Here is a 57671-nt window from a genome sequence, read left to right as displayed (position 1 = left end):
ATTTCGAACACCGTTTGCAGGTTTAGCCTCCAGTGAATAAAATGCTCCTTTTTTATTGATTTTTCCCACAACGGTAATTGCGCCCTTTTTGGAGAATGTATACACGTTATCTTTAATTTTTACGGTGTACCCTTTCAGGTTAATTCCAAAAAGGGATTGTACTTTCGACTTGGCGGCTGCAAGCACCTGGGTTTTGCTGAGCTTTGGCTTGGCAAATGCTTTGACAAAGTCCTTGTCCCCATCCCAGTCCATGCCATACTCACTTTTTACGGACCATACTTTACCGGTTTTTATGCCAATCAGTACGTTGTTTAATTCATTATCATCCCGGAAGTTCCAGACAGTATCCTTGCCTTCCTGCTGACGAAGCACATATTCAAATGGCTTAATTGTGGTCATACCAAGTGTTTTAAGGGAACGGTGTGCTTTGTTGGTCAGGGCAGCTTTAAAGTCTTTGAGCGAATACATAAAGCTGGCCGTTATTTGATTTCCATGATCAAGGTCAATATAAATGCTTTGGTCATCCCCCACAGCACCCAATAATTTTGAAGCCCTTCTTCGTCAACCGGAGAATATACGCGCCAGATGGCTTCCGTTTTAAAAACCTTATCGGTATCGAATGATTTCAGGAACGATGCAACCTTGCTGCGCAGGTTATGATCCATAACCTTATCCAGATCAGCGGCACCATAGATGATGCTGGTGGACTGCACGATTCCTTTCTTCGTATCATAATTTTGGATAAAATCTGCATTCGCTATCCCGCTCAAGGTACCGTTTACAGTCCATGCGTTAAAAGAAGTGTCTGCACTTGTAAACTTTATCGTTTGTTTCCCTGCTAATGTGTTCAGGACCTCCGTTAAACGCTTGGTAACGGTTTGGTCTAGGTTAACAGAAGTTTGTACGTTTTGAGCTGTGGCAGCAGCGGGCTGCTGTGCCATTGCAACCGGAGCCGTTCCCAAAAGGATTGATATTGCCGCGGCGGCTGCAGTGATAGAATTCCATTTTTTCATTTAGTCGATTCCTGCTGTGTCTACGTAAAAAAGAAGCCCCTCAGACCTAATTATTAGGCTTAAGGAGCTTCTTATTCACTACGTTATCCATTTTTCAGCAGTCTGGCCGCTGAAAAGGCTGCACCATGACGCAATTTCCGTTTTTCCAGCCGTTTGTGCAGCGAACGATTATACAAGACTTGAATGACAAAATACGAGATAATGCCCAGTACCACACCGAAAACCGACATCCCAATCAGAATGTGCAGCCCTCCGTGCAGCAAGTCTCTGAATACAGACCAGTTGCCATGAAACAGCTCCATAAAAGAATGCTCGTGAAGTCGACCGCCTCTGACGTGTCCTGGAAAATGGGATGGATAAATCCAAGCCCCAATCTGCTTGGCGAACGGCATCAGCACAATCGGTAAAAAGGTCAGCTTGCCTACGACGTTACCTACAATGGCCGCAGGCATCGAACCGCCGGACAACCGAACAATGGGATAAAACACAAGGTAGATCAGAGAAGCTGTGGAAATCACAACCATCTCCAGCCCAAAGCCAATGGCAAAGCCCAAGGAGATTTTTTTGACGCCACCGGGCGCACGCAACAGCTTGATAAAATTCAGACGAATCGCCCGCCATATATTTTGGAACATATTATATTTCTTCTTGGATTTATCAGGTTTGAGCCTGTTCGGATTGAGCTTTATCAATAGGAGGACTCCTTTAACAGTACTATTCAAGTTCGGGAATGAGGTTGTACAGCCCCCCAACCTTACTTAGGTTTATACTGTCATTATAACCCTCAGCGGTCGAAAAGCAATGCTATTCCGCCTGTTTTGCTTTTTTAGGACAAGATTCGCTTGTTGACATCGGTTTCAAGAGGCACAATGTCCCAAATTTCCGACGCGTACTGCTGAATCGTGCAATCGCTGGAAAATTTGCCGGAGTGAGCCATATTCACAATCACTCGCCGCGTCCACTCGGACGGATTCCGGTACACCTGCTCCACATAAACCTGCGTATCCACATAGGCTGCGAAGTCTTTGAGCACAAAGTATTCATCATTGTGATCAATCAGGGATTGATAAATGGCCTCAAATTCTCGTTCATGCCGCGTAAAAGGGGCATCGTTCACCAGTTGATCCAGCACCTCGCGCAGTCTTTCGTCACTGTTGGCTGTTTTACGTGCTGAATACTGGCCGTCCTGAACATATGCTTCGATCTGATCCACCTTTAATCCAAAAATGAACATGTTGGCATCGCCCACCATTTCATGCATTTCAACATTGGCTCCATCCAATGTCCCCAGGGTGAGTGCGCCGTTCATCATAAATTTCATATTTCCTGTGCCTGAGGCTTCCTTGCCTGCCGTAGAGATCTGCTCACTGACATCCGCTGCAGGAATGATCAGCTCTGCCAACGAAACTGAATAATTTTCAAGGAAAACCACTTTCAGCTTGTCCCTGACATCCACATCCCGGTTGATCGTATCCGCCACATTGTTAATCAGCTTAATCGTCTGTTTGGCGAGAAAATAGCCCGGAGCTGCTTTAGCCCCGAAAATAAACGTGCGTGGCACCATATCCAGCGAAGGATTATTTTTGAGCTGGCTGTACAGATGCATAACATGCAAAATATTAAGCAACTGTCGCTTGTAGCCATGCAGCCGTTTGACTTGTACATCAAAAATGGAGGACGTATCCAGTCGGACACCGTGTTTGGCAAACACATGCTCGGACAGCCTGATTTTATTATCTCTCTTAATTATCTGAATTCGTTCTTTGAACGACTCGTCCCCACTGTAACGAAGCAGGTCGATTAGCTCGCGTGGACGGGTTCTCCAGCGTGTACCGATCGTTTCATCATACAAGCTTGCCAGCTCGGGATTCGCGTGCATCAGCCAGCGGCGATGGGCAATCCCGTTCGTTTTATTGTTAAAACGCCCCGGGTACAGCTCGTGAAACGACCTCATTTCCCGTTCCTTCAAAATTTGTGTGTGCAAGGCTGCTACCCCGTTGACGCTATAGCTGCCGACAATAGCCAAATGGGCCATGCGGATTTGTTCACCGTGAATGATCGCCATCAGTCCAATTTTGATGTCCTGACCTGGATAACGCTCCAGTAGCATAGCGCAATAACGCTTGTTCATTTCTTCAATAATTAAACAAATACGAGGAAGCAGCTCCCGCACCATATTGACAGGCCATTGTTCCAAGGCCTCGCTTAATATCGTATGGTTGGTATACGAAACCGTCCGGGTCGTAATATCCCATGCTTCGTCCCAGCCCAAGCCCTTCACGTCGATTAGAATACGCATCAGTTCGGGTATAACCAGCGTTGGATGTGTATCGTTAATGTGCAGCGCAATCTTGTCAGGCAATTGGCTGTACGGTAAACGAAGCTTTTCGAACGTACGCAAAATACTTTGCAATCCAGCCGAGCACAAGAAATACTGCTGCTTCAGGCGAAGCAGCTTGCCCTCATAATTGGAGTCATCCGGGTAGAGAAAGGCCGAGATGGACTCCACCGAGCGGTTATAGTCGAGAAAGCGATAATAGCCACCCTCGCCCCGAATCGGTCCCCGGATGGGGTCAAGCGCCGACTCGGCGCTCCAAATCCGCAGCGTGTTCACCTGCGCGTGTCCATAGCCCACCAGCGGAATATCATACGGAACAGCCCAGACCGTTTCGGCATCCTGAGTCTCGAATATAAGACGGCCATCCTGTTCACGAGTCTCCACTCGTCCCCAAAAATGAACCTCGACCTTCTTGTCAGGGCGGCGTTCCTCCCATACATTCCCCTTTTGCAGCCAATAATCCGGCAGCTCTACCTGATTTCCGTCTACAATCCGCTGCTCAAACAGACCGTACTTATACCGGATACCACAGCCATGTCCTGCATAGCCGAGAGATGCCAGCGAATCCATAAAGCAAGCAGCCAGACGACCAAGACCGCCATTCCCCAGCCCGGCATCCGCCTCCTGCTCTTCGATTTCTTCCAAGTCCCAGCCCAATTCTCCCAAGGCCTGCCGAACCATATCCAATACGCCCAAATTCAGCAAATTGTTGCCCAGCAGACGGCCTATCAAAAACTCCAAGGAAAAGTAATAGACCTGCTTCTCTTGTCCTTCTTTATAGGCTTGGTTCGTTTCCGCCCATTTCTTGCCGACCTGTTCGCGGATCATACCGCCCAAAACCTTGTATACGTCTTCCGCCTGAGCTTCCTGCATCGGTTTGCCCAGCCTTCCGACCAGTTGCTCTCGAAAAGCCTGCTTGAATGCTTCTTTATTGCTGAACAAAGGTGTAACCTCCTGTATTTCGGTTTTAAATGCACTCTATGTCTTCTAAATGACGCTGTTCTTGGCAATGACATAAGGAACCTTACTGTCTCCAATCAGAGTCCGTTCCGGTGAAAGCTGCACATCCTTATCCAAAATGACATTCTGGACAATTGCACCCTTACGAATCGTGCATTTTTGCATAATAATCGAGTTGCTTACCCGCGCGCCTTCCTCTATCCGTACCCCGCGAAAAAGAATGCTGTTCTCAACCCTGCCCCCAATCGTGCAGCCATTGGCGACAAGTGAATGATCCACCTCGGCGCTCTGCGTATAGCGGGTCGGGGCCTCATACTTGATTTTGGTATGCACCAGCTGATCCTGGAACAGTGCTTGATACTGCTGCTGATCCAGCAGCTTCATGCTATTTTTATAGTAACTCTCGACGGAATTAATGACCGCATGATATCCTTCATAGGGATATGCATAAATGCGTAGTCCACTTGGGTTTTTCTGGATCGCATCCCGGAAGAAGTGGCTATCCTGATGGGCGATGCAATGCTTCACTTGATCCAGATACAAGCTTTTGTCCATCACGAACATTTCCAGATAAATATTATGATGATCCTGCTCCTGATGAATGCCGGTCACTCGTCCGTCCTCGGCAATCTCCAACCGCACGCAAGACGCATGCTCAGCTTCGAGCTGCTCTGTAGCTTTGTAGACGAGGGTAACGTCTGCATTCTTTTCCCGATGATAACGATGTACATCCTCAATATTAACCTTGTTGACATGCTGCGTTCCTGCGTGTATAACAGTCTGCCCGGCTGAGCGATGAAAAAAGTCCAGGTTGTTGTGCACATGCTGCAAATCCCCGCGTGAACCATCTGTCGGATCATTCCAGTCCGGCGGCAAAATAAACAGCCCTCCTCGTCTGCGGTCCAAATCCCAAGGCCGTCCTTCGCCCAGATGATCCAGCAGCGAACGGTATTTGCGGCGGATGAACAATGCAATATCATACACCTCTGCATGCATCATGTTGGATAAGGTAAAATCAATGAGCCGGTATCGACTGGCAAAGGGAACTGCGGCCCCGCACCGGAAATAGGTCAACTCCTTCAACTGATCCAATTCGTGATCCAGGTTGATCACTCCAATGAGTCGGCTCATAGCGGACACCGTCCTTATCCGGGTTATATTCGTGCATGAAGCTTGCTTTCCTGATCGAACAAAATAACCTCATTCGAGCTATCCTCAGATCCAATGACCGTATTGTCATCAATAATGACGTTTTCGTTCACGATAGCCCGGTGAATGCGTACATTGCGTCCAATTTTTACATTCGGCATAATGACAGACTCGGTAATAACGCTGTCCCTGCCTACTTCGACCCCATAGAACAGCACAGAATGCCTTACTTCTCCATCCACCATGCAGCCTTCATTTACGATGCTGTTTTTCAGCACCGCTCGCTGGGTGATGTACTGAGCCGGTTGATTGGGACTGCGAGTATAGATACGCCAGAAAGTGTCATTCAAATCCAATGGCGGGTCCTGAGCCAGAAGATCCATGTTAGCCTCCCACAAGCTCTGAATCGTACCCACATCCTTCCAGTAGCCGACAAACGGATATGCATACAGCGACCGCCCATGCTGGAGCAGCATCGGAATGATATCCTTGCCAAAATCATGCGAGGATTCAGAATCGCTTGCACTTTCCAGCAGATAGCGACGCAGTACCTCCCATTTGAACAAATAAATGCCCATCGAGGCCAATGTACTTTTCGGCTGTTCCGGCTTCTCCTCAAAGTCGTATATTTTCAGGTCATCGTCCGCGTTTAGTATCCCGAATCGTTTGGCTTCCTGAATCGTGACGTCGATGACAGAAATCGTGCAATCTGCTCCCTTTTCCTTGTGAAAGTCAAGCATGAGACTGTAGTCCATTTTATAGATGTGATCCCCTGACAAAATCAGTACGTGCTCCGGGTCATATTGATCCAAAAAATGCAGGTTACGGTAAATCGCATCCGCAGTACCTCTATACCAATTATTCCCGTCTTCTTTTTCATGCGGGGGCAACACAAAAACTCCTCCATCCAGGCGATCCAAATCCCAGTCACTGCCTACGCCGATGTACGAATGAAGCACCAACGGTTCGTACTGGGTTAATACACCTACTGTGTCAATACCAGAATGGGCGCAATTACTAAGGGGGAAATCAATGATGCGGTAGGTTCCTCCAAAAAATACAGCCGGTTTGGCAAGTGTCCGGGTCAGTCCTTTGAGTCTTTTGCCCTGTCCGCCGGCAAGCAGCATGGCCACCACTTCCTTCTTTCTCATCACAAAGACCTCCCTGTCAGGTACGTCTGAAGCAATTGCGGCTGGATATTTTGATAATATCCATTAAACGTGAATAGACACTCATAATCGTTTCATTGCCGATGGAGCGGGTAAGATTTCATGGAAAGGGTAAAATCATAGTTATGCGGAATGAGCGCAAGGAAGCACTAAATCGTAAAATCTAGTTCATCAATTCACATTTTGGATTCATTTACATCGTTGGTGTTATAACAGCATGATCATTAAGGAGGTGTTATTCATGAAAAATAAAAAATGGGTGATAGCCGCATTGGGAATGGGTGTTACGTATCTGATGAGAAATAAAGGGGCACGCGATAAGATGCTGAACAAGGTACAGACATTCGTCAGCCGCGCAAAAACATCTACAAAATCTTAAAGCTTTAAAGCAAGAAAAGTGAGCCTCTCTGAGTAGATTTATTCAGGGAGGCTTTGGGCTGTCCAGAGCCGTATCGGAAGACGGTCAGGCATTCTCCTTGTGTTTTTCTACTTCCATGATATGTTCAACGGTAAAGGTTCGATGCCTCCATTCGGAGGAACGGTAGGCTTGCAGAAGACCTGAAGTATGAATTTGCTCTTTGTCCACCTGCTTAAAGGTATGAGTAATCCCCACCTTCCCTTTAAAAGGAAAATAGGAAAGACCCACCGTCTGATCTGATAACCATTCGGCCCGAACCCGCCCGCCTTCATGTCGTACAGTCGGGAAACTCAAACCATCAGCAAACCACTCATAATCTGCCGCAGGTGTCCCTGGCTGCCGGCTGCACAGAAACAGACTCAATTCATCGCAGAACAACATTCTGCGCACATCTGTACGCACCTGATGTTCGAAGGTAACGCCGCCTGCCAGCTCCTGTTTGAGCCTGTGTCGACGCTGTTCCTCCTCCTCCTGATAAGCACGCGTAATCTGCTTGTCCTGAGTATTTCCATACTCAATCCGTCCGACCAGCTCCTTGTACATCAAGCTGCACAGCAGCGCCGCATACGAATTCACTTGCTCCACTTCATCAATCCCCAAATGATAAAACACAAAACGAGGACTGAGTGGAAAATCAATAAATGTATAAGGTGCAGATACATGATCATTCCAGAAAGGAGCAGCGTCTAACTTCATCCAACCTCGGTCATGCTCCTTAGCTGCATATACAAAATCCTGCTTATGCCGTCGATTCTTAAAGGCATTCTCTTCCCATTGTGAAGCCAGCTCACCTGAAATGTGGGCATGGTCATGCTGCGTCGTCATTACATAAGCTTGGTCCGTTTCATAAATAACCATATGCTCTCCCCTTCCGTTTGGCGATTCATCTGATATGTGTACAAACTTTCTGATTGAAGGACATGGTTATACTTTCACTCATTATATCAGGATAAGGGTAAAAAGGCAGTGAAGTTTTCTCCACCCTTACTTCCCATTACCGCTTAATTCCTCACTCAAAACTGCTACTTTATGATCCCTTCCATTTTCAGAACCATGTTGTTAAAAAACACGACTTGGACACTAAATATTCATAAATATAATATCGTCTGAATGAATTTACGAAAAAGACTATCGAATGATACGATAAGACTATATGATATTCCAATCATTACCTATGTACCTAAATCAGGAGGATTACAAAATGGAAGAATTAGTTCGTTCGATTCAAAAAAAGATGCGATTCAAAAAGGTTGTTTGCTGGCTGGCGATCATTATGTTTGGTCTGTGCACCTTGGTTGGCGTTGCAGCTCAAGAATGGCTTCTGACGCTCCTCTCGCTGGGAATGACAGTTCTAGGGATCTATGCTTTAACACTGATGCGTGGTATGTCAAAGTTCACCAAGGAGTATCAGCCGGGAAAAGGCTATGGTTATTATCGCTGTACAGTTCAACAGAAGCTTCGTTATCTCACTTGGGCGCAGTGGCTGGCGGGTGCCTTTATCATCTTGATGATCTTTGTGTTCGACACCCGGCCAACCTCTTTTCTCATAGTCATCCTTGCTATTCTGACGATTCAGTTCAGTATTAAGAAACGGATTAAAAATCATCAGGAGCCGGATGCCGCCGAACTGGATGGGTTTGTACGGATGGGGATGATTTCTCCGCAGGAACAACCGATTGGAGTGTATAAAGATTTTGTACATCTAACCCATACATTTCGCGGTAATCAAATTGTTATCGTTACGGACAAGCGACTGATTTCTGTGTTTGTGGAGGAGCAGGGACGTGCGGTGAAAACAGAAATGCTGCTCTCGGGTATAAACAAGGTACGAGTAATCGGTACCGGCTTTCAGGGAAAAGGAATATTGCTGTCTGTGAGCAACCGTGACCATAACGAGCTTCACATCCATATGGTCGGGAAAAGTATTTTCTTTTCTCCAGAGCAGTTCATAGGCTCCTTATTGCGAGCACTGGATGCAGCACTAAAAATTGGGACATATCGTACAGAAGAAACATTCCCAGCTTACCAACAAACGCGGATTTCATTGCACCCCTCAGAACAGGGTCTCCTGCATAAGTCTACAACGGCTTAAATAAACGCCAAATAGCAAGTAAGCCCTGATCATAATGAGCTTGCTTGCTATTTGGTATACCTTACGTCAACTGCTAATGATTGGCTCCATGATAAAATACCGAGATGAGGTCATGACTTGTAACAAACACCAGCAAGCTAAACAGACTGAGCGACAGCGGCCGTGAAATCAATTTTTTCATCCTTTAACACTCCTTTTAGAATAGTTATATATTGGTCTTGCTGTGTTGCTGTAGCTTGGGTTCGGAAAACCTCAAATATAGCGGTGCATTTTCTAAACTCATGCTCATGTTCCATACCCAGGGTATCTGACAGCATGAGGGGTTGCAGAATATAATCCAATGCGGCTGTAACCTGTTGCTGCTTGATATAGTAGAGAGCCAGTTGATAGCAGAAGCGAAAATAATAAGATACGTTTACAGGCTCTTCAAAATATTTGAAATCATCAATTTGTTCGGCAAATGATTGAAGTATATCCTCTAAAGGGTAGTCATACCTGTACGCTCCCTCTACGATGGAAAGAAGCCCCGGTAACAGCTCTTCCGGATTGTCTCGAAGAAATTGGACGTAATCCTCTAGCGCTTCAGAATGACCGGACAAAATATCCAGGGCATACAGATTGGCTCTGGCGGCATGCCGATAATATTCGACCTCTGCTTCACCATACGGATCAAGCCCATTAAACCAGCCCAATTCCGCATATTTTTCGATACAATCGCGGGCGGCTTCATAATTGCCCTGTTTTTGGAAGGCCATGCCTTTCATAAGATGACTGTAGCCGTAATAATATACTAGCGGCCGTTTGTTATGTATGAGTTGTACAGGCTTCTTGCGCGCTTTATAAAGCTGCAGCTCCTGATACTTTTGGCTGGCCTGGTTATACAGATGATCACATAAAGCAATCATGTCAGCTCCGTCTGCAAATGAAAATGACAGCTTAATCATGTTAACAAGTGTGTCCAGATCTGTGATATGGGAGTGAACGAGATCATCCACCCTCCCCACCTCCTTGTCCGACTTTTAGTACTCATCAAACAAAAGCATGATCTACGTTCCATCTGAAATATAACTTAATTACGTATTTATTACGTAATTAAGTTATATCATAAAATCAAATGTGTGGCAACAAAATTATGATAATATATTCCAGTTATGAACATGGGGGCGGATATCCTTCGTTTACTGGTTCCACTCCATATGAAGCAAAGGAAATGCCCGACCTGATCCATCCAGTTCGGATCGTCCTGTTTGGACAAAGCCGAGATGCTTGTAAAATGCATGTGCTTTCTCATTTTGCTCATTTACGTCCACTTTGAGGTGTGTACCTTTTATTTTCCCGGCATGCTGGATGAGCCGACTGCCTATGCCCTGCCCATGCAACTCAGGATCGACAAATAGCATCTCTATTTGGGACCCGTCCAGCCCGATAAACCCTGTTGGACCTTGACTTTCATTCCATGCCATCCAAATTTCGACTTCTCTAAGGGCGCCATTGCGCACGATATGATGATAAAATTGGATATCCTCTTCCTCTAAAAAGGTGTGTGTCCGGCGTACAGCCCGGTGCCAAATATCTACGAGCTGATCATGATTTTCTTCACGATAAGCTATAATTGCATTTTGCACTGTATTCCCTCCTATTCTAACGCGATTCGGCGTGTTTCCCCTAAAGTCTAGCACACCTCTTTAGAGATATACAGCGTAAAAAGGAAGCGGAATAAATTCCGCCTCCCGATGTGTTCCAAGCTTCTATAACGTAACGCCGTTTTTAAAAATAGCAAGCTCCCTGAAATTTTTTTTCTCATTATTCACCCAGGTTCCGCTGGCTACATCGACAATATAATCCCACAAAGTTGCGGAGCGCATCTTCCATACTGACATCCTCCACCAACGAACCGGCGTTGTAGTCGATCCAATGGGGCTTAGCCTGATAGAGAGGTGAGTTGGTCGATACCTTCATCGTCGGAACAAAGGAGCCAAAAGGCGTGCCGCGTCCGGTTGTGAAAATAACGAGCTGGCAGCCCGCTGCTGCGAGTGCCGAAGAAGCAACCAGATCGTTCCCCGGTGCGCTGAGCAGGTTGAGTCCTTTGGTCTTGAGACGCTCCCCGTATTGAATAACATCGGTGACCGTAGAGGACCCGGATTTTTGCGTACAGCCCAGTGATTTATCCTCTAGTGTCGTGATGCCTCCTGCTTTATTCCCCGGTGACGGATTTTCGTATACTGGCTGCTTGTAATCCAGAAAATATTGCTTAAAATCGTTAATCAGATGTACAATCTTCCCGAATACTTGCTCATCGGCGGCACGCTCCATTAAAATGGTCTCTGCACCGAACATTTCAGGCACCTCAGTCAGCACCGTTGTTCCACCCTGCGCTGCCATATAATCCGACAATCGTCCGAGCAGTGGATTGGCAGTAATGCCTGACAGGCCGTCAGAGCCGCCGCATTTCAAGCCAATATTCAGCTCGGATAAAGGCACAGGCTCACGCCGATCCTCTTGGACAGCCGCAAAAATTCCATGCAGCAGCCGTACCCCTTCCTCCACCTCATCCGATACTTCCTGAGACAGCAAAAACTTTATCCGCTCCGTATCATATTCACTGATAGCTTCCTTGAATTCCTTCATCTCGTTGTTCTCACAGCCCAAACCAAGCACAAGTACACCGCCTGCGTTCGCGTGCTTCACGGCATCAACTAAAATTGTTCGTGTATAGGCATGATCATCCCCAAGCTGAGAACAACCGTAGTTATGCTTGAGCACAAGTGCATTTTCAAAAGGCGAAATATCGCCCACTTCCTGCTTGAAGCGGTTCAAAATAAGCTCGGCAATCCCGTTCACACAACCGACCGTTGGGACAATCCACAACTCATTGCGAATCCCCACACGACCGTCTTTACGGCGAAAGCCTTGAAACGTCCGGTTCTCCTGTTCATATAAAAGGGGCGCTGGCTTAGGATTGTAGGTATATTCCTCGACGCCTGTCAGATTTGTCTTCGTATTATGCGTGTGCACATGCTGCCCGGCCTGAATGGGCTGAGTGGCATGACCGATGGGATATCCGTATTTCAGGACATGCTCACCTTCAGATATGTTCTGTAGCGCAATTTTATGCCCGCGCGCAACATCGTCGGACAGCTCTACGCGCTGATCTTCTTGTTCTCCCCACGCCAGTGTCTCTCCCCGCTTATAATCACGCAGAACGACAGCCACGTTGTCTTGATCATGTATTTGAATGAATTCCAGCATTCCGGTTTCCTCCTTGCTTATGCTCTAGGCACGCCGTTCCCGGTTAGAGATTCCAGCGTCTCCTTTATTCCTCTGCTTGTCATTTCATACACGTGCTGTGCCGTCTGTTCAGTCAGCCTTTCGACCTGGTTCAGGTCTTGCCCCCACCATGCCTGCTTGCCAAGTACCTGTTCAGTTAATTGCTGCGCTTCGGCAAGGCTTCCGTCATATCTACTCCACAGCTCACCAAACGCACCCAATACTTCCGCTTCGTCTGCCAGGGCGATTGGCTCACCGTTTCTGTCTCCCCGGTAAAATACGAGCAGGGACGCCAGCGAAAATACCATTTTGGCAGGCAGTGCCTTATGCTGCTTCACATACTGTAGCAAGGACGGCAAGTTCCGTGTCTTGAACTTGGACACCGAATTCAGAGCGATGCTCATGACATAATGATTTACATATGGATTACGGAAACGTTCAATAACATCGTCGGCATATAGATTCAATTCCGCTTCCGGAGAGTCCAGTGTCGGAATAATTTCTTCTCGAATCAGCGCTTGGATAAAAGCGCCCATAACATCATGCTCGACCGCCTGCCCCACCGTATCCAGGCCATATAAATAAGCGACAGGTGTAAGCGCCGTATGCGCCCCATTCAAAATACGCACCTTACGTGTGACAATAATATGAACACGTTAACATACATGATTATACAACAAACATCAGTCCAGCCCTCCCTTCTGCTGTTTCACACTGATATAAGACGGTTAAGGCTAACTATCCCCTCTCCCGCGAGCTTGTCCTGATATACATTTCAGCAGAATAAATACAAAAAGGCACGGGCAGGATAACGTTACTTACTAGACAATAGCTGGCTAGACAAAAGCTGAGCAGGAGGAACTTCTATGAAGACAATCGCAGATACCATCGTACAAGTTTTGGTCAACGCAGGAATCAAACGAATTTATGGCATCGTTGGAGATTCTTTAAATAATATGGTTGATTCCATCCGCAGTAATGGTCAAATTGAATGGATTCATGTAAGGCACGAAGAGGTCGCTGCCTTTGCAGCCGGAGCGGATGCTAACCTTAGTGGAAGCATTGCTGTATGTACCGGAAGCAGTGGTCCCGGAAACCTGCATCTGATTAACGGATTATATGATTGCCACCGCAATCGGGTACCTGTACTCGCTATTGCAGCCCATATTCCAAGCGACGAGATCGGAAGCGAATACTTTCAGGCTACACATCCCGAGCATCTTTTCGGAGAATGCAGCCACTTCTGTGAGGTGATTACGACACCACGGCAAGTTCCAAGAATCGTGACCATGGCCCTTCAACAGGCAGTTTCACGTTCAGGTGTATCCGTCATTGTTCTTCCTGGTGATGTAGCAGCCTTGGAGGCGGAAAAGGTACCTGTACCCGAACATGTCTACCATCCCACTGCACCTGTTGTGCATCCATCACCTTCCGAAATTTCCCGGCTGGCCGAGTATTTGAATAAAGGCAAACGAATTACTTTACTCTGCGGGGCCGGCTGTTCACAATCTCACGAATTGCTCATGCAGCTGTGCGACAAGCTACAATCACCTATGGTATCCGCTTTGCGGGGCAAGGAATACCTCGAATATAACAATCCTTATTATGCAGGCTTGACCGGGCTGATCGGATATTCCTCCGGGTACCATGCGATGATGGATTGTGACGTCCTGCTCATGCTCGGAACTGATTTTCCTTACAGACAATTTTATCCCGAAAATGCGATTATACTGCAGGTAGATATAGAGCCCGCCCACCTTGGCAGACGCACTGCTTTAACCTATGGTTTATGCGGGGATGTCAAAGCAACACTAGAGATGCTGCTTCCTCATTTAACGACGGAGCATGAGTCCAGGCATCTGGAAAAAGCCGTTTCACACTATACCAAGGTCCGTCGGGAGCTGGATGAACTGGCGGCTGGTAAACCAGGCCATACACCGATCCATCCGCAATACCTCACCAGAGTCATTAGTGATGCCGCTCAGGAAAATGCCATTTTTACCTGTGATGTCGGTACACCCACGGTGTGGGCAGCACGTTATTTGCAGATGAACGGCCAACGGCGGCTGATCGGTTCCTTCAACCACGGTACGATGGCAAACGCATTGCCGCAAGCGATCGGTGCACAGGCCACTGAGCCTGGTCGGCAGGTTATTTCCCTGTCGGGCGATGGCGGACTCACGATGCTGATGGGCGATCTGCTTACCCTAAAGCAGCATCAATTGCCTGTAAAAGTCATTGTATTCAATAATGGTGCTCTTGGCTTTGTCGAGCTGGAAATGAAAGCGGCTGGGTTCCTGGAAAGTGGCACCGAGTTGATTAACCCTGATTTTGGCGCTGTAGCGCAAGCCATGGGACTCATGGGCATTCGAGTTGAAGATCCATCCATGCTGGAGGATGCCATTCAGCAAGCATTAGCCTATGATGACCCTGTGGTGGTGGATGTGGTGGTGAACCGTCAGGAGCTATCCATGCCGCCTAAAATTAATCTAAAACAAGCACAAGGCTTTACACTGTGGATGATGAAAGCAGTGCTGAACGGACGCGGTGACGAGATTATTGAACTTGCGAAAACCAATCTCTTACGTTAAATACCGGCAAAGCAGCACGATGTCAACAAAAAAAGGGGCGGGAACAGCGCTTGATGCACTGAACCTGCCCCTTTTGCCCTGCCTGGATTCAAAAACGATACTCAGCGTAATCTCTCTGCTGTTGATTTCCGCTTCATAAGCGTAGTCTCCATAAATATAAGCTCACCCTCATTCGACGGCGACTGAATCCGCTCGAGAATGCACTCAGCTCCGCGTTCGCTAATCTGTTCGATCGGCCTTTTGACGGTCGTTAACGGCGGGGTCGTATACATAGAGAAACCAATATCGTCAAAGCCAATAACAGATACATCCTCAGGTACCTTCAAGCCGTACTCAAATACGGCGTTCATCGCCCCGATGGCCATATCATCGTTCGAGCAAAATACCGCGGTCGGCGGCTCCTGCAAGGAAAGCAGCCGCTTCATCGCCTGGCTTCCGCTTTCGGTATCATAATGACCCTGTACGATGTATTCGTGTCGAATCGGCTTACCCTTATCAATCAGCGCATTCATAAAACCCTCGCGGCGTTGCTGGGTAGACTTGAAGCCTTCCACCCCTTCAATGATCGCAATACGTTCATGTCCACTTTCGATGAGAAAGGAAACCGCCGCATAGGACCCTTCCTTATCATTGGAAATCACGTTCACGATGCCAGCTCCAGACACCTGCCGGTTCAGCACAACAAGCGGGATGCCCTGACCAAGCACATGATAAATAAACGGGTTGTCCGCTTCGCTTTGACTCATCAGAATGATGCCATCAAATCGCTTGCGATGAATAGCCGAAAAGTCGGTGTAGTCGTCAATGCCCCGCACAAACAAATTGTAATCCACCCCGATAACATGATTCACTCCACGGATGGTATCCGCAAAGAAGCTGGAACTGGTGCCTTCTGAAATACTGGTAAAAAACAAGCCTATCGTATGCGAGCGCTGGAGAACAAGGCTCTTCGCGTTAAAGTTTGGAATGTAATTCAATTGCTCTGCCAATTCCATAATTTTGCGTTTCGTATCTTCTTTAATCAGCGGACTATTGTTAAGCGCCCGGGAGACGGTTGTATGGGAAACATTAGCCAATTTGGCAATGTCTTTAATGGTAGCTGCCATATACGTATCCTTTCTTTAGTGAGACTCTAAAAAAATTATATACTCACCATACCACAGGAGCCGCCCGGAAAAGAAGACTTTCACAAATTATACGCGGTTTTCCGCATGTCGACGCTGTAAGTCTTGAACCATTTCTGCATGTCTGCTGTCAGTCAGCTTATACATCTTACCGATAACCAGCATGTCCAAAGCCAGGGCAACAGCCGGATAGAGACAAAGCAAGGCCTTGATCCCGACCAATGTTCCAGAAGACTGAACCACATTCGGTACATATCCAACTAGCGCCAGCCCAATACCCGATAGAAAGCCGGACAAGGATTGAGCCAGCTTGCGCGAAAAGTTAAAAAGTGAATACGTAATCCCTTCCTTCCGCTCTCCGGATGACCATTCGCCGTAATCAATGATATCGGAGACAAATGCCCAGGTAACTCCGTTAGGAATACTAATACCAATGAACGAAATACTGGCCAGAATTGTAAAAATATATACATTTGAAGGCATAAAAAAGTTCACGGAGTCGGCGATGACACTGACCAGCATCCCGAATATAGCTGTTTTCCGTTTACCAAAACGCCGCACCAGCTTGGGCAGGAATAACACACCCAGCAACGACGAGCCGATAATAATAAAATTCATATAAGACATTAACTCTACATGCCCCAAATTATATTCAGCAAAATAGATCAGCAGTGCGGACTTGATATTGTACGCGGATATGGTGAAAATCGTCATTAAAACGAGTACCAGCAAAGGCTTGTTATTCGTAAAGGTGTGTACGATAACGCCTATAGATAGCTTTTCTTTTGGTCCGGACTGACTAATAATGCGTTCTTTCGTTCCTCGATAACAAATGATGAAAGCGATCACACCAATGAGTGACATAATTCCCATCACAACCGGATATCCAACATGATGGTTGGGAAACAGCAAAATCAGCGGCATGACAATGACACTGGTTACAAATAATGCGCCCAGTGAGCCCGCCTAACGGAAAGAAGACAAGGAGGCCCGCTGAATGGTATCCTGCGTAATGGCCGCACCCAGTGAGCCATATGGAATATTGACAATAGAATAGCCAATTCCCCAGATCATATAGGACGCATAAGCGTAAATAAGTTTGCCTGTAGGTGAAATATTGGGCGAAACAAAGGTGAGAATCGTAAGAATCGCAAGGATAACGCTTCCAATGATGAGAAAAGGTCTGAATTTTCCACGTGAACCGATATGCTTGCGATAATCAACAAAGGACCCGACAACCGGATCACATACAGCGGCAAACAGCTTGCTGACCAAAAAAAAGCCTGCTGCTGCTGCGGCTGAAACACCTGCTACATCCGTAAAAAATTTCAGTAGATACAACTGCCCCAAATCAAACATGAATCCGTTCCCAAAATCACCCATACCGTAAGAAATCTTTTCTTTCAGGCTAATGTGCTCGCCAGTCTTGTTGTCAGCTAGGACGCTCTCCTGTACGATAGGCACTCCCATACCTACTCACTCCTCTTTATTTGTGATTTAATTCACATGGTTGTTTGATATTTATCCTGTTGTTAATCGCTCTTACCAGGTCTTTGGATACAGCTTCCTGGCAAGAGCACTTTTTTATGAAGTTTGTAAGCTATTACCTTGGCTTAACAGTGTCACTTGCTATGAACAACAGTAGGGAAATTAAAATATTGCTCGGCGTTATTGTAGCAAATATTTTGTACCATGCCTCCGAGCAGCTCCATATCTTCAGGAGCCTTGCCCTCCTGAACCCACGTTCCGATCAGATCACAGAGTATACGTCGGAAGTATTCGTGGCGTGTGTAGGACAGGAAGCTGCGAGAATCCGTTAGCATCCCGATAAAACGGGACAGCACCCCGTGGTTGGCCAGCAGTTTCATCTGCTCCTGCATGCCTTCGATATGGTCATTAAACCACCATGCAGTGCCAAACTGAATTTTCCCCACGCTTCCACCGGATTGGAAGCAGCCCGCGAGACTTGCCAGCACGGGATAATCACCCGAATTAAGCGAGTACAAAATCGTTCGCGGCAACCCTCCTGCCAGCTCCTGTGCGTCCAGCAATGCCGCCAGCGAACGAGCGATGGAGCCGTCATTTACGGCATCATAGCCGGTATCCGGTCCCAAACGACGGAACATCGCGGTGTTATTGTTGCGCGGCGCGTGAATATGGTACTGCATGGCCCAGCCCAGCTCTGCATACTGCTTCCCGAGGAATACCAGCACGTATGATTTGTATTTTGCCTCCTCTAACGGGGTCACACGACCTTCCGTCAGCGCCTTGTTGAATATGGCTGCCGCTTCTTCCCGTGTCGCTTCCTCGTAGACTACTGTATCCAGCGCATGATCGGATACCCGTCCTCCAGCAGCGTGGAAATGGCGAACCCGGCTTGCCAGCGCATTCAAAAATCCTTCAAAGCCGGAAACATTCAGACCGCTAACCTCGCCCAACCGGGCCACCCAAGGCTGGAAGGTTTCACGATTAATTTCCAGTGCTTTGTCTGGGCGGAAGCTTGGCAGTACAGCTACTGGGAAATCGCTCAGCTTGCTGATTTGCTTATGGTATTCAAGATGGTCCGTTGGATCATCTGTGGTGCACACAACAGTTACCTTCGAATTCATAATCAGATCACGTGCCCCAAAGCCCTTTCCCTGCAGCTGTTGGTTTATTTTCTCCCAGATCAAAGGCGCGTTCTGTTCATTTAACAGTTCATAGACACCGAAAAAGCGTTGAAGCTCCAAATGTGTCCAATGATACAGTGGATTACCGATCAGTGTAGGTACAGTTTTGGCCCAGGCCAAAAACTTGTCATAATCTTCAGCATCCCCCGTAATCAGGCGTTCCTCTACCCCATTGGCCCGCATAAGTCTCCACTTGTAATGATCTCCGTACAGCCAAGCTTCCGTAATATTCTTGAATTTTTTATTTTCGTAAATTTCCTGTGGACTTAAATGACAATGATAGTCGATAATCGGCATATCCTTGGCATACTGATGATACAAAATTTCAGCTGTAGGATTGCTTAACAAAAAGTTTTCATCTAAAAATGCTTTAGTCACGACTCTCTCATCCCTTCTATGGTCATCTTTCCAACTAAATTGTTAACGTTAACAATTTATTCTTCACTCTACCTATTATTTAGCAATAGCATTCTGAATAAATTAACAGGTCACGTTATTATACAGAATGATGAAGCTATATTACGATTCTTGCTTGTCATAGCGCCCTGGATCGTTTCACCTCAAATTTAATGTTTACGTTAACAACAATTACATTGTAACCGCTATCCTTTGTAGAGGAAAGTGATTTTTATCATGTGGAATGACAAAAAATAAACAGCCCCCCTTCATCCTTCACCTAAATAAAAAACTCTTTCTGCTACAAAGCGTAACGCATTATTTGAAATCCTTTGAAACGACGTTTCGAAAACGATTTCATCATTTTTTGGCAATTTTCAGAAAATTTCTCTCTTGAAAATACCAGTTATTGCATTATAATTGTAATATGCAACCATTGTTTTACATTGAAAGTATTTCATATATTTCAAAGACAAAAGAAGAGGTGACTGCATTGAGTACAAAAGTGCAAGATGTCCAAACAAAAACCAATACAAAAGGAGCTGACCTTGTTGTCGATTGTTTGATCAAGCAAGGCGTAACGCACATTTTTGGCATTCCGGGTGCCAAGATTGATTCCGTTTTTGACGTTCTTCAAGATCGCGGTCCAGAATTGATCATATGCCGCCATGAACAAAACGCCGCCTTTATGGCAGCAGCGGTCGGTCGCTTAACCGGAAAACCAGGCGTATGCCTTGTTACCTCTGGTCCCGGCGCATCGAATTTGGCGACAGGACTTGTCACCGCTAATGCGGAAAGTGATCCCGTCGTTGCTTTGGCTGGTGCAGTCCCAAGATCCGAAGGCTTGAAACGCACACATCAATCTATGGATAATGCCGGACTATTCGAACCCATCACCAAATACAGCGTCGAAGTAGAACATCCTGATAATGTACCGGAAGCTATTACCAACGCATTTCGGATTGCGACCTCAGCCCAGCCTGGAGCAACCTTTGTCAGTCTGCCGCAGGACGTGTTGACTTCGTCATCCGAAGTAACAGCGATTGAAAAGCTTTCCCGTCCACAACTTGGTATTGCACCAGCCGGACTAATCAAACAAGTCGCAGGCCAAATTAAAAAAGCTAAGCTGCCCGTACTTCTCCTCGGTATGAAAGCCAGCACTCCCGCAGCCACAGCAGCCATTCGCGCACTCATTCGAAATACAGATTTGCCTGTAGTCGAAACCTTTCAGGCCGCTGGAGCCATCTCTCGTGAGCTGGAAAGCCACTATTTCGGAAGAGTGGGTCTGTTCCACAACCAACCGGGTGACATGCTTCTTGCGGCCGCAGATCTGGTACTGACAATTGGTTATGATCCAATTGAATACGATCCAAAAAACTGGAACGTTCCTGCAAATCGAACTCTTATTCACCTGGATGATCATCAAGCAGATATCGACCATGATTATCAGCCGGACTACGAGCTCATCGGTAATATAGCCCTGATCGTAAGTAGCCTCGCAGAGGAAATACCTACATTAAAGCTGCCAGAGGCCTCATGCGCTCAAATGAACCGCCTTCGCCAGGATTTGAATGACCAGGCTGAGATTCCTGCACGCAAACACAACTATCTGATTCATCCATTGCAATTCATTCGTACATTACGCAGCCTGATTGATGATAACGTTACGGTCACCTGTGATGTGGGCTCACACTATATTTGGATGGCCCGATACTTCCGTTCCTATGAGCCGCGTCGCCTTCTGTTCAGCAACGGGATGCAGACATTAGGTGTAGCTCTGCCCTGGGGGATAGCTGCCACACTTGTCAATCCTGGTCAAAAGGTCGTTTCTATTTCTGGTGATGGAGGATTTCTTTTTTCATCCATGGAGCTCGAAACCGCCGTACGTCTCAACTCCCCACTCGTGCATATCGTATGGAGAGATGGAACCTACGACATGGTCGCTTTTCAGCAAAAGATTAAATACGGCAGAACTTCCGGTGTAGAATTCGGAAATGTAGATATTGTGAAATATGCTGAAAGCTTTGGGGCAACCGGATTGCGTGTACATGGTCCAGATGAACTGGAAAGTGTGCTGCAGCAGGCACTCCTTTCCGAGGGTCCCGTAGTCGTCGATATTCCGATTGATTATCAGGATAATATCCAGCTGGGACGTAAACTGCTTCCGAATCAATTAAACTAGCCTTAACTGTTGCTCAGTCGTAACAGCTTCGTGACAATTAAGGAATTTATCGTTTTTTTATGCTTTTTTTGAGTTGTTCATGTTATTTACAGAGAATTTACGTTTATTATTGAAAAGAAAAGAAAATAAATGAATAAAATCACAAAAGGAAGTGTATTGCCATGACCGTTGCGGAACTGGAAAACAAGGAAGAAACTGAGCATGATATTTACCAGACATCCACCATGCTTGCATTATTAGATGGTCTTTATGATGGGGTCGTTGCCTTCAAGGAATTGCAAAAGCACGGGGATTTCGGGCTCGGCACCTTTGATCAACTCAATGGTGAAATGATCGCGTTTGATGGTGAATTTTATCACTTGCTTCCAGACGGTACGGCCCATCGTGTAAAACCGGAAGAGACCACTCCTTTTTCCACAGTCACCTTTTTTCGTGAAGATTTCACATATACTATTGATCGTCCCATGCGTCGTGATGAATTGGAAGCCTTGTTGCTCAAACTGTTTCCAAGCCGCAATTTATTCTACGCCTTCCGTCTAGATGGCACCTTCCGTGAAGTAAAGACACGGACCGTGCCTCACCAAGTGAAGCCCTATAAGCCTTTTATTGAAGCAACCAAGTCACAGCCTACCTTTACTTTTAATGAGACTTCCGGCGTGGTCACAGGCTTCTGGACACCTGCCTATGCCCAAGGTATCGGTGTAGCTGGATTTCACCTGCATTTTATTAACGATGAACGCACCGGAGGCGGTCACGTTTTTGATTTAATCGCCGAAAAGTGCACCATCCGCCTTTGTCAAAAATCCAATCTGCATCTCGTGCTACCCGATACACCGGATTACTTGGCCGCCAACCTGTCCAGAGAAAACCTGGATAAGGAAATCGCTGTTACCGAGGGTGCGCAATAATCGCAGCATATGACTTATCAAGGCTCCTATAGGTAGACACTAAAAGATCACAGTCAGGGAGAGAAGCTTGCGGCTTTCCGACTGTGATCTTTTTTTTGTACATATATATACACGATACTACTTTGCCCTCACTCGGCTGTTTGCTCCTAACTCGGACTCCCTTATGCCTCGATCTGGTCCAGCTTATCTGCATAATATTGAATTGCGCGGGAGTATCCTTGTGTTGATAAGTCGGAGGTCGTTTCAGCCAGCTCCATGAGCAGTCCCTCCATGGCTTTTCCGTATTCACCCAGATTATATAACACCATCGCATAAAATACCCGAAACGGCCTGTAATCTGGAAATTCGGCCACTCCGGTTTCCAACCAAGCTTTCGCTTTGGCGTACTCTCCCAGTACACGATATGTACTGCCTAACCCCAGAATAGCTCCTTTCCTTGATTCTGCGGACAACGTCAACCCTAGACTTTTTTCATAAAAAGAGACCGCTTCCCTCTCCAGACCTAAAGCATCATGCGTCCAAGCTGTCTGATACCATAGCTCTGCAGCATTTGGCTCCTGTTCCAGTGCCTTCAATAGAAGCTCACGCGCTTCCTCTGCCTGTCCTGTACGTTTTAGCTCGCTGGCTTTTGCAATAATATGATCCTTGCTGAACCTCCACCTCTTTTTTTCGTCTATATCCTTGAGGTACATGTTACCTGACATTTGAATACAATGTAAACGAAGGCTTTCAAAGAACTGAAGTACAAAAAACGACTCTCCATTTAGGAGAGCCGCTATAAATCCGTTGTTACGGCTTATTTAACCTTAAACGATCCTGCACTCAGTATTCCTGCTACACGCTGTGCACCGAAAATACGGGAAAGCTCCTCCACGGCTGTCAGGTACAATAGACCGTTGCCTTCCAGCTTAGGGGAATTGCCGAGTGGAATCGTGCGTTTGATGAGCTGTGCGTACAGCTCCGGTTCGGTGAGATTACGCTCAAAGCTCGCATTTGCCAGCTGCTTAATCAATGCCAAAGCACCTGCTACGTGCGGGGTAGCCATCGAGGTTCCGCTAAAGGTCGCATATTTGCCGCCCGGAACGGTGGACAATATACCCTCACCTGGTGCAACCAAATCCACCTCATTATTAGAGTTGCTGAATTCCGAGGCATGTCTGTCAAAGTTTACTGCGCCTACGCTGATCACTTCATTGTAGCAGCCGGGATAGCCAAGCTCGTCCGTTCTATCGTCACCGTCTCCCTCATTTCCAGCTGCACAGATGACCAGAATTTGGCTGGCCACTGCCTTTTGCACCGCTTCATGCAGCTCAGGCACATCCTCAGGTCCGCCAAGCGACATCGAGATGATATCTGCCTTTTGCTCAATCGCATAATAGATGCCTTGAATAATCCAGTCATATTGGCCTGAGCCCTGCTTGTTCAGCACTTTGATAATGAGCAGATCCGCCTCAGGGGCGACACCCACGACACCATGCTCATTTTCCGCTGCTGCGATGGTTCCTGCCACATGCGTACCGTGACCGTTGTAATCCTTGAAGATCTCCGGATCACCTTCATCATCATCCGTGAAATTCCGGCCGCCAATAATGCGATCCTTCAAATCAGGATGGTCCGAATCACAGCCCGTGTCCAGCACTGCCACCTTTACTCCTTGGCCTCGAGTCTGGTTCCATACCGCAGGAGCCTGAATCAGCTCTACACCCCGCGGTATTTCATTCACTTGTTGCTCCTGCTTGATCACTTGGTAAGGAATGATATGCACTTTACGTTCCATCCTATTCCCTCCTCCATGGATACAATCGGAAACCATCCGTCTATGAAACTTTGAAGCCCTCTACGAAGTGTATCGTTCGAGGTTACTATATTATAGCAATTTTTGAAAAGTTTGGACATCCCCATTTTGCTTATTTTTGTAAAAAACAGACATCCCCCACCATTTTACTGGAGAATGTCTGTTGTAGACTATCTTTTATAGGATGCCTTTCTGGAATTTCCGTCAGCCTGACACCGATTCCGCCTGAAGTTCAGCCTTAGATAACAGCGATTTGTACTGCCATTTCCGACCTTTCCAGCGTAAATAATGAAAAATACCTCGTACCCATTCATCGCAGGCATGGGCAATCCATACCCCCAGCACGCCATATCCCATATGAATGCCCAGTACATATGCCAGCGGGATTTTAATCCCCCACATTGAGATCATGGCCATCATTAACGGGAACTGAACATCTCCCGCTGCCCGCAAGGAGTTAATGACCACGTGATTGAACACACGCCCCCGCTCCAGCAATATACAGAACAGCAAAATCGCTGCCCCCAATTGGATGATTGCTGGCTCATCCGTAAAAATCGCCATCACTTCATATCGGAAAAAGGAAACGGCTACGATTACGGCAACCGTAATAACCAAAGACCATTTCAGGCTTCGCAAAAGTTGATGATACGCCTTTTCCTTGTCTCCTGCTCCAATCAGACGGGCAACAATAATTTCCGTCCCTTCGCCTACCGCCATTCCGAATACCATAAAAAAGTATACAATCGTATTCGTATAAAAATGAGTGGCAATCGCCGTTGTACCCATAAAGCTGACAAATCGGGTCACCATCATTTGACTAAGCTGATAGGACAACCATTCCAACCCTGCCGGGATACCGATCTTCAGGATCGCCACCAGCTTGCTCCATTGAAGCTGTACATAATACCGGAGGCGAATCGGCGCACTTACACGTTTGTACAGCAGTGTAAAAATCCAGACGCATGCTACAACGCGGCTAACTACCGTTGAAATGGCCGCTCCCGCCACTCCCATTTGCGGCAGACCTAACCAACCGTAAATGAGCAGTGCATTCCCCACAACGTGTAAAATATTCATACCAATGCCCACGATCATCGTATCCTTGGTATAACCATGCGAGCGAATCACTGGACCAGCGGTTAGCATGAGCGCTTCCAGAAACAGCGAGCCACCTGCCAGCATCATATAAATCTCGGCATTTTCCTTAATCGTTGGAGTAATATGGTAAAAGGAAAGGAGAAAATCGCGACCACTGGATCAGGATCAATAATACCCGTCAACGTACCATTTTCAGCAAACACAAAATTATGTACTCCGAGGTCGCCATGAAGCAAATACTTCATATTCCTTGGCGGCATTCCGGCCACTAGTGCTTGAACAAAACGATGATCCTCTTGGGGTAAAACGTCCTGTATGATTTCTTCGGACTCCTTCGTTCTGTACAGCAGAAAATCTCTCCATTTCATAAACGGATGATCTGGATAGCCGTAATGGCGTTCCGCTTCAAGCGGCTTGTAATGTGCAATGACCTCGGTCGCCAGACTGAGCAGCAAATCAGCTTTATTTGTTTTACGATATTGCCCGGCGAATCCTGGCTTGAACGTATATACCAGATAACGATGCAACGAATCTACATAAACCAAACGCGATAGCTTCTCAATCTGTGCATAGGTATGTAAAAATTCCGCTTCGGCTTCTATCATTGCGGGATCATTTTGCTTGATTACATATCGCGGATGGGTTCCATCCATGACAGCTACTACCTCGCTCGAGGTTCCGCCGGTCAGCGGTTTGAGCTTTTGAACATGGCTTTCAAGCACGCCTGCTTCATAAAGCTCATTCAGGATCAGTTGAATGTCCATATAAAACCTCCCTCATGTCTGATCCATAATGCGGCTGGCGCTTTGGAATGTTCATCTAACCCACCTGTTCGCCAGCCGTTCTTCCCTTTAAAAATATATCTTTTCATGCTCCGCATAGATTTCAAGCGCGCGTTCCATCTTATGCACGTAGGCTTCATCCTGACTGGAACATAGAAATGTAACGTGCCCCTCCTGGGGTTGACCCGCTTTTACCGGAGTTGCCAGCAAATTACGCTCGGACAGCACCTGTTTCAATCGTCTAACTGTTCCCTGACTCCCATCAATTAGCTGGATGTGAGCTGGCAGTAGTTCCTTCAGAATTTCCTTATAAAATGGATAATGCGTGCAGCCCAAAACGACCGTCCCATATATATCCAGGTTAAACGAAGACAGCTTACGGTTAAAATATTCGAACAATTCTGTCCGATCAAAGTTTAACTGCTCACAATATTGCACAAGCTCCGGCAAAGGTAGGGAGTCCACACTTCCATGATCGTCAACTCTCGATACCAGCGCTGCATAACCGGATTGCTTTAATGTCAGCGGTGTGGCTAAAACCAATACTCTTTTTCCATTCGCTCGATTCATCTCTACCGCAGGCTTCACTGCCGGCTCCATGCCAATAATCGGGATAGCATATTCTTTCCTCAGTTCCGCAGCCGCGATACTCGTCGCGGTATTGCAAGCAATGACCAAGGCCTTAACATCCTCTTTCAGGATCGTTTGTACTGAAGCTTTGACATATCCAAGTACCTCTTGCGGTGTTTTCGTCCCGTATGGAACATGAAGGGTATCTGCCATGTATACAAAGTTCTCATTCGGCAGCCTTCTTAACGCCTCGGATAATACCGTAATTCCGCCTAATCCTGAATCAAAAAAACCAATTTTCAAGCTGCTCACCTTTTTCGTTCAACTGTTGTGTCCCATCTTGCAGACAACCGTAACTTCATTTTATGACTATTAAATCCTGCTCTTCACTGCTCATATTTAAATTTTACCGCAAAACTGATAATTTGCAAAAGAAACACATGAATTTTACAGTGTGAAAAATAAAGTAGCTTATAAAAATAAATTTAATATAAAAGCGTTGACAGATATTATCTTTATATTGTAATATTGCGAGGTAACTTACTAACTTAACTTACTTATTCAATTTACTTAGGGGGAAATATTTCATGTCTAAAGTATTGTTTGTTAAAGCTAATGATCGTACAGCTGAAGAATCTGCAACTGTTAAATTGTATAATGCCTTCGTGGAAAGCTACAAATCTTCCCACCCATCTGATGAAATCACTGAGCTGGACCTGTTCTCCGTCGAGCTTCCTTATTTGAACGCCAACATGATTAACGGTACATTCAAATCCGCTAGAGGCATGGAACTGAACGCTGAAGAAGCTCGCCTGGCCAGCATTGCTAATGGCTACCTGGATCAATTCCTGGCAGCAGACAAAGTTGTATTTGCTTTCCCGCTCTGGAACATGACAATTCCAGCAGTTCTGCATACGTACATTGACTACCTGAACCAAGCTGGTAAAACATTCAAATACACTGCTGAGGGTCCAGTTGGTCTCGTAACTGAAACCAAAGTTGCCCTGTTGAATGCAAGAGGCGGCGTATATTCCGAAGGACCAGCTGCTGCTGCTGAAATGTCTTTGAACTATATGAGCAACATCTTATCCTTCTTTGGTGTAAAAGACATCGTGAAGGTTGTACTGGAAGGACATAACCAGGCTCCGGATCAAGCACAAGAGATCGTTGCATCTGCTGTACAACGTGCAACAGAAGCAGCAAAATCATTCTAATACCATATATATGATCAAAAGAGGATATCCGCACCCTATTGGGGCTGGATATCCTCTTTTTTTGTTATAACGTATGAAAAACACGTGACCATCCTGCGCGAGGGATGATATCGAACCCCGCTATTTATTTGTTGTTACTGTTATAGCATCTCTCTACATAGTTGGCGTAATCTGTGGCATACTTCTCGAGCTGTTCATCGCTCACTTCGCGAATGCCACTCACAACAAAGTGCGGGCGATAGATCATTCCGGTGTAATTAGCGGTCTGCTGGAACGGGCGTAGCAACTCGCTGTACGAGTAATTATGAAGGCCTCCGGCTTGGTACATGCTTTGAGCGCCTCCCGTAGAGATGGCGATGAGGAGCTCCTTGCCTTTCAGCTTATCGCCTCCTTTGCCGTGAGCAAAACCGAGCTAGAATACTTCATCCAGCCATTTTTTCAGCAAAGCGGGTGAGTTGTACCAGAACAGTGGAAATTGAAGCACAACACGGTCGTGGGTCATCAATAGCGCCTGCTCATGCGCAACGTCGATCTTTTCGTCCGGGTAAGTCTCGTACAGTTGATGAACAGTGACATTGCCTCTTCGTTCAAGCTCTACTGTCAATCGTTTGTTAATGCGGGAAGCCTCCAAATCCGGATGCGCAACGATAACGAGTGTTTTAACACTGCCGGACGGGTTGGAATGGTTGGAATGGTTAGACATATGGAACGCTCCTTTTTTAGGGTAAATTTTAGGCAGTCTCTAAGATCCCTGCTTCATATAACCTGTTAACTCCGTTAGCATTAAAAAAATGTCACCACCATCATTGATACAATTCGAGATATGTCGATTTGTTGTGTAAAATAAAAGATATAAATTTACAAATCACGAATTGTCGATTTATTTTTTTATATAAAAACTGAATTCAAATGGTTTGAATCCAGTTTTTATGACTAGAGGTCTTGCTGAATGTAGGAAGCAATTTGTTTTATAGCGTCTTCGTCTCTTCTGTAATATGTCCATTTTCCTATTCGAGTCGCTTGTATAAGTCCCGCCCGCTGGAGGACAGACAAATATTGAGATGTTGTGGATTGGGTCATATTCAGTTTTGCTGTAATCTGACTAACACATACCCCAATCTCGATAAGATCGACCCCTTCCTGAGAACCAAAATGGGCTTTAGGGTCTTTTAACCACTCTAAGATTTGAAGACGTGCTTCATTAGACAGTGCTTTAAATACTTCAATTGGGTCCATGGGTTTCATATAATCATTATATCGACGTTTCACAATATGTCAACTCATTGTTATGCAATACCTTTTATTTAAGGAATAAACTGCTGCACGATCTTAACGATCCTGCCGTCACGCAGCGTCACATGGTACGGAAACTGGCTAAGGTCCAGTACATCTTTTTTGCCGAAATCCTGTTCAAACTTTTTCAGCGGAATCACTTCGTTCCATTTCACGTCTGTGTCTTCCATACGACCGGTATGATCATAAATTTGTACCTCTACCGAAGCATCCGGCGCAACCTGATATACATCATTTTGAACGGAATTGTTTACGATGTAGTAGCCATCTGGTGCTCCGTCCAATCCTGTATTTCCTTCATGCTCCAAAAATGCCTTGTCCGCTGCCTTGCCTTCATACCATTCAATCGGATCTGCCGACAAATAGATTTGTCCGTTACGCATTTCCATTTGGTTTATATATACGGTCTCCTGATTTTCAGCAGGTGTTACGGGCGTGTAGCCTTGTGCTGTTGCTCCCGCCGCCATCAGCATCATCATTAAAGCCAATACTGTCCATTTCGAAGCTAGTCTCATCATGTCTGATCTCTCCTTACCGTCTGGGTATGTATACGGTGTCTGTAAGCTTCATTACCCTTATACATGTATCATAAACGTTGTACGGTCAAAAAGTGTATCAGAACCATAAAAAAGAAGTTACGATTTTTTAAGACTTGGTCTTAAAACTTGATGACATATCCTGCCTACTTCTCGTCATCTTATCAAACCGACGTGACGTGCTTGTTCCTCGGTGAGAATAAACTCCTCATTTCCCCACACCTCGTCCTCTTTGGTTACACCAAACATTCCCATAATCTCTGTCCAGATTCCTTTGTCGGCGGCTTCCTTTTGCGTAATGATAATCTTCATGTGAATCCCTCCTCGTGTAAAATATGTGCAATCCGCAAGCTTGTCCTGAATTTGCCTAATCATTGTTCTGTTTATAGCATATGTACCCTTTTTCAGCCGAGATTATTCGTATCTTAATTAGAAGAACATACAGAAAAACATGCTAACGAAGTGTTCATACGATTATGCACCATTAAAAGCCACCATCGAACTTCAATCAATGGTAGCAATAATGTTGACTTATGATTTAAAGGATACTAATTACTTAGTAAGCATTTTGCAGCATGACAGTACATGACAGTATTAATATTCTATTTTTTGAACTGATGTGCTCCATGTTTCAAAAGGCAGCTTGCTTTTGGGCGGGTATATTTGACTCATAATTATTGAACGATCTTCCATAGGCAAAGCAATTTGTTCATATATAAATTGGTCGTCAAATCCTATGATTGCTGCTTCTTCTTTTGTACATGCATAGTAGACTGCATCCGGTCTTGCCCAATAAATGGCCCCAATACACATTGGGCATGGTTCACAGCTTGTATAGATCACACAACCATTTAATTGAAAATCATTTAAATGCTTACACGCTTCTCGTATAGCCTGTACTTCTGCATGTGCTGTAGGATCGCAGGACGAGGTAACTTCATTAACTCCACTTCCGATAATTTTTCCATCCTTAACTACAATGGCACCGAATGGGCCACCATGACCAGAAACAACATTTTGCTGGGCTAACTGGATTGCTCGATTCATTAAGTTTTCGTTACCCACGGGATCATCCTCCTGCTATTCATTTCAAGGTCATTCATCCAATAAAAACGATAGTATCAGCCGTGTGTGAGTTTTAACCCTTGGTTCATGCCTTTTTCGGCCACTCGCCAACAAATTCAGCCTTATCATAGGCAAAGAAGTCTTTCAGAATCTCTTCGCGATCATCGAGGAAGAGCTGATCTGCCACTGCCGACGCGAGCTTGGGTATAGCAAATCTCATGCCAGAAATCGCAGAAGCCGAGAGCCCGCAACTGACCAAAGCAGCATAGTTAAAAGCAAAAAGTCCGTTCAGCAGTTTTGGGTCCTTGTCATCGCGGCTCAAGAAAGCAAAGCCCGGACTCAAATAAGGATGTGCATCAAGCAAAGGATTAGCTACCGCTTTCGGGGCCTTATAGCGGTCTTCCCAGCGCGCAATGTGGCTTTCGACAAGACTCAACTCCGGTCGCAAAGCCGGATCGGAGAGGAGACCTGTGCTGATAACGAGAAAATCGAAGGTGAATTTGCCTTGAGGCACAGTCACTGTCGCCCCTTCGTCCGCAGCCTCCACATCAAGCCATGGCGCACCCAAATGCAATTGGAAACCGGGCCATGAAACCGCGCGCTCAAAGGTGTCATTGGTCGGCGGCTGACTGTGCTTGAAAAAATGGGCGATCACCGCATATTTCTCGGCATCCGACAGCGTAGCAAACCGTTCAATCATGCCGGACAATTCCATTTGACGGATCGGGTTGATCCTAGGCAGTTCCTTTCGGCGGACAAAAATATGGACCTCAGCCACTTCTTCGGCTAGTGCGAAATTGGCATTATCAAAGGCCGAAGCCCCACCGCCCAATATAGCGATTCTCTTGCCTTTCAGCGAATCAAAATCAATGGTTTCCGAGGTGTGGGCATATAGGTGGTGCGGCAGTTTATTAGCAATCACGGGCGGAACATACCATTCTCCACCGCCCTGAATACCGGTGGCCAACACAACCTTGCGTGCCAGCAATTGAGCAGATGGTGCTCTCGCCCCTTCGATATGCAGGCGGTGAATCCCGCCCTCCACGGGCTCAATCAGCTTCAGCCTGACCTCATTAACGACAGGCAGATCAAGGACCTTTCGATACCAGCGCAAGTAATTCATCCAGTCGCCCCGCGGAATCTTGACCACCTCTTCCCAGCCTTTCTGCCCGGCTCGTGCCTCCCACCAGGAGCGAAAAGTCAGCGAAGGAATTCCCAGGTCGATGGAGGTCAAATACTTGGGTGTTCTCAACGTCACCATGCGGGCATAGGTTTCCCACGGTCCTTCGGAGCCTTCCTTGTTTTCGTCGATAACGAGAATGTTGGAAACACGTTCTCGCAAAAGGCCGAAGGCTGCGCCCAAGCCGCATTGTCCGCCGCCGACGATCACAACGTCATAGACATGCCCCTCAGGATGGCTCAGTGGGCGAACCCAGTTAGGTCCCCTGAAGTTGAGATACGAAAGATCGGTTATTACTCGTTCATTTAAAGCCTCTAGGCTCATGATTGCTCATTCCTTTCAGCGGTCGGTAAGACGAAAGAGAGAGCGATCGGGCTGACGACCATGGCTTTGGTTCCGATTTCCGGTTTATTCATACGTATTCGCCTTTCTGCGATAAACGTCCAATGCGGCCTGTGAAGCAGCTCCAATATGAACGGGGACGCGATGACGGAGCAATGCGGCCTCAAGCGCTCCAAGCAAGTGCAGCACATTTTTTTTATTACAGCTATATCCCATAGTGCCGATCCGCCATATTTTCCCTTTGAGAGCCCCGAACGAGCTGGCGATTTCAATGCCGAATTCGTGAAGAAGCATCGCACGAACAGATTCGCCGTCAACGCCGTCCGGTATATTTACGCACGTAACCATCGGCATCTTGCAGTCAGGATCGCCGAACAGCGTTAATCCCATCGCACGAATTCCAGCCACCAATGCCGCTTCATGCTCGAGATGGCGGGCAAAACGCTGCTCCAACCCTTCTTCCAATACGAGACGTAAGCCTTCCCGCAGGGCGTACAGCATCGAAGTCGCTTCGGTATGATGGTTTAATCGGACTGGACTCCAATAGTCCTGAAGCTGACTTAAATCCAGATAATTACTTTGAATTCCTTTACCGCTCCAACCGGTTTCCGTCTGGGGATCGCGAAGCCCACGTTCGATTCGTTTTCGCTTCAATATTTTCGCTGCTGCCCGCTCATTATAGGTAACAGGTGCCATGCCTGCCGGAACGGAAAGACATTTTTGTGTTCCTCCGATCACGGCATCCAGCATCCACTCATCCGTCGCAACCTTCGTTCCACCGACCGTCGCAACCGCATCGACGACGAGAAGAACATCCAACTCCCGGCAAGCTTTCCCTATTTCCTTCAGCGGCTGCATACGTCCTGTCGATGTCTCGCCGTGGACGATCGCCACAATATCCGGACGCTCTTGACGGATCCTTTTCACCACTTGCTCCGGATCAAAGACTTGCCCCCATTCCTGCTCCATGGTAGAGATCTCGGCTCCGCAGCGTTCCGCAATTTCTACCAACAAATGGCCGAATCTGCCGTAGATCGGAACCAATACACGGTCTCCCGGTTCAATTAAGCTCGTCAGCACAGCTTCGATACCGGAACGAGATGTACCGTCAACCGAAAATGCCCAGTGATTGTTCGTTTGGAACAACACCCTGATCATGTCCATCGTTTCATTCATGATGTCGGTAAATTCTGGATCAAACTGCCCCAAAATCGAAAACGACATCGCCCGCAATACACGTGGATCCACCTCCACCGGTCCGGGGGTCATGATTGTACGAGGGGACGGTGACAGATCACGATACGTTTTCAAAGCGCTCCCCCCTGTCATAGGCCAATACATACAAGAAATCGGTTAGGACGGAAACACCAGTAGCAAGCTCATTCGTGGACGTGTATTCATCGGGAGAGTGGCTGATGCCGCCGCGGCTAGGAACAAATACGAGTGCGGTTGGACAGACGGACTGCATCACTTGCGTATCGTGACCGGCACCGCTGAACATGCTGAGAAAGCTCAAATTTCTGTGCATACAAATATGTTCCACCATTCGAGTCAGTTCTACGTCCATCATGACCGGCTCTGCGTTCATCCATTGGCTGAGGGCCAGCATAAGCCCCCGTCTGGCTGCAACTTCTTCGAAGCTTATTTTCATGGCTTGACAAAAAGCGGATAATGCCACAGAATCCGAATGCCGCACATCAAGTGTAAACGTGACTTTGCCGGGAACCACGTTAGATAGACCAGGGATCACTTCCAAGCTTCCTACGGTCGCTACCATCGGGGAGCCGTAGCTTTGCGCCAGCCCTTCGAGCAACTGAACCATTTCGGATACGCCCGCAAGCGCATCTCGCCGCAAGGCCATCGGCGTCGTTCCCGCATGATTAGCTTCGCCTGTGACCTCGCACGTAAACCGCTTTTGTCCGACGATGCCTTTGACCACCCCAATCCCCTTCTCTTCCCGTTCAAGAACCTTTCCCTGCTCGATATGAAGCTCGATAAACGCTTGGATATCGTCCCGTTTTGCAGCGCGCCCCGCCTTGGAACCAAATCCTGCCGACATCATCGCTTCCCTTAAACTAACGCCTCCGGAGTCGCATATTTCCGGTACTTGATCGACCGAATAACGTCCTGAAACATTACCAGAACCCCAGTATGTTAACGGAAAGCGGCTTCCTTCTTCTTCACAGAACGAGACGATCTCAAGGTTGCATTTCGGCCTTCCGTATCGTTCCAATAAAAACTGAAGAGCTGCTAACCCTGCGGCAATGCCGAAAGCCCCGTCATATTTGCCTCCATTTACGACGGTATCTATATGGGAGCCTGTCAGAATCGTTCCCCGATTCGGTTCCGTTCCTTCAATTCGTCCATAAAGGTTCCCCACTTCATCAAAGTAAACCTTAAGCCCGGCTTGCTTCATCCTGTCGTTTAGAGCCGTTTGCGCTTGTTTCCAGGAATTCGAGTATAGAAACCGGGTAATACCTCCCCCGCCGTCTGCACCATATTCGGATAACCAATGCAATGTTTCTTCGATAGAAGCAGCTAATCGGTTGATATCCGGCAGCTCTTGCGGCAAGCGTGGTATGACATTGCTCATCATCTATCCCCCCCTTTACGCTTGAATGGATGCAGCAGCATTCCCTTTCTCGACAGCGAAACTCCTTCGCCTAACCTATATACCACTTCACCACGGCATAAAGTGGCAGTTACCCGGCAGTTCAATTGCCTGCCAACATAAGGACTATGCTTATGACGGTAATACAAATCATTCGCGGTCAAGGTATACGGACTGTTCAAGTTGAAAATCGTCAAATCTGCGTCCATTCCTACTTGAATCGTGCCTTTGCGGGGAAAGAGACCAAAACGGCGGGCCGGATTTTCAGACAGCAGCCGAGATAAGAAGGGTAAAGGAATCTTTCGTTTCAGGTGTCCTTCATCCAGAATCAGTTCCATCGAGCTCTGTGCTCCGGAAATGCCTCCCCAAGCTTGAAACCAGTCGTCGTATCGCTTTAACTCGTTCGGACACGGTGAATGATCCGAAGCGATCATGTCTATCTTCCCGGCAGCAATTGCCTTCCACATCTCTTCCCGTTCCGCTTCGGACCGGAGCGGCGGGGCACATTTCGAAACGGTTCCGAGGGATCCCATATCATCACAGGTCAGCATCAAGTAATGCGGACAAGTTTCCAACGTAACATTCATGCCTGTGCGTTTTGCCTGATCAATCAGCTCTACGGCTTGAGGATTGCTAATATGCACAAAATGCAGCGCGCAACCTGTCTGCTTCGCATAAAACAGTGCACGATGGACGGCTTCCAATTCCGCAAGTACCGGCCGGGATGCCGCATAATCGCGAAACCCGGTTTTGCCGGTATGCTGCGCTTTAGCGCCAAGCCCCGCTACCAGCGGCTCACTTTCTGCATGAAGGGCAAGAATGCCGCCAATTGCAGCAATTCGCTGCATCCCCTCATATAAGGTAACATCATCGACTCCCCGGAAAATGTCCTCTCCTTCTCCTCCCGGGTGGGACATAAAGGCTTTGAATCCGGCAACTCCTGCCTCCGCCAAAGCTTCCAGTGATTTCAGATTTCCTGGTACAAGTCCTCCCCAGAACGCGTAATCAACGTACGACTGACCATAGGCCAAAGCCGATTTTTGATTTAATGCGCTTAGTGAAGTTGTAGGCGGCCGGCCATTTAGAGGCATGTCAATGTAGGCAGTGCATCCGCCTGCAGCGAGCGATGCCGATCCACTGACAAAACCTTCCCAAACACCTAATGCCGGCTCGTTGAAATGAACATGAACATCTATCATTCCAGGCAGTACAAACTGTCCGCTTGCATCAATGACTTTGCATTCCTGCGATGGCTCCAGCAATTGCTGGAGTACGTGGATTTTTCCATTTTTAATTCCGATATCGAGAACATATACTCCATCTGGTAAAACGACTTGACCTCCACGTATGACAACCTCCAGACACTCCGTCATAATCCATGCACCCACTTAACAAAAAATCCAGTATTTTGTTTCAATTAATCAGCTTCCCCGGTACGTGCTGTAGCCGCCAGGAGCTACAAGCAGCGGAACATGATAATGGCTGCCCGCATCACTCACACCGAAACGAATCGGAATGCACTCCAGAAAAGGGGGCTCTTTCCCGGCCAAGCCCTTCTCCCGAAAATAATCGGCAACGTAAAAAAACAGCTCATACTGCCCCTCCTTCAACTCGCCGCCTGACAGCAGAGGCGCATCCAGGCGTCCGTCCTCATCAGTTACGACAGAACGCAGCAGCCTCCGTCCCTCCTCACCGCCGATTTCCCACAGCTCGAGCTTCATTCCGGACGCCGGTGTGCCGCAGGACACATCTAGCACATGGGTAGTTAATTTTCCGTTGTTAGAGCTCGTAATCAAGTCGCTTAATCGAAATTGGGCAATCTTGAATACTTCCTTCAAGGCCAGGATTCTCTCTTCATCCCATTCGTCACCAAGCCGTTTGCCCAAGGCGGCATAAATCGAATCTTTATTCAGGCCGCGTACGGCTATAATGAAAGGAAATCCGAATTTATCCTTGTAGGCCTGATTGCCGGCCCTAAATTGTTCATAATCCTCGGGAGAAAGCTCATCCAGGCCAGCGCCCCGCTGCTCATTAACGGAGACCTCCGTCATTTTCAGCTTGCCAGCAAGATCAGGGTGAGCGCAGAGCAGGGCAAGTTGTTCATCAAGCGCAGATTGCTCCACCACTTCTTCCAATTTACTGGACAATTGCCCAAAAGAAGCAAAAGGACGGGATATCCATGCGCGTTCCGCCACCCAAGGCGAGTGCTCGAACACCCATCCCAGCGCATCGACAAACTGCTCTCTATTCATTCGATTAATAGAATCCAAGGATAATTTCATTCTGCTCCCCTTCATATGCTTTTGCAGTTGTTATTTTTGCCAATGTGACGGATTTTCCAATTTTCGAGAATTTCCTTTAGGCTGTATAGGACCTGCCGAGCCCCATTTCGCTAAGAAGCTGCCGATAAGCGATGGAGGTGCGATCTGCCGGAATATGGACCTCTGCTTGCAAATCGAGTGGCAAATCCTCTGGAGTCTGCGCTTCTACCATCTCTCGGTCTTCCTGAAACACTTGTAAATTGAACTTGATGGTATCTTCAACGGATGCATCTTTATCAAAATTTCGTGAAATCGGACAAAATAACCGGGTGTAGCGGGCCGATACCGGGCAGGCACAGTTCAGGATCATTAGCTTGCCGCCGTTCGGAAAGTAGACCGTAAGCGAAGCCGCGAACGGAGGAAATACGCGAAATTCGCGAAGCCATTTGAAGCCTACCGGGACCAGATTGTCCTGACCTTTGCCGTAATTGCTAACCGTGCTCCAATATTCGGCAAGCAAGCCGCTGCCTTCGCGCTTGACGGTGTACTGAGGCACAAACGGGTTATCACGGTCTCCGAAGGTATCGGTATGCACAAAGGCGAAGTGCGATACATCCAGGAAGCCTTCCATCTGGCGCCCTGCCGAGCCTACAATGTCGAAGCTCGGCGGCAGCACGTTCAGGTAATCCGGGTCATCCCATCCCGGAAACTCGGGAATTTGCACGTCGCTGGACGCAAGAGATGTCCAGATCAGACCGTATCGCTCTACTACGGGATATGTGATTAATTTCAGCTTAGGCGAAATTTTGGCGTCGGGATGCGCCGGAACTGATGTGCATTTGCCTTCGCAGTTGTAACGAAGTCCGTGATATGGGCAAACAATTTCTCCGTTTTCAACCCAGCCCTTGCTAAGGGGAGCACCTCGGTGGAAGCAAAGATCACGGGCGACAACCACCTTGCCGTTGCTATGGTAGCATACGAGCTTCACATCAAGCAGCTTTACGCCAACAGGTTTATCCGTGATTTCGCTTGCCTGCGCCACCGGGTACCAATATTGTGCCAACACCTGCCAATCCTCCGGAGTGAACGTGCAATCCCGCGGAAGTTGAACCTCAGAATGGTTATTTTTAGCTTTAGGTACCACCATGGCACTCTCCTTACCCGTATATTGATTTTATGGTCTAGTGTCCTTTGAAGAGACAACCGAAACGTCGCTGCCGTAGGTCACACCCAGCTCTTTCAGCCACCCCCGGTAAGCAATGCTGACCCGGTCCGCCTTCAAATGAAGCTCCTCCTGTAAGTCGAGAGGAAGTTCCTCCGGCTTCTGGCTTTCTACAATTCCCGCGTCCTGCTCCATCACCCGCTTCTGAAAATCCCGAAAATATTCGTCAGACTGGTCTAATGCATAATTTCTAGAAATAAGTGCAAAAACAGTTGTTTTTCTCTCTTCGTGGGGAAGCGCCGTAAATAACATGGATAGAATCTGGTTGTTTTCATAGTTCACTTTTTTGAGTCTTGCCGTCATAGGCCGCAAAATTTCAAACGTATAGTAAATCGTTGCGTAATTTCCCGAGCCATCCGCATCGGCGTAAATGGCGATTTCGTCGGAAACGTAGCGGTTTTCATGCCAATAAACGCTGTAATGTGGTATTTCAGGAAAATCAGAGTCGCCCAATAGTCTGTCGTGAACGAAAGCCAAATGACTTGCATCCAGAAAATTTTCAACAACTCTCGGCGCAGTTGCATGCAGGATATACGGCTCCGCATGTACGGTTTGAAAAGTTGAATCCTCATATTCCTCATAAAAGGGGACCGGAGCTTCGTTCACGGAACCAGCATCAAGTTTCACCCAGATGATGCCGTATTGCTCCGTGCAGGAATAAACCACTGCTTTAGCTTTAGGCGGAATGGTTTGTCCTGCTGGCTGCTGAGGGATTTTGACGCATTTTCCTTCTGCATCATACTTCCAGCCGTGGTAAGGACAAACGATACAATCATCTGCCACTTTGCCCAGCGACAAGGCCGCCCCCCGGTGTATGCATAAATCTTTAAATGCCTGAACTCCGTCCCGGGTTCGGAAAAAGACGACCCTCTCTTCCAAAATCGTAACAGGTACCGGTTCGCTTCCGATATCCTGAGAATAAATTGCTGCTATCCAATCTTTTGCCAATATGTGATCTTTCATCACAGTCACCTTCTCCTTTTAAAATCTGGAGCGTTGCTCGTTCGTAAGCATCATTTCAACTAGATAGCTCCAGCGAATTAATGCAGCGTTTCTGCTCCATCTGCTCCGGAATATCACCTGGGGACAAATTGATAAACTCCGCGCAAAGTGTCAGCACTACAGATTTTTTCAGGTTCATTGATGTCCGCTCTTCATATGTCAGTTTTAATTACATTTAATTCGTTTATTTTTCTCATTATAAGACTTATCTAGAAAATGTGTCAATATAATTAACATTAAAAAGGACAACAAGCAGAAATTATGACCCTTCCTCCCTTAAATTTGACATACTTAGGTCGGAAACATTACATTTCACCGCTCATACATACTAATTGCAGAAGAAGATAAACCTGCTTTATGAGCAAGCTCTTCCAGAACAAATCCCGCCCCTAATTTGATGTCACTTTATTTAACACAAAATTATAAATTATAGATTTTTTTCTATGTTTCAATTAAAATCATGTCAGATAATATACATTAATCAACTGAAATAAGATACGTGCCAATGAGTAAAGAGAAGCTGAGTATAAGCGAGATGGCAAAACTTCGTGGAATATCCGTGGACACACTGAGGTATTATGACAAGATTGATTTGTTCAAGCCTTCACAGGTCGCGCTTCAAGCTGGATTACAGGAAATCGGATATCATCCTGCGAAAACTCCCTGAAAGACGTTACATCCCTTTCCCGGCTGTTTTGAATATAATGGATTCAGAATCGTTATCCTATGTTTTTTTGTAGCTTGAACAAATGGTAAATGAAACAATTCCGGTTCTGGCCAGCAACCGGATGAGGCATTACATTGAACCCTTTTTTTTCGAGGGTATTCAGAATTCAACCGAAGCAATCCCTTCCGGTACGTATGTGTGCTCTTATTACACCGGGCTCAATCATGTGAATTGTATGGGATGTCTTGAAAAACTGCTTATGTATTGCAAAACAATCGGCCTGCTATGAAATCCAGATTCTTGTTGAACAGATGGTGTGATTCCCACAACAGGACTTGCAGAAAATCAAGGAAAAGGGACTCACATAAGTGAGACCCGGATTGCTATACGGAAAAGTAAAAAGGCTGTACGCATACCGGCTTGGATACGGTTACTTGTTGTCCGGTGTAGGTTAAGCGGCCGCTCGCCTTGTCCACTTTGAATGTAACAATGTTGTTGGTGTCACGGTTTGCCACCAGCAGGTGATCACCGTTTGGAGTCAAAGCAAAATGGCGCGGATGCTCGCCTTCGGCAGATACATGCTCCACCAGGCTCAGCTTGCCAGTTGCACCGTCAACAGCGTACACCACGATGCTGTCGTGACCGCGGTTAGAGCCGTATAGATAAGCACCATCCTGCGAAATCGCAATTTCAGCGGTTGTGTTTTCGCCAGTAAAATCAGACGGCAACGTCGGTTCGCTCTCAAGCTCAGTGAGCTTGCCAGCTTCTGCATCATATGCAAAAGAAGTAACGGAAGAATCCACTTCGTTAATAACAAAAGCGAACTTACCGTTCGGATGGAATGTCAAATGGCGTGGACCTGCACCTGCATGGATTTTCGTTTCACCATGAAGCACCAGCTGGTCTTTGCTATCATCAATAGTATAGATACGGATCAGATCCAGACCAAGGTCTTGTACGAACAGGAATCGACCGTCAGGACTAAAGAAGCTGGAGTGAGGATGTGGACGATCCTGACGCTCAGGATGCGCTCCCTTGCCTTCATGTTGCTTAACATCCAGCAGCTCACCGATACGTCCATCCTCAGTCAGAGACACCAATCCCACCATACCTCCGTGGTAGCTGACTACAATAAGGTAACGGTCGGATGGATCACGCTGAATGTGGCAGGTTGTTGAGCCCACGTTTTCCGCGCGATTCAGCAATGTAAATGTTCCTTTGACCGGGTCAATTTCAAAAGCAGCAGCTTCGCCAACCTTTGCTCCATCAGCAGAAGTGGTCTCACCAATGGAATACAGCTTCCGATTTTTGGCATCCACATTCAGGAATGTAGGGTTTTTCAAGCCGGAGAACTCATCCTGTAATGTAAGGGCTCCTGTCTCTTCATTAAAAGTGTACGAATACACTCCGTTACCTTCCAGTTCGGCGTAAGAGCCTGCGAATACGAGCAATTTTTGTTGTGCTGTAATGGTTGTCTCCTCCTTGAATTAGAAAATAATGGGCAATTGGAATGATTGCTCCTGGTTCAAATATCGCTTTAAGAGGCGCGTTCCACGACAGGCTCTGTAGACAAAGCTACGTTTCCCGCGACGGCACGCGAGATCATGCAGGATGTTTCTGCCTGCTCTGCCAGCCGTAATGCTTGTTCGATTTGCGATTCTGACGCATCGGCGGTCAATTGAACCCGCGGGCGATGCACAATCCGACGATATGTAAAAATATTGTTCGTAACATCGACAATCCCTTCGGATTCCAATCCCAGTGATGCCACCGGAAGACTGGCACGCTCCATCATTGCTGCCAACGTAATCAAGTAGCAGGTAGCGGCAGCACCGAGCAGCATTTCATCCGGATTGGTACCCACACCGGGACCACCCATCTCAGCCGGAATCGAAATTGCAGTCCGCAGCTGTCCGGCTTCAATACGTCCGTCGCTGTTGCGCCCCCCGTTCCAGTCTGCCTTGAGCAGAAAGGTATGCTCCATTTCAGGTCACTTCTCTCTCTTGTATTATGAATCTTTACCCAGGTGAATGTAAAGTTAGTCGATCTCCTGATTTTTGGTTTCAGTCCCCAGCAACCCTACAGCGACTGCTCCAATCAGGATAGCAACGAAGAAAATCGCAAAAATAGCGGGTAATCCAATGCCCTGCCCTACCAGTATACCGACCACCAATGGCCCGATTACGCCTCCAATACGGCCAAACGCAGCCGCCATACCCACACCGGTAGAACGAACGGATGTTGGATACAATTCCGGCGTATAAGCATACATCGCACCCCACGCACCGAGATTGAAAAAGGACAAGCAAATCCCAGCGGCCAATAGCATTCCAGCCGTTTCCGAGGTTCCGAACCAAATGGCGGACAACGCCGTCAGCAGTAAGTAAATGATGAGGACGAGTTTGCGGCCCAGCTTTTCAATCAGATACGCAGCGGTAAAGTAACCTGGTAATTGTGCAAGTGTCATGATCAGGACGTACTCAAAGCTTTTAACCAGCTCAAACCCTTTCATAAACATCATGCTCGGCAGCCACAGGAACATGCCGTAATATGAAAACACAACCGTAAACCATAAAATCCATAGCATTAACGTAGACTTGCGATTTGCCGCCGACCAAATAGAAGCCAACCGTTCACGCAGTGGGAGCTTGACGCTCTGCTGCTTATAACGCGGTGAATCCTCAACAGCCCTGCGCAAATAAAGAGCGTACAGCGCAGGTATTGCGCCGAGAATAAAGGCCATCTGCCAACCATACTTTGGAATCACAAAATAGGCAATAAGAGCCGAAAGAATCCAGCCTGCCGCCCAAAAGCTTTCCAGCAGTACGACTGCTCTTCCTCGCTCCTTCACAGGTACAGATTCCGACACCAGTGTCGAAGCTACAGGCAATTCTCCGCCCAAGCCTGCGCCTGCAATAAAACGCAGCACCAGCAGCATTCCAAGACCCGTTGCAAAAGCAGACAAGCCGCTGGCAATGGAAAAAATCAGCAGCGTCCACACTAATATGGCGCGCCTGCCGTAGCGATCAGCTAAAATCCCAGCCAACGCGGCCCCAAACACCATTCCTATTGAATTCATCGAGGTCACCAGACCAATTTGCTCTGATCCCAGATGCCACTCCTTGGCCAGTGCTGCGACTATAAATGAAAGCAGCCCCACATCCATGGCATCAAAAAGCCAACTGAGCCCCGCGCTAAACAGCAGCTTCCTCTTCTTAGCTGGTGGTAATGATGAAGTTAATTCACTCATGATTCGCTCTCCCTTAAATGCATCGTATACAGCCGTATATTCAGATGTCTTGTCACCTGTAGCCTGGCATCTATTGTACCGCAAGCTTCCTTAATCTGCGAGTATTTTTAACGCAGAAAAAAACGGAAGATTGCCTACGGCAATTCTCCCGCCTTCTGGAACCTGACACTTACCGGTTTTGGACCAGACCGATGATCGTCACCATGAGCACCAGCAGCTGGATGAGTGTATCGTTACTCATTCCAATCGCCTCCATCCCATATGAGATACTCCTTCGGCCGTTTCCCCTCTCCCCGGATCATGACGCTTGTTCCCCAATACATACCTATGCAGGTGGCGGGAAGCTTATGATCAATAATGGATAAAAATCTTCATACGTTTAAGGTTTAATCCAGGAATATTGCAAATCCATTTCCTGAATGCATTCGCGGTTATCGTGTTCATCATTAGCCACCAGCGGCGTTACCGGATAGATGCTCATGTCGCCTTGCTCATACGTACGCAGGATTGGCAGCAGTTCATCTACGTTCTGGATGGATGGATTCAGCCAAGCATTGATATGTTCAGCTTCGAGAATAGCCGGCATACGACTATCGAATTCACGTATATCCGCATTGGCCTGGACTGTCATCATTGTACAGGTACGCAGCGGCTCTTTACGACTATCCTGCCATATTTCATATAATCCCGCGACCGCAAACATTTTCTGTTTCGGCAGTACCACGCGTACAGCGCACATGCGTTTACCCCATTTGCGCCAATAATAAAATCCGTTGCATGGAATGATACAACGTCGGGTTTCCGCCATCTTGCGATAGCTCGGATTTACCCGCAGCGAATTTAAATCAGCGTTAACACAATCCTTGCCCCAATAAGGTATAAATCCCCACCGAAATTCATCAAGCACCCGTTCTCCATCCTGATGCAGCACAATCGGGATATGCTGGGTGGGACTCATGTTATAACGTGTTTTGTAATAATACATCACCCGTTGTATGCCAAAATGATCCCTTACCTCATCCAAATCAGCTGATAACGAAAATCTTTTGCACATATGTTCTTCTTCCTTCCGCCTTTTTCATCTATTGTGCGGATATACAAGGAAAAATATGCATACAGCAACAGACCATACCAAAACATATAGCAATATCCCCGCAGTGAGTTAGGCTACGGGGATAGATACTAGCTTATATCGTTCTTACTTCTTTTCTACCGCGTGACCGCCAAATTCATTACGCAGTGCAGCAACCACTTTTCCGTTGAACGTATCCGTATCCAGAGAACGGTAACGCATCAGCAGGGACAAAGCAATGACTGGAGTCGCTGCCTGAATATCGAGCGCTTCCTCAACGGTCCATTTACCTTCACCAGAGGAGTGCATAACCCCACGGATTTCATCCAGATTCGCATCCTTGGAGAATGCACGTTCAGTCAAGCCCATCAGCCATGAGCGAATAACGGAGCCGTTGTTCCAAACACGCGCTACTTGCTCATAGTCAAAGTCAAAGCTGCTTTTCTCGAGCACTTCAAAGCCTTCACCAATGGAAGCCATCATGCCGTATTCCACACCATTGTGAACCATTTTGAGAAAATGTCCGCTACCGGATTTACCTGCATACAGATAACCATTTTCCACCGCTGTATCACGGAAAATAGGTTCAACAACAGCCCAGGCTTCGGGATCGCCGCCGATCATGTAACATGCACCATTGCGTGCGCCTTCCATACCGCCGGAAGTTCCTGCATCCATGAAGCTGATGCCGTATTCCTTCAGACGGGCATGACGAGCAATGGACTCTTTGTAATGAGAGTTACCCCCTTCAATAATGATGTCCCCTTTGGACAGCATCGGTTGAAGCTGATCCAGCACAGTATCAACAATTTGATGGGGAACCATAATCCACAGGACTCTAGGGGATTGGGTTGCTTTTACAAGCTCTTCCAATGTGGCAGCACCTGTAGCACCATAATCCTTCATTTCTTGAATCGCTGCTGCATTCACGTCGTAAGCAACAACTTCATGTTGATGGTCGATCAAGTTTTTTCCGAGATTCAAGCCCATTTTTCCCAAACCAATTAGTCCAACTTGCATTGTAAAGGCCTCCTGCCGTAGCAAAAATATATTGTCTGTTTGTTAATGTTTAAGCACGAACAACTGCTTTTTCAGAAGTTTCGGACTTTTGATCCAGCCACCATGTAAAGCCCTGTTTCTCCAACAATTGGTCTGAAGCTTCTGGACCATAGGAGCCTGCTGCATAAGAATGAAGCGGAACTTCTCCACGAGCAAAAGCCTCCAGTACGGGCTGTACCCACATCCATGAAAGCTCAACTTCATTCCAGTGAGCAAAAAAGGTGGAGTCGCCGCGCAGCGCATCAAAGATAAGGCGCTCATAAGCTTCCGGGACAGCCTTGTCCTCTGAATCATAGTTCATCAGGACCGTTTCCAGTTGACCATTGTTCAGCGGGTCTTTACTGTTCAGACGAAGGGTTACCTTTTCATCCGGATTTACATGAATGATAAGTAAGTTTGGTTCAGATGGCTGCCCTTGAGCAGCATATGGATCGGTGGTGTCCTTCTTGAATTCCACAACGATACGTGTGGATTTTTCCTTCATGCGTTTGCCGGTACGAATATAGAATGGCACACCTGACCATTGCTCATTGTCGATCCATAGGCGAGCTGAAATAAATGTATCGTTATGCGAATCAGGTTCAATACCCGGTTCTTCTTTATAGGAAGGAACTGCGTTTGCGTTAATCTCACCACTCGTATATTGCCCTCTAACCACACTGGAAGCAATATCCGAAGGATCAAGCGGACGCAACGCCTGCATGACCTTGCTTTTTTCGTCACGCACCTGATCAGCCGTTACATGTACAGGCTTGTTCATGGCTGTCATCATCAGTACCTGCAACATGTGATTTTGTACCATGTCACGAATAGCTCCGGAATGATCGTAGTACCCAGCTCGTTCCTCAACCCCAACGATCTCGGAAGCGGTAATTTGCACATTGGCAATGTACTGATTGTTCCAAACTCCTTGAAGCAATGGATTAGCAAACTTCAGAGCTTCCAGGTTTTGCACCATCGGCTTGCCCAAGTAGTGGTCAATACGATAAATCTCATCCTCAGCAAATGTTCTGCTCAAACGATCATTCAACTCACGTGCCGATTCCAGATCATGTCCAAACGGTTTTTCGATAATAAGCCGTTTCCAACCCTTGGTTTCGGCTAAACCACTTTCCCGAATGTTGAGGGCAATCACATCAAAAAATTCCGGTGCCACCGATAAGTAAAACATGCGGTTCCCCGGAATTCTCAAATCATTTTCACGTTGCTCAGCAAGCTGCAGCAGCTTTTTATAATCTTCCGGGTGATTGACATTCAAAGCACTGTAGCGGAAAGCACTCAAGAATTGATCCATTTGTGCACGGTCATCATTCACGCGTCTGGAAAAATCCCTAATGGATTGCTCCACATTACTTTGAAATTGCTCGTCAGCCACTTCACGACGCCCCATCCCAATTACAGAAAAGGAAGCCGGAATTTTACCTTCTACAAACAAATTATACAAGGCAGGGTAAATTTTGCGTTTCGCCAAATCCCCTGTCGCTCCAAATAAGACAAAAGTCATTGAATCCATGAATTATTCCTTCTTCCCATTATAAAAGATGAGGTTATTAAAAGTTACCTGAGGAATTAACGTAACCCATAATACACCCAAAATAAGGGGCAAGTCAATCAAATTTTAGCGAAATCGTGAACACTCGATATATCCTGTAATGATAACGTTTTCTGTGGTATGATTGACAAAAGGAATGAGAAAAAAATGTTAAAAATGTCACAGTTGCTACAACATGATATAGTTACTATTGGTATACACAGTTACTTTTAGTATACTGTTTAAAACAACAATGAAATCGAGGGGATTCAGATGAGCGACGACAGGCAGCCTAAGCTTTTGTGCGGTAAGGTGGAACAGTCCTTTCAGATCATCAGCAAAAAATGGACCGCTCTTATCATTCATACTTTAATGGAACATCCCAAACGATTCAGTGAAATTCACGTCTCCATACCTGATCTTAGCAAACGTATGCTGAACGAACGCATCAAGGAACTAGAGCTTTCCGGCCTGATCCTTCGCAATGTCATCACAGAGCGACCTGTGCGTACCGAGTATTCGCTGACACGCAAGGGGAAGGAACTCGGTGATGCATTGAATGGTGTCGAGAGCTGGGCCGAAAGATGGCTTTAACCGCCTGCAGGAGAGCGTCCTACACGGTCTCCTGTTATTGTGTTGCTTTGTAAGGATCATAATACAAGCAATCGCATACAAAATAATGGTACAACTACGCAGCAGCCCACGCTTTTGGGATGAGCCATGAAAGGATGAGACTGATGGCATTTGGTATTACCCGCCAGGAGCTTGCAGCCTGGAAAAGAGAGGTCGACCGCGGTGAAATTGCTTTTCTGACGCACTACTGGCTGGACGAACGATTTCCAGGAATTACAACTGTTACCAAGGTGGGCTGTTCTGATTTGGACAAGCTGAGCTTATGGTGCAGCAATAACGGTTTGGACCCGCGATATATTCATCAGCGTCAGCCCTATCCGCATTTTGATCTGATTGGCAGCAAGCAAACTGAGATTTTACGTAAATACGGCATGAGTGATCAGTTGAAACGCTTCGGTCAGCATGTACAAACGGGGACCTATCCCTCTTTTTAAGCCGCAGCTCTTAGAGTTGCGGTACTTTTGTTTGCATACCGGATAACACCTTGTGTATCCAAATGGCCGCTGTCGCCCCTTCCCCCATGGCTACAGTCGCTTGCTCGGCATGAGCTCCCAAATCGCCGGCTACCCATACATTTTCGATATTTGTCATTTTGCTGCGAGGATGCGTCTCGATATGCTTGTTATGCAGCAAATGGACACCCAACTGCTCTGCCAGCTCTGAATGAACATGATTTCCACCAAAGGCCAAAAAGCCCCGTTCCGCGCGAACTACATCTCCCCCATCCAGCCGAACTCCTTCAAACCCCCCAGGCTTCCCGGTTATGATTTGGGAAATCGCTGCTTCTCGATATCCAATTCCTTTCTCCCGCAGCTTGGTCATAAGCTCGTTCGGAACTTCCGACCGCTCGTGATTGACATAAATCAACTGATCGGTACGTGCTGATAAAATCAGAGCCATGGACGCTCCCGCTTTCCCTGCTCCGATCACGACTGTACTTCGATCCTGAACCTCGTAGCCATCACAATCCGGGCAGACATACACACTGTTGCCCAAGCAGGCCTCAAGTCCTTCCAGCTTGGGAAAACGGTCAGTTAGTCCCGTGGCCAGCAGTAACGTTCTGGAGGAGTATACCGTTCCCTCTTCAATTTCAATGTCAAAAAGCTCCTCCTGTTTACGCGCTTGTATCGCCTTCCCCTTAACCAATTCGACTCCCAGTCTAGTGGCCTCATGTCGTCCAAGCCGCCTTAGCTCTTCACCAGCTATACCGTCAGGAAAGCCTAGAATATTATGATATTGACGGCACAGCGTAGATCGACCATATCCTGAATCTATTACCAGAACGCGATGGCTACTGTATCTTCCCAATTGAATGGCTGCTTGCAGCCCGGCAATCCCTCCACCAATAATAATGCAATCATAGGTCACGCGCTGTTACCTCCTTCATAATGACTTGTAAACAACACCCGTGTTGTTTTTCATGAATATTCTTCTCATATGTAACCTTCTCATATGATTTTAAACGTAGCATCACCTTCCGGGATCCGAATTAATCCCAAAATCAGCGCATTTCCAGAGATTAATCACGTAATCGAATGGAATGACAAAAAGCACTGTGGATACCACAGCGCTCTGCTCAGTATGAAACCTGATTGTTTGTATTTTCTGACTTATTTAAACGTTTTTACGCGTTCTTCAACAGGTTGGAATTCTTTGTCACCTGGTTGGAAGGTTGGTTTACCGAACGGCATTTCAGCAATCAGTTTCCAATGTTCTGGGATGTTCCATTCATTTTTTACTTTTTCGTCGATCAAAGGGTTGTAATGCTGAAGGGATGCGCCCAGTCCTTCTTGCTCAAGAGCTGTCCACACCACCAGTTGCAGCATACCATTCGATTGGTTGGACCAGATTGGGAAATTGTCTGCATACGCTTCAAATTGTTGCTGCAGACCCGCTACAACGTTATTGTCTTCAAAGAACAAGACCGTTCCGTAGCCGCTGCGGAAGCCGTTCATTTTCTCAGCAGTAGATTTGAATTGCTCCTCATTGCCTACAACCTCACGCAAAATATCCTCCGTAATATTCCACAGTTTGTCATGGTGCTCTCCGAGCAATACAACCGCGCGTGAAGTTTGGGAGTTAAACGAGGTAGGTGTATATTTAACAGCTTCCTCTACAATCTCTTGAATCTTTTGATCGGAAATTACTTGTTCTTTGCTGATACCGTAATAGGAGCGTCTTTCTTTCAGAGCTGTAAAGAAGTCTTTAGACATTTTTGTTACCTCCTGAGAAAAATTAATTACTTTTCGTAACTAAATATATTATACACATATCTTAATGTCAAGAGATTTCTTTTTAAATATTACCAGTTGCCTGCTATTTTATGCATCACCTTTGTATTTTTTCTCGCTGGAAGAGGTGTGCTTGGTTGCGTCCTTGTCGAATTCCTCCTGACGTTCCATCTTTAAATCCTCTACAGGGATCGCATCTACCGTCTGCTCACTCTCAAAACGGTCGAACAAGCTCTCCCGCTCCGTCGGATACTGCTCCGCATGATCCCGGCTTAGGGTCTGCTCCTGTACATCATGCTCTGCCGGTTCTCTCCCTGTCCGTTCCTTTTTTTCATCCTGATCGTGCAGATCATTGTCAAATCGGGTCATTTGTTTCCCTCCCTCTCGGCTTGTTGTCCATAGTATACATTTACCTTCCACTGACAGAGATTAAACGCAAAAAAGAGAAAATCTCCGTAAAGATTTTCCCTACTTTTCGTATTTATTTTATGTTCTAATCTTACTTATTTTACGTTGCTGGATGATTCCGAACGGGATTTGCCTGTACACTCATGAAAAAGATGGGTTTCCAGCTTTTCTCCCTCCACGAGCTTCTGTACCAGCTGTGTCCCCGCAGCAGGCGTCATCTGACCATACCAGTCACCTTGAGGGTATACGATCACAACCGCAGCATCGTGACAACGGCCATTACAGCGAGTGCGGGTCGTATGAATATAAGTGTCTGCGTTTTGTTTACGGATTTCATCCCGGATTGCCTGTGTTACTTCTTCACCCTCATGCCGCATACATGTACCTCCATTACAGATCAATACATGATGCTTCATCGGTTCCAATTCAAATATAGCCATAGCTTCCCCTTTAATCAACGGTTGTTGATTGCTTAATGTTTATCTGGATAAAGAACAAGCTGTGCTTTTAACTGCCCAGCTTCAAGGTTCAGCACGATAAATGAGTATTCGTCCTCACCACGTTTGTCCGTCGGAGAACCGGGATTCAGAACAAGCAGCTCTCCCACCCTTTTGACCACCGGAATATGCGAATGTCCGTAAATCAGGCAATCCAACGTTTCTCCCTTAAACGTATTCAGCGCAATATTCTCTGTCGAGCCGCGCCAGCCATGACCATGAACCATACCAATCCGTTTGCCCCGGACTTCAACGATTCGCTGATAGCCCAAACGTTCTACGATATCTATTCCATCATTGTTCCCGGCAATTCCTTGCACAGGCGCAAATTCCGCCAGGCGTTCATATACGAACCAGTCCGTCCAGTCTCCGGCATGGAGAATGAGATCACTGTCTTTTAACTCCTGTACAAGCCGACTCGGAAGCGCCTTGCTTCGGTACGGCATATGAGTATCTGATAGTACGACGATTTTCATATTAGATGCTCCTTACCGGCGTCTCTACACAGACGAACTCTGCTGTCCAACCCGCTGCTGGAGCGCCTGTTCCAGATCTCGCAGCGTAACGGTCTCGAAAAACGCCTGTATTTTCTCTTCTGCCACGGTATATAAACCGTCTAACAAAGCGTCTATGTTCTTGCCGACCTCACAATTATGATTGCTGTCGGTATGAATGGAGAACAACGGCCCTTCATCCTTGGTCGCTTCATATATCATTTTAAGATTAATGTTTGAGCTCGACATGCTCAAACGAAAGCCGCGTGCTCCCGGCGATGAATCAACCAAACCCACTTGCTTGAGTCGGCTCATAATTCTTCTCACGACAACCGGATTCGTATTGATACTGGATGCGATCAGCGTCGAAGTCATTCGCTCCGGTGCTCCTTCTGCCAGTAGAAGCAGACAATGGATACTAACGGAAAAATGGGTACTCATGTTAACCACCTTTATATGTGTGCCTCATTTAATGTTGTGCAAAATGCGTACTTCCATCATACCACATTAGAGAGGCATCGACACAGAACCTACTGCACCTTACTCCGGAAAATAGTCATTTTCAGGACGCAATCGTACTTTCAACTGGCGTACGCTATATTCGAGCTGCTTGACGATATCCTCCAGTTGACGACGATCAAGTCCGCTGAAATCGGCGGCAGGCTTGGGTGCATTTTTCAAATCACGTATCGTTGCCTGCTGCTCCTGCCACTTGTCCATCAAGTCGGCTATATTCGCATAAAAGCGTTCATAATCCTTGATCACTTCGTCCAGGAAAGCATCTACCTCGTCCGGATCATAGCCACGTATTTTGTTTTTAAACTGTTTTTCATGAATGGAGAGCGCGTCCAGCTGAATGCCCAGTTGTTTAAATAACTGTTTTTGCTTATCCAGACGACGCTTCATATGTTCATCCATCGGTTATTCCCTCCTTAACACACTATTCTTTTTATATCACATTCTAGGCTGGTAATAAAAGTCTCTGCTGATTGCCCAGTCCTGTGAGCGGGTATAAACAAAGCATATGTACAACTACATCCAGACGACGAAGGAGAGATAAAATCATGAACCATTTGAGCGAATCACAGCTTGCTGAGCTGAAACATATGTTGCTGGAGCAGAAAAAGGATTTGGAAAAACATTTTGAACAAAACGGCCAGGAAAATACGTTGTTGGGAGAAACCCTTACAGACTCCACAGGCGAGCTTTCTTCCTACGACAACCACCCCGCTGATATAGGGACAGAAACCTTTGAACGCTCCCGTGATCTGGCGATTAACGAATCACTGGAAAGCGAGCTGGAGCAGATCAATGCAGCCCTTCAACGCATGAAGAAAGGAACGTACGGAATATGCGTGGAGAGCGGGGAAGAAATCCCTTTTGAACGTCTGCAAGCCATTCCATACACCGCGTATACAGTCGAGCATACACCAAATCGGGAGCTATCGAATGACCGCCCTATAGAGGAGCAGGTCATGACTCCCCCACCCAAGGGTGCAGGTGAAGTGCGACAACGAAATGCTGGACGTTTTGACGATGCGGGTTCATGGGATGCAGTTGAAGAATACGGCACATCCAACTCGCCTGCAACAGCTGCCAAGCGCGATGCTGCAAGCTATGATGAAGGTATGTGAGGCGCAACGCAAAGGCTCGAAGGCTGTCTGTATGCGTATGTATTCGTTGAACTAAAAAGCAGCTTGTCCTTGTGACAGGCTGCTTTTCTTAACCTTTTTGCAATACGGTTAATACTTCTATCCGATTACTCTTATTCAATCTATCCAATTTCCACCCGTTTCCGACTGTGAGCCGATTCAATACATGCGTCGATCACTTTCATATTGCTGACCGCATCTTCTGGCTCGTAAGGCAGCGGAACACCATCAAGCACAGCCTCGGCAAAAGCATTCGCTTGCAGCTCAAAGGAATTAAAGCCTTTAAGACGTTCCTCGCGCGTAACCGAACCGACGTGGACGAAGATTTGTGGTACAACAGATGTTCTTTCCCAGCCGAACATTTTGGGCATCGCGATTGTGCCTTTGCTGCCGAGAATTTCCATATTGGAGCGGTTCGCGGCCCACATGCCGCAATCGAAGGTGAGATTGACCCCGCCCGGAAACTCCAGCAAGCCGGAAGCCATCATATCAACGTTGTCATGCTCTGGAGAAAATAAGGCATGTACCGTCACTGCCTCAGGCTCCCGATCCAAATACATACGAGCCGCTGATATCGGATACACACCTACATCATATAACGAGCCGCCACCCATCCCTTTATTAAAACGCACATTATTTGCCTGATCGGCATTGTTAAACGTAAATGTGCAATGAATGCCGCGAATGTCGCCAATTTCCCCGCTATTGATGATTTCCTTAATTCTTCGATGCTTGGGATGATAGCGATACATAAAGGCTTCTGCAAAAATTACGCCTGCATTTTTACAGGCTTCAATCATACGGCTAGTCCCGGCCGAACTGAGAGAAGATGGTTTTTCGCACAAAACATGCTTTCCTGCCTCGGCCGCCCGAATCGTCCGCTCTTCATGCAGATGGTTCGGCAACGGGATATACACCGCCCCGATTTCAGAATCAGCCAACAGCTCCTCATAGCTTCCATAGCTTTTCGGAATATCGAATTCCCGGGCGACCTCGGCGGCTTTGTCAGCATTACGACTAGCAATTCCAAGCACTTCTCCGCGTTCAGATTGCTGAACTGCCGGAATTACAGCGATTCGGGCAATCTCCGCAGTACCCAAAATTCCCCATTTCAGCGTTCTACCCATCATTCTCATCCTTTCGTGGTTAGGAATAGTTGTCTTGTTCCGCTTTATGCAGCATACCTAAGCAACGGTCCAAATCGGCTTTAACCTGCTTTTTATAAAGTCGGGCCTTCTCCTCCCCATCATCTGTAAAATGATAGAGCACAATTTCCTGGAAATCCACGCGCGGGTCTGTCCCTTTTAATCGCTTGGTACGGTAAAAAACACCTTCCTGTACCAGCTCATGCAGCGCTCGGTAGACCTCACTCTGAGGCGGAACATATCCGAAGCCGCTAAACTCATCCTTCATAGATTCGAGCATCTGATATCCATAACCGCGATGCCTCTCCACCATTGTGATCAGATAAATTTTGATAAAAGCCCGCTGGGATATCATAAACGCCATTGTACAGCCTCCTCCACACCTTATTCATATACCTCTTATCTTCCATTATAAACCACTCTGTGTCCATACACTATTTCCTTTCATAATGTGAGTGCGCATGAGAAATTCCGCCCCTTGTGACGGGTTGTAAGATGGCGAAAGATATAACATGACGCATTGTTAGGCAGGTTGCGAATGGCGGGTCATGGTCTTTTCTATTATGAATTTTTCATATAATGAAATTATATAATTAAATCTTAAAAATAAGTTCCTTCTCTGATTTCAATCTTGGGATGGACCACTTTATTTTTTCGTCTTTAAATGTAAAAATCTCGCTGTGGATTTAAGCAGCATCCACAGCGAGATCATTAGAAGCGTGAGAAACCCGCAAGCTCAGGCTTGCTTTTGCAAGGTTGATGAACCTCCGGCCCGGCGAGGACGAACCCTCAGCCCCACAATCCATTTGCCTAGAGGCATACGAGCCAGCAGCCATGTTCCGGCAATGGAAAAGACCACACAGAGCACGAACGAGGCCAGCGTACGAAGCACGTGGCTCCAGTCTGCAAACAGCGTTTCGTCAAAATAGTAGGTCACACGCAGCATAAAGGCATGCATCAAATACGCTCCGTAGGACAACGTTCCGATGGCCGTCAGCATACTCGCCACTTGTCCACCCTTATGGGCAATCCACACAGCTACCCGATAAGCCACAAAAATAGACACAACACAATATACAGCCATAATTGGACGCAGCAGGGACAAGTAATTAAAGGAAAGCACCGTACCTCGCGGCGTCTGGAACAGATCGGTCATCTCATACAGCAAATATCCTGTAAGCACGCAAAACAGTGGCCAGTAGATCATCTGCGCCTTGGTTACCCAGTCATTCCAGCGTTGGACGTTCATCCCGGCTGCCGCTCCTAGCACAAAATAAAAGAAAAAGTAGATCACATTCCGGTCAGCATATAGGGTAAACCAAGAGGTAATGACCGGGAGCTGGAGCTTGTCCATTGCGTGGTATATAGGCCCAACTGCGAACATGAGCAAAAAATATAACACGCCCACTCCAGCCAATGCAGCGGGGTGCCATCGTGACGGCAGCAGCGCAGACAAGCGGCGCACTGCATACCGAAACACAGGAAATAACACATAGCATTGGATAATCATAACGATGTACCACAGATGATAGCTGCTTTTTCCGTTCAAAAGCTTCTGTAAAAAATCCAGCGGATGAATAGTTCCTCCACTTTGGACAAGCTGATTTCCCAATTCGTATAAAAGAGACCATATGATATAAGGCACGATGATGTCCATGAATCTTTTACGTAAAAACGTTCCATACTTGAAGGCTCCATCATAATTGTAAAACAACACCATCCCGGTGATAAATACAAACACGGGCACTGCGAATTTGGAACACAGCAGTAAAAGTGTCATCAAAACCCCGTCCTGGATGCGCGCCCCCTGCGCAACCGCATAATGTGCGACGGAATGCTGAAGAACAACGGCGACAAAAGCCAGTCCTCTCAGCAAAGCAACTTCGGAAATTCTCTCTTTTTGACTCATGTCACTCTCCTGTTATGTCTAGCAAAGTATAAATCTATTATAACGACAATTCTGTAAAAATACATAGAAGGATAAACGTGTTAGCGGCAGATCAAGTCCGATTCTTCAACACGTATTTACTTATAAGAAAAGCAGCCTTCCCGCTTGGGAAGACCGCTGCTCGTTAAACCTATTAGATGTAAGATGAATAATCTCTACAAAATAGCCTACAGATTCCTTCTGGTATCTGTATACGCATCTGTGCGGGTATCCGTCACCGGAGCATCAACTGTTTCGTAACGATCCGCATTCAGGGAACGGTTGGTACGGAAAATATCATAGACATCTCTGCGATGCTCAGTGGAATCTACCAGCACTAAAATCTTGCCCTGATCGACGTAGGTCTCGTATTGCTGTGCATCATCTTCCGGGATGCCCAGTCCGACCAGTCCACCGACCAAGCCTCCTGCTCCCGCTCCAACAGCCGCCCCGGTGAGGGTAGCCGCAATCGGCCCGGCCGCCAGTATAGGTCCGATCCCCGGAATAGCCAAGGCTCCGATGCCTGCCAGCAAGCCGGCGACACCGCCCACAACGCCACCTGTAGCCGCACCTGTCGCTACACCCTCCGGTGCTTTGGTGCCTGTCTCTTCGCTAATCGTCCTCAGATCTTCACGGTCACGGGTGATGACAGAAATCTCACTGCTCGGGATACCTCTTGCCTGCAATTGTCCAATCGCCCGAGACGCCTCCTGCTCTGTATCAAAAACACCGAAAATTTAAAATGCTTTAGCCTTTAAATTAAACCATTCTATACAAGTTACATATGGAGCCCCTACGTAGTCAGATGGTACTTCCCATCGCTTGTACAGCACCATACTACCTGCTCCTTTTTGATGTAATTTTTGAGTTTAGCGTTGATAGGACAATGCAGCTGCTGTTCAACGCTTTGGCTTGGCTCGGCTGGTCGGCACGGCTTCCAACGGATCATCCGGCCAATAATGCTTGGGATATCGACCTTTCAGGTCCTTTTTGACTTCAAAATATGCCTCGCTCCAGAAGCTGGAGAGGTCGGAGGTCACCTGCACAGGACGCTGAGCAGGTGACAGCAGATGCAGCACGAGCGGCACACGTCCGCGACCAATCCGCGGTGTTTCCCTCATGCCGAACAGCTCTTGCAGCCGCACTGCCAGCGCAGGTGCCTCGGGATTCGAATAATCGACAGGAATACGGGAACCACTGGGTACACGTATATGCGTCGGTGCTTCCTGCTCAAGCTGCTGCCGTTGTTCCCAATTCAGCCTGCCGAGCAGCAATTCGCTACCATCCAGTCGTTGCAGGTCAGACATATTTTTGGCTCCAAGCGCGAAAGGCAGCAGCCACGATTCCAGTGAATCCAGCAGCGCGGATTCCGAGCTGTCCGGCCAATCCTCGGGTGCCGAGAAGTGCATAAAAATCAAACGCGCCTGCAACTGAAGGGTTTGTCGATTCCAGGACAACAGCTTTAGACCACGTTCACGGACGCCCTGCATCAAGGCGGCAGCTATTTCCTCTGCCGGAGGCCGCTCGTAGGACGTTTCCTTTACAACGAGTGAGCCAAGCTGTAACACCTTGCGGGCTCTCACGGCTGAGGCTGAATTATCCCAGTATACGTTGGCTTTTTCCAGCAGCAGTTCACCACAATGCTCGATCAGTTCTTGCAGCTCAACCGGTGCCGCCAGCTGGATGACACCGTCTGCTCCCTCGTCGTCCACTTCGGCGGCGACGAGATAGGATGAGCGCGACATCCATTCCACTTGTCGGAGTCGCGCGCCCCGGCCGCCGCTGAGCAAAAAGCGGCCGTCCCCCCGGCCTTGCGCGATCCGATCCGGATACGCAAAGGCCAGCAGCAGCCCGC

56 protein-coding genes and 4 pseudogenes (1 of these 60 running past the window's edge) are annotated in these 57671 nt (G+C 47.1%); 10 read left to right on the top strand and 50 right to left on the bottom strand.

All coding sequences use genetic code 11. The annotated features are described in order from the left end of the window. The 6 genes from L693_RS31395 to L693_RS0111845 all read right to left on the bottom strand — a co-directional run. A protein-coding gene (locus L693_RS31395) for a hypothetical protein (protein ID WP_231503630.1) crosses the window boundary here: on the bottom strand, positions 1-540 show its 5' portion. 3 nt of this gene lie to the left of the window's left edge; 540 of the gene's 543 nt are visible here — the first part of the coding sequence; the start codon lies at positions 538-540; the stop codon falls past the left edge of the window. Continuing rightward, positions 480-1013 (bottom strand): hypothetical protein, encoded by a 534-nt coding sequence (locus L693_RS31390; protein WP_231503629.1) that lies wholly within the window; start codon positions 1011-1013, stop codon positions 480-482. Before L693_RS31390 ends, L693_RS31395 begins: the two co-directional genes overlap by 61 nt. 83 nt (positions 1014-1096) lie before the next feature. Continuing rightward, positions 1097-1648 carry a DUF2062 domain-containing protein gene (locus tag L693_RS0111860; protein ID WP_049825142.1) on the bottom strand — a complete coding sequence of 184 codons (552 nt, stop codon included), beginning with the start codon at positions 1646-1648 and terminating at the stop codon, positions 1097-1099. A 191-nt stretch (positions 1649-1839) separates the two neighbouring features. Beyond that, complete coding sequence (locus L693_RS0111855; RefSeq protein WP_025717421.1) at positions 1840-4293, bottom strand: glycogen/starch/alpha-glucan phosphorylase; 2454 nt, start codon at positions 4291-4293, stop codon at positions 1840-1842. A gap of 45 nt (positions 4294-4338) precedes the next feature. Next, positions 4339-5442: a glucose-1-phosphate adenylyltransferase subunit GlgD gene (gene glgD / locus L693_RS0111850; protein ID WP_025717420.1), complete on the bottom strand. Its 1104-nt coding sequence runs from the start codon at positions 5440-5442 to the stop codon at positions 4339-4341. Between the two features lie 23 nt (positions 5443-5465). Beyond that, entirely contained in the window at positions 5466-6611 is a 1146-nt protein-coding gene (locus L693_RS0111845; RefSeq protein ID WP_025717419.1) for a glucose-1-phosphate adenylyltransferase, read from the bottom strand. A gap of 259 nt (positions 6612-6870) precedes the next feature. On the opposite strand from L693_RS0111845, the gene L693_RS30600 reads away from it, so the two are divergent. Continuing rightward, positions 6871-7008 carry a hypothetical protein gene (locus L693_RS30600; RefSeq protein ID WP_167518742.1) on the top strand — a complete coding sequence of 46 codons (138 nt, stop codon included), beginning with the start codon at positions 6871-6873 and terminating at the stop codon, positions 7006-7008. A gap of 84 nt (positions 7009-7092) precedes the next feature. Here L693_RS30600 and L693_RS0111835 read toward each other — a convergent pair whose 3' ends face one another. Next, positions 7093-7905, bottom strand: a complete 813-nt coding sequence (locus L693_RS0111835) for a DUF3891 family protein (protein ID WP_025717418.1) — start codon at positions 7903-7905, stop codon at positions 7093-7095. A 343-nt stretch (positions 7906-8248) separates the two neighbouring features. Between L693_RS0111835 and L693_RS0111830 the strand changes: the two genes are divergently transcribed. Then, entirely contained in the window at positions 8249-9139 is an 891-nt protein-coding gene (locus tag L693_RS0111830) for a hypothetical protein (RefSeq protein ID WP_025717417.1), read from the top strand. A gap of 137 nt (positions 9140-9276) precedes the next feature. Here L693_RS0111830 and L693_RS0111825 read toward each other — a convergent pair whose 3' ends face one another. The 4 genes and pseudogenes from L693_RS0111825 to L693_RS0111810 all read right to left on the bottom strand — a co-directional run. Then, entirely contained in the window at positions 9277-10134 is an 858-nt protein-coding gene (locus L693_RS0111825) for a hypothetical protein (RefSeq protein ID WP_025717416.1), read from the bottom strand. Between the two features lie 183 nt (positions 10135-10317). Beyond that, positions 10318-10764, bottom strand: coding sequence for an acetyltransferase (locus tag L693_RS0111820; RefSeq protein WP_025717415.1), 447 nt, complete (start codon positions 10762-10764; stop codon positions 10318-10320). Between the two features lie 123 nt (positions 10765-10887). Beyond that, positions 10888-12388, bottom strand: a pseudogene (locus L693_RS0111815) (UxaA family hydrolase). A gap of 17 nt (positions 12389-12405) precedes the next feature. Beyond that, a pseudogene (locus L693_RS0111810) lies at positions 12406-13044 on the bottom strand (tagaturonate reductase); the annotation flags it as partial. Between the two features lie 228 nt (positions 13045-13272). Between L693_RS0111810 and poxB the strand changes: the two are divergent. After that, positions 13273-14997, top strand: a complete 1725-nt coding sequence (gene poxB / locus L693_RS0111805) for a ubiquinone-dependent pyruvate dehydrogenase (RefSeq protein ID WP_025717413.1) — start codon at positions 13273-13275, stop codon at positions 14995-14997. Between the two features lie 101 nt (positions 14998-15098). On the opposite strand, the gene L693_RS0111800 is transcribed toward poxB, so the two are convergent. The 3 genes and pseudogenes from L693_RS0111800 to uxaC form a co-directional block, all read right to left on the bottom strand. Further along, positions 15099-16103 carry a LacI family DNA-binding transcriptional regulator gene (locus L693_RS0111800; RefSeq protein ID WP_025717412.1) on the bottom strand — a complete coding sequence of 335 codons (1005 nt, stop codon included), beginning with the start codon at positions 16101-16103 and terminating at the stop codon, positions 15099-15101. 87 nt (positions 16104-16190) lie between these two features. Then, positions 16191-17591, bottom strand: a pseudogene (locus tag L693_RS0111795) (glycoside-pentoside-hexuronide (GPH):cation symporter). 152 nt (positions 17592-17743) lie between these two features. Continuing rightward, positions 17744-19168: a glucuronate isomerase gene (gene uxaC / locus L693_RS0111790; RefSeq protein WP_025717411.1), complete on the bottom strand. Its 1425-nt coding sequence runs from the start codon at positions 19166-19168 to the stop codon at positions 17744-17746. A 502-nt stretch (positions 19169-19670) separates the two neighbouring features. Between uxaC and alsS the strand changes: the two genes are divergently transcribed. Together alsS and budA are read left to right on the top strand one after the other, a co-directional pair. Next, entirely contained in the window at positions 19671-21368 is a 1698-nt protein-coding gene (alsS, locus tag L693_RS0111785; protein ID WP_197029900.1) for an acetolactate synthase AlsS, read from the top strand. 161 nt (positions 21369-21529) lie between these two features. Next, positions 21530-22276 (top strand): acetolactate decarboxylase, encoded by a 747-nt coding sequence (gene budA, locus L693_RS0111780; RefSeq protein WP_025717409.1) that lies wholly within the window; start codon positions 21530-21532, stop codon positions 22274-22276. Positions 22277-22437: 161 nt separating this feature from the next. Here budA and L693_RS0111775 read toward each other — a convergent pair whose 3' ends face one another. The 5 genes from L693_RS0111775 to murI form a co-directional block, all read right to left on the bottom strand. Next, on the bottom strand, positions 22438-22980 hold the full coding sequence (locus L693_RS0111775) for a tetratricopeptide repeat protein (RefSeq protein WP_442950176.1): 543 nt from the start codon (positions 22978-22980) through the stop codon (positions 22438-22440). A 92-nt stretch (positions 22981-23072) separates the two neighbouring features. Next, the gene (locus tag L693_RS0111770) at positions 23073-24053 is read right to left on the bottom strand and encodes a S8 family peptidase (RefSeq protein ID WP_025717407.1); all 981 of its coding nucleotides are present in this window, start codon (positions 24051-24053) and stop codon (positions 23073-23075) included. Positions 24054-24275: 222 nt separating this feature from the next. Then, a complete protein-coding gene (locus L693_RS0111765; RefSeq protein ID WP_025717406.1) occupies positions 24276-25259 on the bottom strand; it encodes an MATE family efflux transporter in 984 nt (327 codons plus the stop codon). Beyond that, entirely contained in the window at positions 25256-25936 is a 681-nt protein-coding gene (locus L693_RS0111760; protein ID WP_025717405.1) for an aminoglycoside phosphotransferase family protein, read from the bottom strand. The genes L693_RS0111765 and L693_RS0111760 overlap by 4 nt, the downstream gene beginning before the upstream one ends. 87 nt (positions 25937-26023) lie before the next feature. Further along, complete coding sequence (gene murI / locus L693_RS0111755; RefSeq protein WP_025717404.1) at positions 26024-26827, bottom strand: glutamate racemase; 804 nt, start codon at positions 26825-26827, stop codon at positions 26024-26026. A gap of 284 nt (positions 26828-27111) precedes the next feature. Between murI and L693_RS0111750 the strand changes: the two genes are divergently transcribed. Next, on the top strand, positions 27112-27738 hold the full coding sequence (locus tag L693_RS0111750) for an FMN-dependent NADH-azoreductase (RefSeq protein WP_025717403.1): 627 nt from the start codon (positions 27112-27114) through the stop codon (positions 27736-27738). 124 nt (positions 27739-27862) lie between these two features. Here the strand turns inward: L693_RS0111750 and L693_RS0111745 are convergent. The 13 genes and pseudogenes from L693_RS0111745 to L693_RS31960 form a co-directional block, all read right to left on the bottom strand. Then, positions 27863-28441 (bottom strand): annotated as a pseudogene (locus L693_RS0111745) (NAD(P)H-dependent oxidoreductase). Positions 28442-28671: 230 nt separating this feature from the next. After that, complete coding sequence (locus L693_RS0111740) at positions 28672-28974, bottom strand: ArsR/SmtB family transcription factor (protein WP_025717402.1); 303 nt, start codon at positions 28972-28974, stop codon at positions 28672-28674. Between the two features lie 68 nt (positions 28975-29042). Next, positions 29043-29549: a hypothetical protein gene (locus L693_RS0111735; protein WP_025717401.1), complete on the bottom strand. Its 507-nt coding sequence runs from the start codon at positions 29547-29549 to the stop codon at positions 29043-29045. Between the two features lie 174 nt (positions 29550-29723). Further along, entirely contained in the window at positions 29724-29879 is a 156-nt protein-coding gene (locus tag L693_RS30595; RefSeq protein ID WP_197029898.1) for a hypothetical protein, read from the bottom strand. Between the two features lie 282 nt (positions 29880-30161). Next, positions 30162-30632: a nucleoside deaminase gene (locus L693_RS0111725; protein ID WP_025717400.1), complete on the bottom strand. Its 471-nt coding sequence runs from the start codon at positions 30630-30632 to the stop codon at positions 30162-30164. A gap of 85 nt (positions 30633-30717) precedes the next feature. Further along, positions 30718-32136: an NAD(P)-binding domain-containing protein gene (locus L693_RS0111720; protein WP_025717399.1), complete on the bottom strand. Its 1419-nt coding sequence runs from the start codon at positions 32134-32136 to the stop codon at positions 30718-30720. An 84-nt stretch (positions 32137-32220) separates the two neighbouring features. After that, the gene (locus L693_RS0111715) at positions 32221-33465 is read right to left on the bottom strand and encodes a pyridoxal-phosphate-dependent aminotransferase family protein (RefSeq protein WP_025717398.1); all 1245 of its coding nucleotides are present in this window, start codon (positions 33463-33465) and stop codon (positions 32221-32223) included. Further along, the gene (gene allC, locus L693_RS0111710) at positions 33449-34750 is read right to left on the bottom strand and encodes an allantoate deiminase (protein WP_049825139.1); all 1302 of its coding nucleotides are present in this window, start codon (positions 34748-34750) and stop codon (positions 33449-33451) included. Before allC ends, L693_RS0111715 begins: the two co-directional genes overlap by 17 nt. Beyond that, on the bottom strand, positions 34747-36138 hold the full coding sequence (locus L693_RS0111705; RefSeq protein ID WP_025717396.1) for an allantoinase: 1392 nt from the start codon (positions 36136-36138) through the stop codon (positions 34747-34749). The genes allC and L693_RS0111705 overlap by 4 nt, the downstream gene beginning before the upstream one ends. 48 nt (positions 36139-36186) lie before the next feature. After that, a complete protein-coding gene (gene uraD, locus L693_RS32120; protein ID WP_025717395.1) occupies positions 36187-37047 on the bottom strand; it encodes a 2-oxo-4-hydroxy-4-carboxy-5-ureidoimidazoline decarboxylase in 861 nt (286 codons plus the stop codon). Positions 37048-37123: 76 nt separating this feature from the next. Beyond that, positions 37124-38173, bottom strand: coding sequence for an aromatic ring-hydroxylating dioxygenase subunit alpha (locus L693_RS0111695; RefSeq protein WP_049825138.1), 1050 nt, complete (start codon positions 38171-38173; stop codon positions 37124-37126). Between the two features lie 27 nt (positions 38174-38200). Next, a complete protein-coding gene (locus L693_RS0111690) occupies positions 38201-39214 on the bottom strand; it encodes an aromatic ring-hydroxylating dioxygenase subunit alpha (RefSeq protein ID WP_025717393.1) in 1014 nt (337 codons plus the stop codon). Positions 39215-39266: 52 nt separating this feature from the next. Beyond that, positions 39267-39389 (bottom strand): hypothetical protein, encoded by a 123-nt coding sequence (locus tag L693_RS31960; protein WP_269320843.1) that lies wholly within the window; start codon positions 39387-39389, stop codon positions 39267-39269. 366 nt (positions 39390-39755) lie between these two features. Between L693_RS31960 and L693_RS29200 the strand changes: the two genes are divergently transcribed. After that, positions 39756-39917 carry a MerR family DNA-binding transcriptional regulator gene (locus tag L693_RS29200; protein WP_081752136.1) on the top strand — a complete coding sequence of 54 codons (162 nt, stop codon included), beginning with the start codon at positions 39756-39758 and terminating at the stop codon, positions 39915-39917. A gap of 383 nt (positions 39918-40300) precedes the next feature. On the opposite strand, the gene L693_RS0111675 is transcribed toward L693_RS29200, so the two are convergent. The 6 genes from L693_RS0111675 to zwf form a co-directional block, all read right to left on the bottom strand. Continuing rightward, a complete protein-coding gene (locus L693_RS0111675; RefSeq protein WP_025717392.1) occupies positions 40301-41386 on the bottom strand; it encodes a lactonase family protein in 1086 nt (361 codons plus the stop codon). A 68-nt stretch (positions 41387-41454) separates the two neighbouring features. Next, entirely contained in the window at positions 41455-41901 is a 447-nt protein-coding gene (locus tag L693_RS0111670) for an OsmC family protein (protein ID WP_025717391.1), read from the bottom strand. 54 nt (positions 41902-41955) lie between these two features. Beyond that, entirely contained in the window at positions 41956-43167 is a 1212-nt protein-coding gene (locus L693_RS0111665; protein ID WP_025717390.1) for an MFS transporter, read from the bottom strand. A 379-nt stretch (positions 43168-43546) separates the two neighbouring features. Next, positions 43547-44221, bottom strand: a complete 675-nt coding sequence (locus L693_RS0111655) for an SOS response-associated peptidase (RefSeq protein ID WP_025717389.1) — start codon at positions 44219-44221, stop codon at positions 43547-43549. 144 nt (positions 44222-44365) lie between these two features. Continuing rightward, a complete protein-coding gene (gnd, locus tag L693_RS0111650; protein WP_025717388.1) occupies positions 44366-45259 on the bottom strand; it encodes a phosphogluconate dehydrogenase (NAD(+)-dependent, decarboxylating) in 894 nt (297 codons plus the stop codon). 49 nt (positions 45260-45308) lie between these two features. After that, positions 45309-46811 carry a glucose-6-phosphate dehydrogenase gene (gene zwf, locus L693_RS0111645; protein WP_025717387.1) on the bottom strand — a complete coding sequence of 501 codons (1503 nt, stop codon included), beginning with the start codon at positions 46809-46811 and terminating at the stop codon, positions 45309-45311. 291 nt (positions 46812-47102) lie between these two features. Between zwf and L693_RS0111640 the strand changes: the two genes are divergently transcribed. Then, entirely contained in the window at positions 47103-47423 is a 321-nt protein-coding gene (locus L693_RS0111640) for a winged helix-turn-helix transcriptional regulator (protein ID WP_007430161.1), read from the top strand. A 143-nt stretch (positions 47424-47566) separates the two neighbouring features. Next, positions 47567-47896, top strand: coding sequence for a hypothetical protein (locus L693_RS0111635; protein ID WP_025717386.1), 330 nt, complete (start codon positions 47567-47569; stop codon positions 47894-47896). A 10-nt stretch (positions 47897-47906) separates the two neighbouring features. Here L693_RS0111635 and L693_RS0111630 read toward each other — a convergent pair whose 3' ends face one another. The 7 genes from L693_RS0111630 to L693_RS0111600 all read right to left on the bottom strand — a co-directional run bounded on the left by L693_RS0111630 (position 47907) and on the right by L693_RS0111600 (position 52010). Then, positions 47907-48830 carry an NAD(P)/FAD-dependent oxidoreductase gene (locus L693_RS0111630; RefSeq protein ID WP_025717385.1) on the bottom strand — a complete coding sequence of 308 codons (924 nt, stop codon included), beginning with the start codon at positions 48828-48830 and terminating at the stop codon, positions 47907-47909. Between the two features lie 242 nt (positions 48831-49072). After that, complete coding sequence (locus tag L693_RS0111625; RefSeq protein ID WP_025717384.1) at positions 49073-49675, bottom strand: nitroreductase family protein; 603 nt, start codon at positions 49673-49675, stop codon at positions 49073-49075. A 108-nt stretch (positions 49676-49783) separates the two neighbouring features. Further along, positions 49784-50062 carry a hypothetical protein gene (locus tag L693_RS0111620; protein ID WP_025717383.1) on the bottom strand — a complete coding sequence of 93 codons (279 nt, stop codon included), beginning with the start codon at positions 50060-50062 and terminating at the stop codon, positions 49784-49786. Between the two features lie 134 nt (positions 50063-50196). Further along, a complete protein-coding gene (locus L693_RS0111615) occupies positions 50197-50541 on the bottom strand; it encodes a (2Fe-2S) ferredoxin domain-containing protein (RefSeq protein WP_025717382.1) in 345 nt (114 codons plus the stop codon). 32 nt (positions 50542-50573) lie between these two features. Continuing rightward, a complete protein-coding gene (locus tag L693_RS0111610) occupies positions 50574-51074 on the bottom strand; it encodes a metallophosphoesterase family protein (RefSeq protein ID WP_025717381.1) in 501 nt (166 codons plus the stop codon). 24 nt (positions 51075-51098) lie between these two features. Next, a complete protein-coding gene (locus tag L693_RS0111605; protein WP_025717380.1) occupies positions 51099-51533 on the bottom strand; it encodes an Rrf2 family transcriptional regulator in 435 nt (144 codons plus the stop codon). 99 nt (positions 51534-51632) lie between these two features. Further along, the gene (locus tag L693_RS0111600; protein ID WP_025717379.1) at positions 51633-52010 is read right to left on the bottom strand and encodes a DivIVA domain-containing protein; all 378 of its coding nucleotides are present in this window, start codon (positions 52008-52010) and stop codon (positions 51633-51635) included. Between the two features lie 146 nt (positions 52011-52156). Between L693_RS0111600 and L693_RS0111595 the strand changes: the two genes are divergently transcribed. Continuing rightward, positions 52157-52726 (top strand): TraR/DksA C4-type zinc finger protein, encoded by a 570-nt coding sequence (locus L693_RS0111595; RefSeq protein WP_025717378.1) that lies wholly within the window; start codon positions 52157-52159, stop codon positions 52724-52726. A gap of 140 nt (positions 52727-52866) precedes the next feature. On the opposite strand, the gene L693_RS0111590 is transcribed toward L693_RS0111595, so the two are convergent. From L693_RS0111590 to L693_RS0111570, 5 genes are all read right to left on the bottom strand, one after another. Next, positions 52867-53871, bottom strand: a complete 1005-nt coding sequence (locus L693_RS0111590; RefSeq protein WP_025717377.1) for a Gfo/Idh/MocA family protein — start codon at positions 53869-53871, stop codon at positions 52867-52869. 19 nt (positions 53872-53890) lie between these two features. After that, on the bottom strand, positions 53891-54253 hold the full coding sequence (locus L693_RS0111585) for a helix-turn-helix transcriptional regulator (RefSeq protein ID WP_013310011.1): 363 nt from the start codon (positions 54251-54253) through the stop codon (positions 53891-53893). Positions 54254-54625: 372 nt separating this feature from the next. Beyond that, the gene (locus tag L693_RS0111580) at positions 54626-55798 is read right to left on the bottom strand and encodes an acyltransferase (RefSeq protein ID WP_025717376.1); all 1173 of its coding nucleotides are present in this window, start codon (positions 55796-55798) and stop codon (positions 54626-54628) included. Positions 55799-56004: 206 nt separating this feature from the next. Beyond that, positions 56005-56553, bottom strand: a complete 549-nt coding sequence (locus tag L693_RS0111575; RefSeq protein ID WP_049825137.1) for a general stress protein — start codon at positions 56551-56553, stop codon at positions 56005-56007. Positions 56554-56715: 162 nt separating this feature from the next. Beyond that, the coding region (locus L693_RS0111570; protein WP_025717375.1) for an ATP-dependent helicase C-terminal domain-containing protein at positions 56716-57671 on the bottom strand (956 nt) is incomplete at its 5' end.

The sequence above is a fragment of the Paenibacillus sp. 1-18 genome, assembly GCF_000520755.1.
In the GTDB taxonomy this organism is placed as follows: Bacteria; Bacillota; Bacilli; order Paenibacillales; family Paenibacillaceae; genus Paenibacillus; species Paenibacillus brasilensis.
This window is presented reverse-complemented; position numbering and strand designations above follow the sequence as displayed.

Bases quoted from the DNA above. Each gene is read 5' to 3' on its own strand.
- L693_RS0111655 (WP_025717389.1), bottom strand. From the start codon at position 44,221: ATGTGCAAAAGATTTTCGTTATCAGCTGATTTGGATGAGGTAAGGGAT.
- L693_RS30600 (WP_167518742.1), top strand. From the start codon at position 6,871: ATGAAAAATAAAAAATGGGTGATAGCCGCATTGGGAATGGGTGTTACG.
- L693_RS0111860 (WP_049825142.1), bottom strand. From the start codon at position 1,648: ATGTTCCAAAATATATGGCGGGCGATTCGTCTGAATTTTATCAAGCTG.
- L693_RS0111720 (WP_025717399.1), bottom strand. From the start codon at position 32,136: ATGAGCCTAGAGGCTTTAAATGAACGAGTAATAACCGATCTTTCGTAT.
- allC (WP_049825139.1), bottom strand. From the start codon at position 34,750: ATGATGAGCAATGTCATACCACGCTTGCCGCAAGAGCTGCCGGATATC.
- L693_RS30595 (WP_197029898.1), bottom strand. From the start codon at position 29,879: ATGAAGATTATCATTACGCAAAAGGAAGCCGCCGACAAAGGAATCTGG.
- L693_RS0111760 (WP_025717405.1), bottom strand. From the start codon at position 25,936: ATGGACATTCAACTGATCCTGAATGAGCTTTATGAAGCAGGCGTGCTT.
- L693_RS0111605 (WP_025717380.1), bottom strand. From the start codon at position 51,533: ATGAGTACCCATTTTTCCGTTAGTATCCATTGTCTGCTTCTACTGGCA.
- budA (WP_025717409.1), top strand. From the start codon at position 21,530: ATGACCGTTGCGGAACTGGAAAACAAGGAAGAAACTGAGCATGATATT.
- L693_RS31390 (WP_231503629.1), bottom strand. From the start codon at position 1,013: ATGAAAAAATGGAATTCTATCACTGCAGCCGCCGCGGCAATATCAATC.
- L693_RS29200 (WP_081752136.1), top strand. From the start codon at position 39,756: ATGAGTAAAGAGAAGCTGAGTATAAGCGAGATGGCAAAACTTCGTGGA.
- L693_RS0111740 (WP_025717402.1), bottom strand. From the start codon at position 28,974: ATGGACCCAATTGAAGTATTTAAAGCACTGTCTAATGAAGCACGTCTT.
- L693_RS31960 (WP_269320843.1), bottom strand. From the start codon at position 39,389: ATGAACCTGAAAAAATCTGTAGTGCTGACACTTTGCGCGGAGTTTATC.
- L693_RS0111615 (WP_025717382.1), bottom strand. From the start codon at position 50,541: ATGGCTATATTTGAATTGGAACCGATGAAGCATCATGTATTGATCTGT.
- L693_RS0111640 (WP_007430161.1), top strand. From the start codon at position 47,103: ATGAGCGACGACAGGCAGCCTAAGCTTTTGTGCGGTAAGGTGGAACAG.
- L693_RS0111665 (WP_025717390.1), bottom strand. From the start codon at position 43,167: ATGAGTGAATTAACTTCATCATTACCACCAGCTAAGAAGAGGAAGCTG.
- L693_RS0111600 (WP_025717379.1), bottom strand. From the start codon at position 52,010: ATGGATGAACATATGAAGCGTCGTCTGGATAAGCAAAAACAGTTATTT.
- L693_RS0111775 (WP_442950176.1), bottom strand. From the start codon at position 22,980: ATGTCAGGTAACATGTACCTCAAGGATATAGACGAAAAAAAGAGGTGG.
- L693_RS0111845 (WP_025717419.1), bottom strand. From the start codon at position 6,611: ATGAGAAAGAAGGAAGTGGTGGCCATGCTGCTTGCCGGCGGACAGGGC.
- L693_RS0111625 (WP_025717384.1), bottom strand. From the start codon at position 49,675: ATGTCTAAAGACTTCTTTACAGCTCTGAAAGAAAGACGCTCCTATTAC.
- L693_RS0111830 (WP_025717417.1), top strand. From the start codon at position 8,249: ATGGAAGAATTAGTTCGTTCGATTCAAAAAAAGATGCGATTCAAAAAG.
- L693_RS0111705 (WP_025717396.1), bottom strand. From the start codon at position 36,138: ATGACGGAGTGTCTGGAGGTTGTCATACGTGGAGGTCAAGTCGTTTTA.
- poxB (WP_025717413.1), top strand. From the start codon at position 13,273: ATGAAGACAATCGCAGATACCATCGTACAAGTTTTGGTCAACGCAGGA.
- L693_RS0111590 (WP_025717377.1), bottom strand. From the start codon at position 53,871: ATGGGTAGAACGCTGAAATGGGGAATTTTGGGTACTGCGGAGATTGCC.
- gnd (WP_025717388.1), bottom strand. From the start codon at position 45,259: ATGCAAGTTGGACTAATTGGTTTGGGAAAAATGGGCTTGAATCTCGGA.
- L693_RS0111610 (WP_025717381.1), bottom strand. From the start codon at position 51,074: ATGAAAATCGTCGTACTATCAGATACTCATATGCCGTACCGAAGCAAG.
- L693_RS0111750 (WP_025717403.1), top strand. From the start codon at position 27,112: ATGTCTAAAGTATTGTTTGTTAAAGCTAATGATCGTACAGCTGAAGAA.
- L693_RS0111635 (WP_025717386.1), top strand. From the start codon at position 47,567: ATGGCATTTGGTATTACCCGCCAGGAGCTTGCAGCCTGGAAAAGAGAG.
- L693_RS0111695 (WP_049825138.1), bottom strand. From the start codon at position 38,173: ATGGTGGTACCTAAAGCTAAAAATAACCATTCTGAGGTTCAACTTCCG.
- L693_RS0111800 (WP_025717412.1), bottom strand. From the start codon at position 16,103: ATGGCAGCTACCATTAAAGACATTGCCAAATTGGCTAATGTTTCCCAT.
- uraD (WP_025717395.1), bottom strand. From the start codon at position 37,047: ATGAAATTATCCTTGGATTCTATTAATCGAATGAATAGAGAGCAGTTT.
- zwf (WP_025717387.1), bottom strand. From the start codon at position 46,811: ATGGATTCAATGACTTTTGTCTTATTTGGAGCGACAGGGGATTTGGCG.
- L693_RS0111765 (WP_025717406.1), bottom strand. From the start codon at position 25,259: ATGATGCTGGCAGGTGGCTCGCTGTTTCTGGAAGCGCTCATGCTAACC.
- L693_RS0111580 (WP_025717376.1), bottom strand. From the start codon at position 55,798: ATGAGTCAAAAAGAGAGAATTTCCGAAGTTGCTTTGCTGAGAGGACTG.
- L693_RS0111585 (WP_013310011.1), bottom strand. From the start codon at position 54,253: ATGGCGTTTATGATATCCCAGCGGGCTTTTATCAAAATTTATCTGATC.
- glgD (WP_025717420.1), bottom strand. From the start codon at position 5,442: ATGAGCCGACTCATTGGAGTGATCAACCTGGATCACGAATTGGATCAG.
- L693_RS0111595 (WP_025717378.1), top strand. From the start codon at position 52,157: ATGAACCATTTGAGCGAATCACAGCTTGCTGAGCTGAAACATATGTTG.
- L693_RS0111735 (WP_025717401.1), bottom strand. From the start codon at position 29,549: ATGATGAGACTAGCTTCGAAATGGACAGTATTGGCTTTAATGATGATG.
- L693_RS0111670 (WP_025717391.1), bottom strand. From the start codon at position 41,901: ATGGAGCATACCTTTCTGCTCAAGGCAGACTGGAACGGGGGGCGCAAC.
- L693_RS0111770 (WP_025717407.1), bottom strand. From the start codon at position 24,053: ATGGAACGTAAAGTGCATATCATTCCTTACCAAGTGATCAAGCAGGAG.
- L693_RS0111835 (WP_025717418.1), bottom strand. From the start codon at position 7,905: ATGGTTATTTATGAAACGGACCAAGCTTATGTAATGACGACGCAGCAT.
- L693_RS0111620 (WP_025717383.1), bottom strand. From the start codon at position 50,062: ATGACCCGATTTGACAATGATCTGCACGATCAGGATGAAAAAAAGGAA.